Source organism: Cupriavidus sp. 2KB_3, from assembly GCF_052115685.1.
GTDB lineage: Bacteria > Pseudomonadota > Gammaproteobacteria > Burkholderiales > Burkholderiaceae > Cupriavidus > Cupriavidus campinensis.
The window spans coordinates 57,540-112,107 of the sequence record NZ_JBFRHD010000016.1 but is presented as its reverse complement, the minus strand read 5'-3'; the positions used below and the strand labels follow the sequence as shown (position 1 = coordinate 112,107).

The following is a 54,568-nucleotide window of genomic DNA, read 5'->3' as shown; positions in this document are numbered from 1 at the left end:
TCGTCACCGGCTGGATCGCCAGCGCACTCTGGCTGTGGTTCACGCGCAAGCGGCCGGCCCTTCCGCCGCAGCAAGACGCCGTCCCGACGGTGCCCGACACCACCCAACCGCACACGCAAACCCGGCAAATGTAAGGATTCGCTTAAGATGGCGGCTGTTCTTCACCGTCATTTAAAAGTGTAATGTCCGTCACAATTGCCACCGCCAATGACCTCTCCAAAGCCACCCGACGACGCGCGATCCTCGCCGCGACCATCGGAAACGGCCTGGAATGGTTCGATTTCACCGTCTACAGCTTCTTCGCGGTCATCATCGCCAAGCTGTTCTTTCCCACCGGCGACGACCTCACCTCGTTCCTGCTGACCGTGGCCACCTTCGGGGTGGGCTTCTTCATGCGGCCCGTGGGCGCCATCGTGCTCGGCGTCTACGCCGACCGCGTCGGCCGCAAGGCGGCGCTGACGCTGACCATCCTGCTGATGGCGCTCGGCACGGCCATCATCGGCCTGGCGCCCACCTACGACAGCATCGGCCTGTGGGCCCCGGCGCTGATCGTGGTGGCGCGGCTGATCCAGGGCTTCTCGGCCGGCGGCGAAGTTGGCGGCGCCACCGCGTTCCTGATCGAACATGCGCCGGACGAGGAGCGCGGCGCCTATGCCAGCTGGCAGCAGGCCAGCCAGGGCATCTCCTTCATGCTCGGCGCGGCGATGGGCGCGCTGGTGACCAACGGCCTGAGCCCCGAGCAGATCGATGCCTGGGGCTGGCGCATCCCGTTCCTGTTCGGGCTGCTGATCGGGCCCGTGGGCATGTACATCCGCTCGCATCTGGAAGAGCCGCCCGAGTTCGAGGCGCGCCAGGCCGAGCGTCGCGCGAACAATGTGAAGTTTTCGCCGCTCTCGCAGGTGCTGCGCGACCACCCGCGCGAAGTGCTGGCCGGCCTGGGCGTGACCATCCTCTGGACGGTCTGTACCTACGTGCTGGTGTTCTACATGCCGTCGTACGCCAAGCAGCAGCTGGGCCTGCCGCTGGGCGCGACGTTCCAGTCCACCGCCATCTGCGGCGCCATCATTCTGGTGCTGTGCCCGCTGATGGGCATGCTGTCCGACCGCGTCGGCCGCAAGCGCATGCTGACGGTGGTGGCGGTGGCCATCGGCGCACTGGCCTACCCGCTGTTCCACTGGCTCAACGTCTCGCCGACCACGGCCACGCTGCTGCAGGTGCAGATCGTGCTGGGCATCCTGCTGGCCGCGTTCACCGGCCCGGCCCCGGCCGTGCTGGCCGAGCAGTTCCCGACCGAGGTACGCTCCACCGGCCTCTCGCTGGCGTATAACTTCGCCGTGACGATCTTCGGCGGCTTCGCCCCGCTGATCGTGACGTGGCTGATCACGTCGACGCAAAACAAGCTTGCGCCGGCCTACTACGTGATGGCCGCCGCGCTGATCAGCATCGTGGCGCTGGTGTTCATGCACGACCGCACCGGCAAGCGGCTCGCCTGAGCGCGCGGCAGGATCGCAGGAAGGCAGAAGGCCAACCCTCGGGTTGGCCTTTTTTGTGTTCGCTTTACATGTCCGATTCCGGCTTCCGCAAATCCGCTGGCGCGGGCATGATCCCACCCAAAGCGCCAGCGCGCGCCGTCCATCCCATCAGGAGCTTCCACGCATGACATCGCCAGAGACCGCCTCGCAGCCCCGGGTACGCTGCAGCTGGTGCGGGACGATCGAGGATTACTGCCACTACCACGACCACGAATGGGGCTTTCCGGTCGATGACGACCGGCGCCTGTTCGAGAAACTGTGCCTGGAAGGCTTCCAGTCCGGGCTGAGCTGGCTGACGATCCTGCGCAAACGTGAGAATTTTCGCAAGGCGTTCGCCAATTTCGAGATCGACAAGGTTGCCCGGTTTACGGCGCGCGACGTGGAGCGGCTGCTGGGCGATGCCGGCATCATCCGCCATCGGGGCAAGATCGAGGCCGCCATCCACAACGCCCGCTGCGCGCAGGATCTGCTGAAGACCGAACCCTCGCTGGCCGCCTATTTCTGGAAATTCGAGCCGGACCCGAAGTCGCGGCCCCGCAAGGTCACGCCGGAGGTGCTGCGCGAGATGACGACGTCGCCGGAGTCCGTGGCGCTCTCGAAGGATCTGAAGAAGCGCGGCTGGAAGTTCGTCGGCCCGACCACGATGTATGCGCTGATGCAGGCCATGGGCCTGGTCAACGATCATCACGAGGGCTGCGCCACCCGCGCCGAGGTGCTGAAGGCCCGCAAGGCTTTCAAGGTGCCACGCTGATGCTCGCCTGAAGGCTGGCTGGAGGCCAATCCATCCACAGCGCCTTTCTGTTTCGGCAACGGTGCGTATACGTATACAGATATTGTTTACGTATACATAAATAGTAGTAGTAGGTAAACGTCGCCCCTGACCGTTGATAACCCGGTTTTTCCCTTTCCCGTCAGGGGCTTGGGAAAAAGACAAGCCTATGGGCGGCGCACCGCGTATACGTGGACAACCGCCCCGCGCCCGGTTTCATCGCCCGCCACGCCCCCGAGATATCCGTATACCGCCCACACGCGGCCCCCAGGCAGGCCACAGGCAATCCATGTGGTTGTCCCCAAGGCAGGGCGAAGATGTCCACAGGGCCCGTGCATGGGGGCGAGGATCGGGGCACACTGGCGGTTCGCTGCCGAAGGAGCCCCCACGATGGATGCCACCACCCTCTTTCTCTACCTGATTGCGGTTGCCGCAGTGATGGTCACGCCCGGCCCGACCATGCTGCTCGCGCTGAGCAACGGCGCCACGCGGGGCATGCGGGTGGCCGCCTGCGGCATTGCCGGCGCGGCGCTGGCCGACCTGCTCCTGATCGGCGCGGTGGGCTGCGGGCTGGGCGCGCTGCTGCTGGCGTCCGAGCAGTGGTTCACCGTCATCAAGTGGATCGGCGCTGCCTACCTGCTCTACCTGGCGTGGGGAATGTGGCGTGCGCCGACGCAGGCGCTGGTGGCTACCTCCGGCGCGGCCTCGGCCAGCGGCCGGGCGGCGTTCTTCCGGGCGCTGTTCGTGGCGCTCTCCAACCCCAAGACGCTGCTGTTTACCTCGGCCTTCGTGCCGCAGTTCGTCCACGCGGACAAGCCGGTGGCGCTGCAATACACGATCCTGGCAGTCGTCGCCGCGCTGATGGACATCCTGATGATGTCGATCTACGCGTACGGCGGGCGCCACGCCATGCGCACGCTGTCAGCGCGCGCCGTGCAGTGGATCAACCGTAGCTGCGCCGGCATGCTCGCCTTTCTAGCGGTCGGCCTGAGCCTCTACCGCCGCAGCGACCTGCGCTGAGTCGGGAGCCGGGGCCGGCACCGGGTCCACGTGGGTCATCACGTTGAGCACATCGTCGCGCAGCATGGCGCGGCGGCGCGCTTCGGCGGCGATGGCGTGGCCGCGTTCCACGGTCAGGTCGGCGCGGATCTCCAGGTGCACGTCGACCAGCACCATATCGCCCATCTTGCGCGTCTTGAGGTCGTGCAGGCCGAGCACCCCCGGGGTGTCGAGCATGGCGGCGCGCAGGGCCGCCACCACGTCGTCATCGGCGGCGCGGTCCATCAGGTCGCTCAGGGCCGTCCAGCCGAACTGCAGCCCCATGCGCGCCACCATCAGCCCGACGATGATGGCCGCCACGGGGTCCAGGATGTGATAGCCCAGCAGGTTCCCGCCGATGCCAAGCGCCACCACCAGCGACGACGCCGCATCGGACCGCGCATGCCAGGCATTGGCCACCAGCATGCTCGAGCGCACGCGCTCCGCCACGCGGAGCATGTAGCGGAACAGCAGTTCCTTGAAGATCAGCGTGCCAATCGCCACCCATAGCGCAACCGCCTTCACCGGCTGCAGCGCTTCGGGATGCTGGATCTTGCCGATGGCCGACCACAGCATGCCAGCCCCCACCGCCAGCAGGATCACCCCCAGCGCCAGCGACGCCGCCGTCTCGAAGCGCTGATGCCCGTACGGATGGTCGTCATCCGGGTCCTTGCTGCCGTGATGCCCGGCGAACAGGACCAGGAAATCGGAAACCAGATCGGAAAGGGAGTGGATGGCATCCGCCACCAGCGCCTGGGAACCCGCCACCACGCCGATCACACCCTGCGCGATGGTCAGCACGACATTGACGGCCACGCTGACAAAGGTACTGCGCCGGCCGGCCTGGGCGCGGGCGGCGGGGTCGGTGCGATCGGGGGAGTCCTTGCCGAGGGTGTTCACGGGATTTGTGTGGAGTTCCAGGGATTGATGACGGTCAGCCCGGCGGCCTCGAAGGGGGCGGTATCGCGTGTTGCGACAATGTAGCCCCGGGAGGCGGCAATCGCACCGATATAGCCATCGGGCGTGGGGAATCCCTTCCCCGCCAGCCGCGCCTTCACGGCCAGTTCGGCATAGTGCCGGGCAGCACCGGTATCGAACATCAACACGCGATCGCCGAACAGCGCGAGCAAGCCGTCGAGGGTTTCGGACAAACCGTGCTTGCGCCGGCCTTCCGGCAAGGCGCCGATCCCGAACAGCAGTTCGGCGAGCGTGACACTGGACAGGTACAGCGTTTCCGCAACCTGCGCGTTCAGCCAAGCGCGCACGGCCGGATTGGGCTCCGGCTTCATCGCCTCGGAGACGACGTTGGTATCGAGGACGATCATTCGAACTTCATCGGCTCCGCCGGCGCTTTGTCACGCTGTGTGTCGAACACCGCGAAATCGTCGTTTGTCAGGCCCGCGCGCTGGCCCAGCGCGGCCAGGGCGTCACCCATCCGCACACGCTGCTCGGATTTCACCGCGCGCTCCAGAATCTCGCGGACCTCAGCCTCGGTGCTGCGGCCATGCTCGGCAGCCCGCATGCGCAGGGCGCGATGCACCTCATCGGGCACATTTCTCACGGTCAGCATCGGCATAGGCACCCCTTAAAAACTGCATTCAATGCATGCAATTATAGAAAGGTGACAGCATGGGGGCAAGGCGGCATTAAAAACGCCGCCCCCAAAGCAAAACAACGCACTACATCTCTCGACGTAGTGCGTTGTTTTACAAGAGAAATCCTGGTGGACCGAAGGAGGATCGAACTCCCGACCTCTGCATTGCGAACGCAGCGCTCTCCCAGCTGAGCTATCGGCCCGTGACGCACGATTCTAACCGAACTCCGCGCGGGGCATCAATTGCGTCCGCCCAACACTGCACATCGGCGAGAGCGCCTCAGGGCCTCAGGCCACCATGCCCGGGTTGCCGTCCATGCCGCGCACGGTGGGCAGGTTCAGCGGCCGGGCGCTGACTTCCTTGTTTGACCGCAGCCATTGGGCCATGACGTCCCACACCGGGGGGCCGCCGGTCTGGCGGGCTTCCTCGGCCACCGGGGCCCAGCCGGCTACCTTGTAGGTCTTGCTGGCGTCGAGCGGGCGGCCGGCCAGCCGCATGTCGCTGATGCGCCGGCCCATGGGCTGGGTCGGGTCGATGGTGTACTGCAGCCCGCCCACGCGCACCATGTCGCCGCCCTGCTGGTAGTACGGGTCCGGGTTGAACAGGTTGTCCGCCACGTCTTCGAGCACGGTCTTGATGGTCTCGCCGGTCATCGCCGTCACCGTGGTGTACGGGTAGGTGATGGCGGTCTGGTCCATCAGCGCCTCCATGGTGATCGGCTCGCCCGGCACCAGCGTGGTGCCCCAGCGGAAGCCCGGGGAGAAGGCGATTTCGGCGTCCTGCACCGCCATCAGGCCGTCCAGGATCAATTGGTCGAAGGTGCCGTTGAAGTTGCCGCGCCGGTACAGCAGGCCACGGTTCACGGCCAGGACCTCGCCAAGCTTGGCTTCGTAGGGGGCGCGGACCTTGCGGATCAGCGCATCCATGTCCGGGTCGGCGGGGAGGAAATTGGCGAAGACCGGCAGCAACTTGTATCGGAAATCGACGACTTTGCCGTTCCGCACATCGAAATCCAGCACCCCCAGGAACTTGCCGTTCGAGCCGGCATTGGTGACCAGCGTGGTCCCGCCCGGGTTCTTCACCGGCACCGGTGCCGGCACGCCGTCGTGGGTGTGGCCGCCTAGTATTGCGTCCAGTCCGCGTACGCGCGAGGCCAGCTTCAGGTCCACATCCATGCCGTTGTGCGACAGCACCACCACCACCTGGGCGCCCTTCCCGCGCACATCGTCAATCACCTGTTGCAGGCCTTCCTCCTGGATGCCGAAGGTCCAGTCGGGCACGAGGTAGCGCGGATTGGCGATGGGCGTGTACGGGAAGGCCTGGCCGATGATGGCCACCGGCACGCCGTTCATGTGCCGGATCACATACGGATCGAACACCGGATCGCCGAAATCGTTGGTCTTCACGTTCTGCGCGAGGAAGGACACGCGGTCCTTGAAGTCCTTGCCGACGATTTCCTTCACGCGGTCCGCGCCGAGCGTCATCTCCCAGTGCGGCGTCATGACATCCACGCCGAGTTGCAGCGCGGCATCGACCATGTCCTGGCCCTGGGTCCACAGCGCGGTGGCCGAGCCCTGCCAGGTGTCGCCGCCGTCCAGCAGCAGCGCGCCGGGCCGGCTGGCGCGCAGGCGCTTGACCAGCGTGGCGAGGTGGGCAAACCCGCCGACCTTGCCGTAGCGGCGCGCCGCCTCGGTGAAGTCGAGCGAAGTGAACGCGTACGCGGCGGGTGTGCCCGGGCGGATGCCGTACTGGCGCAGGAACGCCTCGCCCACCAGGTGCGGCGGCTTGCCCGCCCACGGCCCCACGCCCAGATTCACGCTCGGCTCGCGGAAGTGCACGGGCCGCAGCTGGGCGTGGCAATCGGTGAAATGCAGCAGGTGGACGTTGCCGTGGCGCGGCACATCGTAGAACTGCTGGGCGGCGCGCGCGGCCTGGGCCTCGCCGGAGGGCAAGGCCATGCCGCCCGCGCCGGCCACGGCCAGCACCTGCAGGAATTCGCGTCGATTCATGCCCGGAGCCGCGCGGGCTTACTGGTTGACCGGCGATGCCGGGTCCAGCAGCAGCGCCATCACATCGCGGATCTGTTGCTCGGTCAGGATGCCCTTGTGGCCAAAACGCGGCATGTTGGAACAGGCGCTGTAGGCGTTGGAGTCCCAGATCTTGCCCCAGGTGTACTTGACCACCTCCGGCGAATTGCCGCGCAGCTTGCCGTACTGGTACAGCGACGGGCCGATATTGCCGAAGGAGATCTCGGCCTTGGTCATCTGGTGGCAGGCGTAGCAGTTGCCGCCGTTCACGCCGCCCACCGGGTCGGTGAACTGCATGCCACGGCCGTTCTGGGCGATCTTCTCGCCTTCCTTCCAGTCGCCGATCCAGTTGCTGTCGGCCGGATACTTCACCTGCTTCAGCTCGGCCGCTTCCACCTTCTTGGCCACGGCGGCCGGTACGCGCGTGCGGTCAGGGTACTGGCTGCACGCCTTCTGGGCGCCGTCCTGGTTGATCACGCCTTCCACGGTGGCCGGGCCCTTCGAGGTGAAGGAGGCCTCGATCATCTGGCGCACGTCGGCGTCGGTGACCTTGGCGGTGGGGGCCGTGGTGGCGGATTTGGTAGCGCGGGCGGGCTTGGCGGTGTCCTGGGCCAGGGCCGACAGGCTGAACGTGGCCATGGCGGCCAGGACCAGGGTGGCGACGGCAGTCAGCGCCATCGATTGGTATCGCATCATCGTGTGCTCTCCGTGCCTCAGCGCTTCATGTTGGGACCGTCGTACGTGCCGCCGTTGGCGTTTTTCGCCAGGAACATCGACAGGGCGGTGATCACGTCGGAGCCATAGGCGGGCTCGGGGAAGCGCTGCTGGCGCAGGCAGTCGTAGATCCGATGCTGCATGGTGCGGACCTCGCCCTGCGAGACGCGGTACGCCGGCCACGTGGTGTATGCGGCCTGGGCGCCCTTAGGCTCCAGCAGGTTCGGCAGGTCCTGGAGGCGGATGCGCTGGCCGTCCACGGCGTGGCAGGTGGCGCAGGCGAAGTCATAGGCGCCGCCCCGGTAGAAGAACATCTTCTGGCCGAGCGCGTAGACGCGCTTTTCCTCGGGGTGCGTGAGTTGCACGTTCATCTTCACGCCGCGCGACTCGCCGGTCAGGTAAGACGCCAGCCGCTCGATGTCGGACGGCTTGCCCGATGCCGAGAACGGCTGCTTCGTTGCTTCTTCCTGGGTCAGGCCCTGCAGCGTCACCCGGCACCAGGCCAGGCGCTGCTCTAGGTCCATCACCTTGTTGGTGTCCTTGAAGTAGCGCGGGAGTTCAGCGTAGGCACCCTTGGTCACGCCCGGGCCCTTGCCCAGGTCGCACTGTTCGAGCGAGGCGTTCTTCGGCCCGGCCGGCTTCTTCCACAGTTCCTCGCCAGCGGCTTCCCAGAGTTCAGCGGGATTGCCTTCGGCCAGCATCTGGCGATACTTGGCGATTTCCTCGGCGGTGCTGCCCTGGGCTTGCGCCAGCGAGGCCAGGCCGGCCAGCGAGGCGGCGGCGATAGCGGCGGCGGTCAGCGCCACGGTGCCGCGCAGGCGGCGACGGGTATTGCGCATTGGGGGCTTCTCCTCGCGATGGCACCGCCGGGTCAGCCCCTCATCGAGGCTGGGCGGTGCATCACTGTTCTATTGCACTGGACTTCGGCATCCGGCCAGCTTGGCTCCTGGCCGGATGTCAGGCACTGCGATCAGGGCTTCAGGTACGCGTAGCCTTCGTCAAACTGCAGGCGGGCGATCTCCACCACGCCGGCCTGCACGATCTTGGCGTCCATCAGCAGGCTTTGCTCGGAAATCCGGCGCGCGGTCAGCGTGTTACGGCAGACGCGGAACTCCACGCCCGACGACCCCAGCGCGCCCACGGCGGCCTCGAAGGTGTTGCCGCGCGAATCCTTGGCGCCTTCCACGAGGAAGTCCACGCCGTAGCCGAACGCCACCACCACGATCTTGGTGTCCGGCGCCGCGTTCAGGTGGTTGCGCAGGTTGGCCATGGCGCGCACGGCCTGGTCGATGCCCTCGGACAACTGGTACACCACCTTGACCCGCCCGCCCTTGCCTGCCTTGGCGCCCGTTCCTGCCGGGGCCGGGGCCTGCTGTGCCGCCGCCCTGGCCGAGAGGCCGATGGCGGCCAGCGCCGCCGTGGCCCGAATGAATGCTCGCCGCATGCTGCTTCCTCGCTTCGCCCGCTCAGGCGATGGTGGCCTCGTCGGTGCGCTTGTCGCCCCGGTTGTCGACCCAGGTCACGGTGACCTTGTCACCCTTGGCGCCGCCCTTGAACTTGAAGTTCAGGAACGGGTCCTTCGACACGGCGGGGCCAAACTGGGCGTTGAACACCTCGCGCCCCTTGTACGTGGCGATCACGGTCTGGATGTGCCAGGCCGGAATCGTCTTGCCGGCCGCATCCTTGCGCTGGCCGGTTTCCATGTCGTGCTTCATCAGAATCTTTACGTCTACGACGCCGCCGTTCTCGGTGGCGCGGACGCGCATCGGGTCTGCCATCTGGCTCTCCTGCTCGGGGTGGTTCGGGGTGGCTTGGGATAAATCGGGGAAATCGGTGCGATGGGGGCGCGGGCGTCAGCCGCCGCAGCCGCCCAGCGTGACCTTGATTTCCTTCGATGCCACGTACCACTTGCCGCCAGCCTTGACCGCCGCATGCACGACGGACGTCTGGCCCATCTTCACGCGCGTGGAGACGAACGGCTCGGTGCCGGCCGGGATGGTGAAATCGGCCGCCAGCGTATTCGGATTCTTCTCAACCAGGATGGCGATCTGCTCGGTGTCCGGCAGCGTGCTGGTCACGGCCACGGGCACCACGGCACCGTTCTCGGCGATATCCGGCGCGTTGAAGGTGATGGCGCCGCTCTTCTCGGTGCCGCTGCCGCCCAGCGCCTTGATCACATCGGCCACGCTCTTGCCGTCGAAAGCCGTCTTGTTCCACTCCGCGGCCTGCGCCTCGCTGATCAGGCCCGTGGCCGCCATCAGCGAGAGCACCGCGGAAACCCGCAAAACTTCTCGTCGTTTTTGATTCATCGTCTGTCCCGTACTTGCTTGCTGCCGACCCCGGTACTCGCACTGCCCGCCGCTTCCGGGCCTGCCGGAAACAGCACGGGCCGCCGGCGCTGCCGGGCGGCCCGCGATACCAGATGGGGCTTACTTGGCCGGCGAACCGGCCAGGATCCACTCCACTACCGTCTTGATATCGGCGTCGCTGACACCGGCATTCGCCGGCATCGGCACCGGGCCCCAGACGCCCGAACCGCCGCTCTTCACCTTGGCCGACAACTTGGCCAGGGCACCCTTGTCACCCTTGTACTTGGCGGCCACTTCCTTGTAGGCCGGGCCCACCAGCTTCTTGTCTACCTGATGGCAGCCCATGCAGGCGTTCTTGTTGGCAATTTCCTGCGCCTTGGCGGCGTCCACGGCGTGCGCCGAGGCAGCGGCCGCGAACAGCGCGGCGGCGATGACAAACTGCTTCATATCGTGTTGCTCCAAACGGATTGAGCCGTGGGGACGGCAAATGGCCGCGCTTGATCGGTCGGGCCGCGCGGCACGCTCGGCCGCCGTTGGGGCGATGCCTCTGCGGGCGGGTGCGGCCAGTCCGCTATTTTGCCTCAATAATCCCTCGGCCTACGGATGCGGCAGTGATAAGGGTATGCACAAAACCACGGCAAATCGCTGTCGAATCAAGGGTTAACCCTCGCGCAGCCACCGGGTTCAGCGCCGTGCCAGCCGCCGCCCGGCCCCGAGCCGCCCGCCAAACACGTTGAGCAGCAGGCCGCCCATGACCACCAGCGCGCCGAGCCATTGCGCCAGCGACAGGTCCTCGCCCAGCAGCGCATGGGCCGAGATCAGCCCCACCACCGGCACCAGCAGCGTCAGCGGCGCCACCTTGCTGGCCGGATAGCGCGTGAGCAGGCGGCCCCACATGGTGTAGCCGAACAGCGTGGCCGCGAAGGACAGGTAGCAGATCGCCAGCACGCTCATCATCGGAATCTGGCCGAGCGCCGCCGTGATCCGCGCCGGCCCTTCGAACCAGTACGAGAGCAGCGCGAACGGCACGATCGGCACCAGCCCGCCCCAGACCACCAGCCCGAGCAGGTCCACGGGGCCGATCTTCTTGCTGACGATATTGCCCGAGGCCCAGCAGAACGCCGCGCACAGCGTCAGCGCGAAGCCGGCCACACTCATGCCGCCCGGCCCGTGCGCCGCCCCGCTGCCGATCAGCGCCAGCCCGCCTGCCGCAATCGCCATGCCGGCGATGTTGTGCCAGCGCACCGGCTCGCCAAGCCACATCCCGGCAATCGCCACGGTAAAGAACACCTGCGACTGCAAGACCAGCGAGGCCAGCCCGGCCGGCATGCCCACCGCCATTGCATAGAACAGAAAGGCGAACTGGCCGAGGCTGATGAACCCGCCATAGGCCAGCAGCATGCGCAGCGGAATGCGCGGGCGCGGGATGAAGAAGACGGCCGGGAACGCCACCAGGGCGAAGCGCAGCGTGCCCAGCAGCATCGGCGGTACGCCGGCGAGGCCCACCTTGATGACGACGAAGTTGACACCCCACACCACGATGATGGCGAGGGCAAGAAGGCGGTCTTTGGCTTGCATGGTCGGGTTCGGGGGGCGGCATGTCACGAAGGCGCAACACACCGGAACCCGCTAGCCTACCAGCACCTCGCCCAGCATGTCGGACCAGATGCTGCGCGCCCAGGCCCACGCGTAGCGCCCTTCGAGCGCGTTCGGGGCTGTGGATAACCCGCCGGCGCCGGGCACCGTGACCATCGTCCGCTCGGCCGGGTCGTAGCGATGGACACTGGCGATGTGGATGGCTTCGTCGGCGGACGTGAAGCTGTAGCAGGTGTTTGTATACAGCGGGGTCGGGTCCGGCGCCTGTCCGGCCAGCAGCTGGAGGATGGCGGCGGCGGCCACCTTGCCGTGCTGGTTGGCCATGGTGCCGGACTTTGGCATCAGCGGCGCGATCTGCACGGCATCGCCCAGCACATGGATTTCGGGCGCCACGCGCGAGGCCATGGTCAGAAAATCGACCTCGCACCAGCGGCCATTGGCCGTGGCGAGCCCGGTGGACACCGCGATGGCGCCGGCGCGCTGTGGCGGGATCAGGTTGACCACGTCGGCGCGCTCGTCGTCCTGGACTTCGAACTTGAGGGTGCGCGTGACGGGGTCCACGTCCACGGTCTCGTGCTGGGGCCGATAGTCGATCATGCCCCGGTAGCGGGTCTCCCAGACCTGGCGGAACAGCGCGCCCTTGGAGGTGATGTCCGGATTGGCGTCGAAAATCAGCACCTTGCTGCGCGGCTTGTGCGCGCGCAGGTAGTCCGCCACAAGGCAGGCGCGCTCGTATGGCCCGGGCGGGCAGCGGTACGGGGCGAGCGGAATGGTGATGGCGAAGGTGCCGCCGTCGCGCATCGCCGCCAACTGTCGGAACAGGGCGTCGGTCTGCGGGCCGGCCTTCCAGGCGTGCAGGATCTGGTCGCCGCCGGGCTGCGCCAGGCCGGGGATCGCGCTGGACTGCATCTCCACGCCCGGCGACAGCACGAGGCGGTCGTAACGCAGCGTGGCACCTCCCGCCAGCCGCACGGTGCGCGCGGTGGGGTCGATCGAAAGCGCCGTATCGTGCACATGACGCACGCCATGCCGGCGCACCAGCGCGTCATAGGGGAGTGTGATGTCGGCCATCGCACGCTGGCCGCCCACCACGAGATTCGAGAGCGGGCAGGAGACGAACGCCGCGTCGGGTTCGACCAGCGTCACGTCCACGGCGCCCCGGCTCCAGTGGCGCAGGTAGCGCGCGGCGGTGGCCCCGCCAAAGCCGCCGCCGATGACCACCACCCGGGCCGGCGCGGCGGCGCGTGCCTGGCGCGGGGTCAGCATGCCCAGCGCGGCGGCCCCCATGAGGCCGCCCAGCGCTCCCAATCTTCCCAAAGCGGCGCGTCTGCGCATGCGGGTCTTCTTATTTTTGATCGGCGAACCAGGACGCGATGGCGAGGATCTCCGTATCGCTGTACCCCTTGGCGATCTGCGGCATCACGGTGCCGGGTCGCTTGCCGTTCTTGTAGTTGAGCATCAATTCGACGATTTCTGCACTTGGGCGGCCGGCGAGTCCCGGCACGGGACTATCGGCCGGCGCGCGGCCGTCGGGACCATGGCAGGCCGCGCACGAGGCGGCCTGGTTGCGTGCCTGCTGCATGCGCGCCGACTGCGCTTCCACGGTGGTGCGCGCCTCGCTGGCCGGGCCGGACGTGCCGGTTTGTGCCAGCGCCGCCCCCATCGTGGCGATGGCCGCCAGCGCCACCCATCCGCCAATCCAGAAGGCCAGCCGTGCGGTGGACATCTTGTGGCGAAGGGGCGGGGGCGCGCGCATGGTTCAGTTCCTGGGCGGGATTATCGCAAGACTACGGCAGGTTGCGGCCCGGCGGCAGCGCCGTCGGGGAGGACACCGGCGCCGTGACCGGCGCGGTACTGACGGTGCCGGCCGGCGCATCGGAGGTCACCGGCGCGTTCGGCGCGGTGCCGGGCACGGTCTGCACCGGCGCCGGCGAGCCCACGGGCTGGCTGCCCGCATCCGGATTCTGCGAGCTGGCAGCGGCGTCCAGGCGGGCGCGCTCGGCCTCGCTCACGTAGTCGAACGCCTTGACCACCTTCTGCACGCCGCTGGCGTTGCGGGCCACGTCGGTGGCGCGGTCGCCCTCGGCCGCCGTGACTACGCCCATCAGGTAGACCACGCTTTTGTCGGTGGTCACCTTGATCGAATTGGCCGGCACGCCCTCAGCCGTCACCAGGAAGGTCTTGACCTTGCTGGTCAGGTAGGCGTCGTTGCTGCGGGTCATGAAGCCCGGTGTGGACACCACCTCGAGTTCGTTGATCACCTCGCGCGCATTCGGCAGGCTCTTCACATACTGCTCCACCTGCTGCTTGGTGTTGGCGTTGTTGGCCTCGCCCACCAGCAGCACCTTGCGGTTGAACACGGCGGCGTCCACGCGGGCCTGGCCGCTGTACTTGGCGTCGAGCGTGTTGTCGATCTCGAGCTGCAGGCCACGGTCGATGGCCTGGGTGCCGGTGGGACGGCGGTCCGTGGCCATGACCACGCCCGTGCCGACCGCGCCGGCCAGCACCGGGAAGCAGCCGGCGAGTTGCGTGGCCGACACCAGCAGTGCGGCCACGGTGATGGCCGTGCGCGCCACGCGCGCCGGAGTGGTCTTCTGGGTCATTGCGGTCGTTACGTTAGTCATGCGGTCCTTGGCTGGATACGGAATGATGCGGAAATATGACGAAACCGGCGCGGCGCTGTGGATGACTCTGTGGATGACGCCGCAATTCCTGTGAACAACTTGGGCAAATCCTGTGGATAAGGTGGGATAACCTCCCCGCTTCCTATCCCCTATGCCCTATGCCTCGCCCAGCAGCGCCTCGTCGATCCCGTCGCAGAGGCAATGCAGCGTCAGCAGGTGCACTTCCTGGATGCGCGGGGTACGGTCGCTCGGCGCGCACAGGTGGATGTCGAACTCGTCCAGCAGCGTGGCAATCTTGCCGCCGCCCTTGCCGGTCAGCGCCACCACGCTCATGTCGCGCTGGCGCGCCGCCTGGATGGCCGCGATCACATTCGCCGAATTGCCGGAGGTGGAGAGCGCCAGCAGGATGTCGCCGGGCTGGCCCAGCGCCTCTATCTGCTTGGAGAACACCACCGTGAAATCGTAGTCGTTGCCGATGGCGGTCAGGATGGAGCTGTCCGTGGTCAGCGCAATCGCCGCCAGCCCGGGCCGCTCGCGCTCGAAGCGGCCGATCAGTTCGGCGGCGAAGTGCTGGGCGTCGGCAGCGGACCCGCCATTGCCGCAGACGAGGATCTTGTTGCCACTGGTCAGCGCGGCCACCATGCGCTCCACCGCCGCGTCGATATGCGGTGCCATCAGCGTGGCGGCCTGCCGCTTGGTGTCGGCGCTGTCCAGGAAATGCTGTTCGATACTTTCAATACTCATGGCTCTTTGACTTCTGCCCAATCCCGCGCATTATGACGCAGCCCAGGACGCGCCATCGTCACGTCCGGCATTTTGGTCGAATGCGTTCGGCAACCAGGCCAGGCGCCCGGGCTCCAGCGCCACCACGTCGAAGCGGCACGGCGGCGTGTGGTCCAGCGTGCCGAGGTAGTGTTCGGCCGCCCGCAGCAGGCGGCGCTGCTTGGCCGGCGTGACGCTGGCCGCCGCGCCGCCAAAGGCGCGGCCGCTGCGCTGCCTGACCTCAACGAACGCCAGCGTGCCATCGGCGGCGCGCATCACGAGGTCGATCTCGCCGCCTTTGCAGCGATAATTGCGCACCACCAGCGCCAGCCCCTGCCTGAGCAGATAGGCCAGCGCGCGATCCTCGGCCTCGGCGCCGCGCGCGGTCGTGGTGGTTTTGAATGAGCGAATCAACGGAAGTTCTCAAGCATGAGTGACTGGACCTCGCTGGCTTCGGGCCAGACCTACCCGCCCGGCACGCTGTACGTGGTGGCCACGCCCATCGGCAACGTGGCGGACCTGTCCCTGCGCGCGCTGCATGTGCTCGGGCTGGCCGACGCCATCGCCTGCGAAGACACCCGCAACACCGGCCAGCTGCTGTCCCGGGTGGGCCTGCAGCGCCCGCTGGTGGCCGTGCACGAGCACAACGAGCGCGAGGCCGCGGTAAAGATCGTCGCCCGGCTGGCTGCCGGCGAGCGCATTGCCTATGTGTCCGATGCGGGCACGCCCGGCATCTCCGACCCCGGCGCACGGCTGGTGGAGGCGGTGCGCGCGGCCGGCCTGCGCGTGGTGCCGCTGCCGGGGCCGAGCGCGGCCGTCACCGCGCTGTCCGTGGCCGGCGACATGCTCGAAGCCGGCGAAGGCCGCTTTACCTTCATCGGTTTCCTGCCCGGCAAGCCCAAGGCCCGCGCCGACGCCATCGCGCAGCTGGCCGCCCTGGACCACGCCTGGGTGGTCTACGAGGCGCCGCACCGCATCGCCGACACCTTGGCGGCACTGGCGGCCGCCCTGCCCGGCACGCGCCGGCTGTTGGTAGGCCGCGAGCTGACCAAGCTGTTCGAGGAAACCCCGGTGCTGACCGTGGCCGAGGCGCCGGCGTGGCTGGCCGCCGAGGCGTCGCGCGGCAAGGGCGAGTTCGTACTGGTGGTGGAAGGCGCGGGGCGCGCCGAAGGGGCCGATGCCGATGCGCCCGATGCCGAGGCCCAGCGCGTGCTGAAGCTGCTGGTGGCCGAGCTGCCCGCCAAGCGCGCCGCCAAGCTGGCTGCGGCGATCACCGGGGCGAAGACCGATGCGCTGTACCGGCTGGCACTGGCGCAGCGCGCCGCCGAGAGTGACGCGGGTGACGGCGGCGACAGCGAGGAATGAGAAAAGTCTGAGAGGGAGAGGGGGAAGCGGGCTGGCGGTGGAACGGGAGTCGATCACGCCAGGCCGCATCGGGGTGCCTACCGGGGCTTGCGCTTCGTGGTCGCCTTGACCGTGCGCGCCTTGGCCTTGGACTTGACCGGGACCAGCGCGTTGGCAGTCTCGGGCAGGTCGTCGGCGCCGCTGCCGTCGCCGGCTTCGTTGCCGCCCGCCTCGAGCTGCGGACCCAGCGCCGCCACTTCCGTGCGCGACAGCCGGCGGATTTCCACCTGCGTAGCACCACGTTCGACGAAATTCAGCCGCTTGGCCGCCGCGTAGGACAGGTCAAGCACCCGGCCACCGTGGTAGGGGCCGCGGTCATTGATCCGTACCACCGCCACCTTGTCGTTGCGCAGGTTGCGCACCAGCACCCAGCTATCGAGCGGCAGCGACGGGTGCGCGGCAGTCATCGCGCGCATGTCGAAGCGTTCGCCATTGGCGGTCTTGCGGCCATGGAATCCCTTGCCGTACCAGGACGCCGTGCCGCGCTGCTCGAAGGTGCCCAGATCCGGACGCAGGCCGTCCAGCGACGACTGCGCCGGCGCGTTGTCATCCTTGCCCCAGCCGAACAGATCCCAGTTGCCGCGCTCGTCCGGGCGGGCGCCGGACTTGTCGAGCCTCGCCTTGGCGGCGCGCGTCGGCACCGCACCGGTGGCATCGGCGGTCTGCTGGGAGTCGCTCTCCGGCGGCGTCGCGCAAGCGGCCATCACCAGCGCCGATACGAGGATCGCGCAGTGACGCAGCCAGCGGCTGGAAGCCGGGTTGGCAGGGTTGGCGTTAGCGCTCGCACGCGGGATCGCGCGTGCGCGACCTAACCCCGGGCGAGATACGGGCAAATTGAACATGGGCGCAGTCTAACATCGGTGTCCGAGCGCTACATCCTTGATTTTGTTACGAAATTTAATCAAGTGGCTTTGAAGATCGGCACGAATCCCCGCAATCCGAAGCCTGACAAGGGATTGCGCCGAATATGACAAGTGCATTTATGCGTGTCTTAAAATTCACTTTCAGAGTCGTCTCATCCGGTCTGACACCCGTTTGAGACGGGGGGCCATGGGCCGACGTTACAATGACCGCCTCGGCCAGACCGTGCCGTGGCGCACACGACAAAGCGCCCGCATCGACCCATGAAAGTCCTCCTGATTCCCGTTACCCCGTTCCAGCAAAACTGCTCTCTGCTGATCGACGAGACCACTGGCCGTGCCGCCGTGTGCGACCCCGGCGGCGACCTCGACCGCATCCTGGCCGCCGTGGCAGAGCAAGGCGTGACGCTGGAGAAGATCTTCCTGACGCACGGGCATGTCGACCATTGCGCCGGCGCGGCGGCGCTCGCGCGCCAGCTTGGCATCCCCATCGAGGGGCCGCACCAGGACGAGCGGTTCTGGATCGAGCAGCTGCCCGACCAGACGCGCCGCTTCGGTTTCGGCCACGCCGAGGCGTTCGAGCCAGACCGCTGGCTGGAAAACGGCGACACCGTGACCTTCGGCGGCGAGACCCTGGAGGTCTACCACTGCCCCGGCCACACGCCGGGCCACGTGGTGTTCTTCTCGCGCGCCAATCAGCTGGCGATCGTCGGCGATGTGCTGTTCGCCGGCTCGATCGGCCGCACCGATTTCCCGCGCGGCAACCACGCCGACCTGATCCGCTCGATCCGCACCCGGCTGTGGCCGCTGGGCGAGGACGTGACTTTCGTGCCCGGCCATGGCCCGGTGTCCACTTTCGGCGAGGAACGCCGCAACAATCCCTACGTGGCCGATCATCTGATCGACGCGGCCTGAGCCGCCGGTTTCCCCTCCCCGATGGCGAAAAAGCAGGCACCCGATACCCGTCCCGAGATCTACGTCAGTACCGACGTGGAGGCCGACGGGCCGATCCCGGGCCCGCATTCCATGCTCTCGTTCGCCTCGGCGGCGATGCTGGCCGACAAGACCGTGCTCGGCACCTTCTCCGCCAACCTGGAAACCCTGCCCGGCGCCGCCGGCCATCCGGTTCAGATGCAGTGGTGGAAGACCCAGCCCGAGGCCTGGGCGGCGTGCCGGCGCGAGCTCGAGCGCCCCGAGGACGTGATGCCGCGCTACGTGGAATGGGTGGAGAGCCTGCCGGGCAAGCCGGTGTTCATCGCCTTTCCGGCCGGTTTCGATTTCACCTGGGTGTTCTGGTACATGATGCGGTACGCCGGCCGCTCGCCCTTCGGCTGGGCGGCGCTGGACATCAAGACGCTCGGCTTCGCGCTGACCGGCCGGCCGTATCGCAGGTCGGTCAAGCCGGCCTTCCCGGCCCACTGGCATGACCCCTTGCCGCACACCCACATCGCGCTGGATGATGCCCTCGAGCAGGGCGCCCTGTTCTGCAACATGCTGGCCGAACTGCGCGCGCGGGAAGCAACGCTGGCGGCGGTCGCTTCGTCAAATTCCTCTAGCAGCAAGGATTCTGGCGATAGCGATAGCTCACATCCCGACACCAGCCGCTGAACTGGGTACGCCCCGGCGGCCGCAGGAAACGACGCGCTTCCCGTGGCATTTGCCTATAGTAGAAGTGGCTGTTGAAGCGGTGCCCGACGCCCGAGGAGGTGTGCCATGCGATTCCATCCCGATCTCCATTTCAAGGACCTGAGCGGCAGGCTGCACTGGCCACACCGCACGCACGCGCGCACATCCCCCATCACCCGCCAGCATTCGCCGAGCGAGGATGCGGAAATCGCCAAGGCAACGGTCTATGTCAGCACGGTCACGCTGGTGACGCTACTGGTGGTGCTCGCCGCCATCGCTTTCGGTCAGGAGGCACTGCACTGGCTGGGTGTTTGATTACGACGACTCGCCTGACGCGAATCGCCTGTCTGACCGGCCGGCCTCCCCTTGCGGGAGGCCGGTTCTATTTCGGGCCCCGGAGGGGCGCTGGCGGTCAGCCCAGCAGGGCTGACACGGCCTCTGGCGGGCGGCCGATGGCGGCCTGGCGGTTGCGGACCACCACCGGGCGTTGCAGCAGGATCGGGTTGTCGGCCACGGCCGCCAGTAGCTCGGCGTCGGTCAGGCCGGGGTCGGCCAGATCGAGTTCCTTGTAGACATCCTCGTTGCTGCGCAGCATCTCGCGCACCGGCACGCCCAGCATCGTATGGAGCTGGCGCAGTATGGCCAGCGTGGGCGGCTGCTTCAGGTACTCCACCACCTCAACCGGCTCGCCCAGACGCTGCGCCGCCGACTCGACCAGCGCGAGAGTCTCGCGCGACTTCGAGCAACGGGGGTTGTGGTAGATCGTGATCATGGTGGCGTCCTCCGGATAAATATCCCCGCACTATATACAAGCGCACGCGGGCGGGACGCGGTAAGGTACGGAATGTGCTTCGCACAAGATTTGTCTGACTGTTCTCCCCGCCTCCGAAACACCGTGTCCGAATCCTCCGCCCCCCGCAAGCCCTTCCACCTCCGCGATGCCACGCCCGACGACGTGCCAGCCATCCATGCCATCTACGCCCATCATGTCGAGCACGGGCGTGCCTCGTTCGAGGAAGTCATCCCGTCCGTGGACGACATGCGCCAGCGCTATGCCGAGGTCCTCAAGAAGCACCTGCCCTACATCGTTGCCGAGCGCGACGGCGAGGTGCTGGGCTACGCCTACGCCTCGTCCTACCGCGCGCGCAGCGCCTACCGCTTCGCCATCGAGGATTCGATCTATATCGATCATCGCCACACCGGCGAGGGCCTGGGCCGCGCCCTGCTGGCCGAGCTGATCGCCCGTTGCGAGACCGGGCCGTGGCGCCAGATGGTGGCCGTGGTGGCCCTCACGGCCAGCGGCGAGGGCGCCGGATCCGTGGCGGTGCACGAGCGGCTGGGCTTCCGTACGGTGGGCCGGCTCGAATCGGTCGGGCTCAAGCACGGCCAGTGGATCGACACGGTGCTGATGCAGCGCCCGCTGGGGGTCGGCAACGCCTCGGTGCCGGGCTGATCAGGCTGCGGCTTCGGTCGGGACGACCAACCCCGGCAGCGTGGCATCGGCCCAGGTCTGCAGGTGTTCAAGGCCCTGCGCGATGTACTCCGGGCCACGGGCGGTGTTGTCCATGCGCAGCACTTCCACGCTGGTGAGGCCGATCGTGCCAAGCACGTACTTCAGGTAAGGCGTCAGGAAGTCCTGCTGGCTGCCGGGGCCCTCGCGCACCGGGCCACCGCACGCCACCACGGCCAGCACGGGCCGGTCGCGCAGCAGCCCGACCTTGCCCTGGCGCGTGCTGCGGAAGGTGCGCTCGGGCCGCACGACCAGATCGATCCAGGTCTTCAGCGTGGCCGGCACCGTGAAGTTGTGCATCGGCGTGGCCAGCAGCACCATGTCGGCCGCTTCGAGTTCCGCGATTAGCGTCTCGGACAGCGCCAGCGCCGGCGGCACCTCCCCTTCCTTCAGCAACCCGGCCGCGCCGGCCATGTTGGCGTCCGTGAACGCAGCGCCGATGGGCGGCAGCGGGTCGGCGGCGAGGTCCCGTTCGAGTACGGTCAGCGGCGCGTGCTGCGCGGCCAGCTTCTGGCGAACCCAGTCGGCCGCGCGGCGGCTGTGCGACGTCTCGCCCCGGGGGCTGACGTTCAGGTGCAGCAATGTCGTCATGTCTCAGTCCAATGGATACTTGAAGCGCAGCGTCTGGGCCAGCAGCCCGTTACGGTAATAGAAGCGATGGCCGAGCACATTGGTGAGTGGCGTATCCAGCACCAGCACGCGGGCGTTGAGCGCGCGGGACTCTTCCTTGAGCCAGTCCATCAGCATCTGGCCGTACCCGGCGCTGCGCGTGTTGGCGTCGGTGACCAGGTCGTCCACGTACAGGAAATCGCCGTAGACGAGGTTTTCCTGCATCCGATAGCCGGCCAGCGCCACAAGCTGGCCGTCGTCCCACAGGCCGACCAGGCGATAGCCCACGTCGGCCTGGCGGCGCCAGCGCGCCACGAGTTCATCGGCATCGGCCAGGTGCGGCCGGAGCTGGTGCATCAGCGGGAAGCAGGCCGCCACTTCGGCGCCGGTGTCGATGCGACGAATCTGAATCAGGTCGATTTGACGGACGATGGTGCTCATGCGCGGCTCCCGGTGGACGTGGTGGCGGTGTTGGGGGTAGCGGACGTGGGACGTGGCGGCCAGGGGCGGGAAGTGCAGCCCCACGGCAATGCGGTTCCAGGCGTTGATGGTGGCGATCGCGGTGGCCAGGAACACGCGTTCCGGCTCCGTGAAGGCCGCCTTGACCTGCGCCTGCGCGGCGTCCAGCGCGGCGTGGTCGGTCATGCGGACCAGCGCCTCGGCCCAGGCCAGGGCGGCCTGCTCGCGCTCGGTGTAGATGCCGGCGTCGCGCCATCCGGCCAGCAGGTCGAACTTGCGCGGGTCGATGTCGAGCTTGCGCGCGATGTTCAGGTGGAATTGCAGGCAGAAGGCGCAGCCGTTGAGCTGGGAGACCCGCAGCTTCACGAGTTCGGTCAGCGCCTTGTCCAGGCCGGATGCGTCCACTGCGCGGCCCACACCGCCCATTGCCGCGTAGACATCGGGCGCTGTCGCCGTAAATTGTTGGAAATCCATCGCCATGTGGTGCTCCTTGGTCCGGGTGGCCCGGTGGGTCGGGTTGAGGTAAGATGTAAGAGTTCGAACATGATATAAGAGCTTTGACATTATGGTTAAGACCACGGCGGGTGTAGGGGCATCAGAGACTGAAGCGCCACGCATTCCCGCGCCCGGCGAAGGCAAGCGCGGCGAGCGCGGCTATCTGGCCTATTTGCTGCGGCAGGCCAGCGCCGCCAACCGGCTGCGCATGGAGCGCGCGCTCGACGACCTCGGCGTGACGCTGCCGCAGTTCTTCGTGCTGACGATGCTGGGCGCCTACCCGGGGATCTCGGGAGCCGACGTGGCGCGGCTGGCGCTGCTGACGCCGCAGACCGTCAGCGTGATCATGAACAACCTGGAGAAGGTGGGCGCGATCGCCCGCACGCCGCATCCGGTGCACGGGCGCATCCAGACCATCGCCCTGACGGACGCCGGCCGCACGCTGCTGGCCGGCTGCAAGGCGCGCGCGACCAAGGTCGACGAAGACTTGCGCGCCGGCCTGACACCGGAGGAAGAGCAGGTGGTGCGGCGCTGGCTGGTCGGCCTGGCATCGCCCGAGGAGGGCCTGACCGCCTAGCCGGGCCATGAAAAAAGCCCGCGAGACGAAGGTCGCGCGGGCCGCAAGTCACAACAAAGGGTTCTTTACAGGCGCTCAGGCCATCGGGATCAGGCCCTTGGGATCAAGCCATCAGGTCCGAGAGCGCCAGCGCCACCACCTTGGTCGCGCGGTTCAGGTCGTTCAGGCGCAGGTTCTCGTCCGAATTGTGGCCGCGCGCCTCCATCAGCGTGCGCGGGCCGGCGCCGTACAGCACCGTGGGAATGCCGTGGCTGGTGTAGTGGCGCGCGTCGGTGTAGAGCGGCACCCCTTGCACCGGGATCTCCACGCCGAACACGGCCTCGGCACGGCGCTTGAGCGCGCCGATCAGCTTGTCCACGCCGGGCAGCTCGGACAGCGGCTCGGCCAGGATGATGCGTTCCACCTTGACCTCAATGCCCGGGCGATCCTTGGCGGCACGCTCCACCACGGCGCGCAGTTCGCCTTCGGCATCGAAGCCGATTTCTTCCGGAATCATGCGGCGGTCCACGCGGAAGGTGACCAGGTCCGGCACCACGTTGGTGTTGATGCCGCCCTTGATCAGGCCGACGTTCAGCGTGGCGGTGTCGATGCCCGGCACCTTGCTCTTGCGCGTGGCCAGCTCTGCGCGCAGGCCGTAGATGGCCTGCAGGATGTGGGTGGCGGCCTCGATGGCGTCCACGCCGGTGTGCGGCATGGCCGCGTGGCCCTGCTTGCCCTTGACGGTCACTTCCACGTGCAGGCAGCCGTTGTGGGCCGAGGTGATGCCGTACGAGAAGCCGGCCGAGATCGCATAGTCAGGCTTGGACAGCCCTTCGTCGAGCAGCAACTTCGGGCCGATGTCGCCGCCGGTTTCCTCGTCGTACGTGAACTGGAGTTCCACCGTGCCGTTGAGCTTCGCGCCCTGCTTCTCGGCTTCCTGGAGCGCCAGCACCGCGTAGGCGTAGGTGGCGAAGTCCGACTTGGACACCGCCACGCCACGGCCGTACATCACCGGGCCGTGCTCGCTGTCGGCAATCTCGCCGCCGTACGGGTCCTTGGTCCAGCCCAGGCCGGGGGGCACCACGTCGCCGTGGGCGTTCATGGCGATGGTCGGGCCGCCCTTGCCGAAGGTCTTGCGCACCAGCAGGTTGGTGGCGCTGATCATGCCCGCCGCGCGGACCTTGTCCTCGGGCACCTTGTGCGCTTCCACCTGGAAGCCCAGCCCTTCGAGCAGCGCCTTGGCGCGCTTGCCGTGGGCGTCGCAGTCGCCGGGCGGGTTGTCGGACGGCACCTTGACCAGCTCGGCCAGGAAGGCCTCCTGCTGCGGACGCAGGGCGTCGATGGTCTGCGTGAGCGTGGTCTCGATGGGGTTCATGTTGTCTCGTGCGGTCATGTTCTGGCTCTGAATTCGGATGAGTTCGATAAAAGGCTTGGCGCGCTGGGTCGTACCGCCGGCTTACTGCTGCCGCTGGAAGTGCTCGACGAAATCGGCGAACACCCGCGCGGCGGTCTGCGCGTCTTCGGGGGTCATGGTCTCGGTGGGGTGGTGACTGATGCCGCCGTTGCCGCAGCGCACGAACAGCATCGCCACATCGGCGATCGCGGAAATCGCCATGGCGTCGTGGCCGGCGCCCGACGGCAGGTGCCGCACCGGCACGCCCTGGCGCCCGACGGCGGCGGCCCATTGCGACTGGAGCCACGGCGCGCACGGCACGCTCTTGGCTTCGTGGGTCTTGCGCACCTGCACGCGCACGTTGCGGCGGGCGCAGATGCGTTCGATCTCGGCCAGCACGTCGTTGACGGCCGCTTCGCGCTCGGCGTCCTGCCCGGCGCGGATGTCGATGGAGAACACGGCGCGGCCCGGCACCACGTTGGTCGCGCCATTGGGCACGTTGAACTGGCCGACCGTGCCGACCAGGCCCGGCTTGCCGCCGCAGCGCTTCTCTATATAGAGGCCGATCTCGGCGCCGGCCATGGCGGCGTCGCGGCGCATGTCCATCGGCACAGTGCCGGCGTGGCCGGCCAGCCCTTCGAGTTCGACGATAAAGCGGGTGGCGCCCGAGATGGCGGTGACCACGCCCACGGGCAGGCCCTCGTTCAGCAGCACCGGGCCCTGCTCGATATGTACCTCGACGAAGGCCAGCACGCGCTGGCGGTCGTGGGCGGCCGCGGGCAGCTGGGCGGCATCGAAGCCAGCCGCGCGCATCACCTCGCGCATGGTCTGGCCGGAGTCGTCCACGTTGTCGAGCACGTTGGTATCGAAGGTGCCGGCAATCGCGCGGCTGCCCAGCAGCGTGGCCTTGAAGCGCACGCCCTCTTCCTCGGCAAAGCCGACTACCTCGATGGCGAACGGGAAGCGCTTGCCCTGGCGGTGCCACTCGGCCACGCAGGCAATCGGCAGGATCACCCCAAGGTTGCCGTCGTAGCGGCCGGCGTCGCGCACGGTGTCGAAGTGCGAGCCGGTGAGTAGCGCGGGGGCGTCCGGCGAGGTGCCTTCGTAGCGGCCGATGACGTTGCCGGCGGCGTCGCGGCGCACGGTCATGCCGGCTTCGCGCATCCATTCGGCCAACTGGGCGGCGGCGCCGTGGTGGGCGTCGGTCAGGTAGGTGCGGGTCAGCAGCCCGGGCTGCTCGGTGTGGACGGCCAGGGCGTCGGCCCAGGCCATGATGCGGGCGCCGGCTTCCGGGGCCAAAGTCGTCGGGGTTGCTGCCGGGGTCACTGCCATAGTGGGTCTCCTGCGATCTACATGTAGCCCGGCGCTGAGGGTCCTGGCGGGGGCGCCAGTCCGGGCGGGCGCCCGGTGCCGAAGCTCTATTCTCTGCGATTCATGTTAGCACAGTGAATTCAAAAATTGCATACAAAAATGATATGCACTATATTGGCCTGCACGCACCGACAATCCCGCCCGGACAATCGTTTCTCGACAATCCTGTCGCAGCCGGCAAAGGGGTGGCGTGGCGTTCCCAAACCCAGATCAGGGCAGGCCATTTCCGGACCCGCCCGGCACGGAGACAACGATGCAGCAAACCCTTCCCGCGCAGCGCCCCCCTCGCCTGCATGCCCGCAGTTTTAGCCGCTTTACTCGCTCGCTATTCGGCCAGGTGCTGATCGCCCTGGTGCTCGGCACCCTGCTCGGGCTCTGCTTTCCCGAGTTCGCTGCCAAGCTCAAGCCACTTGGCGATGCCTTCATCAAGCTGATCAAGATGCTGATCGGCCCCATCGTGTTCTGCGTGGTCGTGGCCGGCATCTGCGGCGCCGGCGAGCTGAAGAAGGTGGGCCGGGTCGGCATCAAGGCGGTGATCTACTTCGAGATCGTCACCACCATCGCGCTGGCGCTCGGCATCGTGCTGGCCTATGTGTTCCAGCCCGGAACGGGCATGAACGTGAACCCGCGCACGCTCGATATCTCGGCCATGGCGGCCTATATCGACAACGCCGAGAAGGTGAAGTCCGCCGGCACGGTGGATTTCCTGCTCAAGCTGATCCCGAACACGGTGATGGGCGCCTTCGCCAGCGGCGACGTGCTCCAGGTGCTGCTGGTCTCCGTGCTGTTCGGCTGCGCGCTGTCGCTGGTGGGCGAGCCGGGCAAGCCGCTGGTGCGCCTGATCGACACCTTCTCCCACACGCTGTTCAAGATGATGGGATTCATCATCAAGCTGGCCCCGCTGGGCGTGCTCGGCGCGGTGGCGTTCACGGTGGGCAAGTACGGCATCGGCTCGCTCAAGCAGCTCGGTTTCCTGGTGATCCTGTTCTACGGCGCGGTGACGATCTTCGTGCTGGTGGTGCTGGGCACCATCATGCGGCTCTGCGGGTTCTCGGTGATCAAGCTGATCCGCTACCTGAAGGCCGAGTTGCTGGTGGTGCTGGGCACCGCGTCCTCCGATAGCGTGCTGCCGCAGATCATGAAGAAGCTCGAGTTCATGGGCGTGCGCAAGTCGGTGGTCGGGCTGGTGATTCCCACCGGCTACTCGTTCAACCTCGATGCGTTCTCGATCTACCTGACGCTCGCGGCGGTCTTTATCGCACAAGCCACGAATACGCCGCTTGCGCTGGGCGACCTGCTCGGCATCCTGGCCGTGGCGCTGGTCACCTCGAAGGGCGCGCACGGCATTCCGGGCTCGGCCATCGTGATCCTGGCGGCCACGCTGTCGGCGCATCCGGCGATTCCTGCCATCGGCCTGGTGCTGGTGCTGTCCGTGGACTGGTTCATCGGCATCGCGCGCGCCGTGGGCAACCTGATCGGCAACTGCGTGGCCACGGTGGTGGTGGCGGCCTGGGAGAAGGATATCGACCGGGAGCGTGCCCACGCGGTGCTCAACGGCACGATTCCGGCAGGTGATCTCGACGCCGGCCTGGAGGCGCTGGGCGACAGCATTGGCGCGGACACCGGGAAAGTCCCCGTGGGCGCGCCGCTGCCTGGCACGGTCGCGGGGCGCTAGAATCACGCATTCCCAATCCCGCACCGCGCCGGTCCGCCCCCAGAGGCGAGAGGCGCGACACCATGCCCGAGCACATCGATCCAGACATGACCGCCGAGGCGATTGCCGACGACATCGTCGCCGCCATCGTCTCGCACCGCCTGCCCCCCGGCACCAAGCTGCGGGAGGAGGCGCTGGCCAGCGTCTATCGCGTCAGCCGCACCAAGGTGCGGGCCGCGCTGCTGATGCTGTCCAAGGACAAGGTCATCCAGATCGTGCCGGACAAGGGCGCCTTCGTCGCCAAGCCGAGTGCCGAGGAGGCGCGCGAAGTCTTCGCGGTGCGCCGCATCCTGGAGGCCGCGCTGGCGCGGGAGTTCGTGGCGAAGGCCACGGCGGCGGATTACAAGCGCATCGACAAGCATCTGGCCGCCGAACGCAAGTCCCTGGGCGGCAACGATGCGCAGGTGCGCACCCGGCTGCTGGGCGACTTCCACATCGTGCTGGCGGAGGTGGTCGGCAACAATGTGTTGACGGAGATCATGCGCGAGTTGTCGATGCGCAGCGCGGTCATCACCATGCTGTACCAGAGCCGGCGCGATGCCACGTGTTCGTCCGACGAGCACCGCGAGTTCATCGACGCCGCGCGCGCGGGCGATGCGGAGCGGGCGGTCACGCTGATGGTCGATCACCTCGCCCATGTGGAGGCGGCGTTGCACTTTGAGGAAGTTCCGGGCGCCTCGCGCGGCAAGGATCTGGTGACGGCATTGCTGGCCTGATCGTTGCATCGTCAGGGAATGCCCGGCGCTTGACGGCGATCAAGTCCAAATCACGGCGGGAGGCGCATCATTCCTCTCGCCATGGAGTTGCGGGGGCGCACTTCATGAGCTCTCCCCGTCCTTCGCAAGAAGGGCTGCCCGCAGACCGCAACGGCTGCGGGCTTTTTCGTTTACGGCCCTGATCTACGGCTCCGTTTTTACGCTTCGGCGCGCCCGGTCCAGTAACCGGGCTTCGCAAACGCCGTCTTCAGGTGTTCGATGAAGAAGCGGATCTTGGCCGGCACCGGCCGCTGCTGCGGGTACACCGCGAGGATGTCGTAGTCCGGCAGCGCGTATTCGTCGAGCACCGTGATCAACTCGCCGCTCTCCAGTTGTGGCAGGATCTCCCAGGTGGAGCGCCAGCCCAGTCCCAGGCTCTCGCCAGTCCAGCGATGCAGCAATTCCCCGTCATTGCAATCGAGGTTGCCACGCGCGCGCACCGTCACCGTCTTGCCGTTCTGCTGGAAATACCAGCCCCGTTGCTGCCCGCCCTGCAGGTTGAAGGCGAGGCAGTTATGCCGCTCCAGATCCTCCAGCGTATGCGGCACCCCGTGTTTGGCGAAGTAGGCCGGCGTGCCGCAGACCACGCGCTTGTTCGTCGCGAGCTTGATCGCCACGAAATTCGGGTCGATGGCGCCGCCGATGCGGATGCCCACGTCGTAGCCTTCGCGCACGAGGTCCACCACGCGGTCGGTCAGGTTGAACGAGATCTGCACCTCGGGATTGGCGCGCAGGAACGCCGGCGCGTGCGGCGCCACGTGCTTGCGGCCGAACGCGGCCGGGGCGGACACGATCAGGTGGCCGGTGGCCTTGTGCTTGCCTTCGGCAATCAGCATCTCGGCGCGGTCCAGGTCGGACAACGCCTTCTTGCATTGCTCCATGAACGCCGCGCCCTGCTCCGTCACCACGATGCGGCGCGTGGAGCGGTGCAGCAGCTTCACGCCGATGCGCGCCTCAAGCGCGTTGATGCGGCGGCCGATCATCACCGGCGTCACGTTCTGCGTGAGCGCCGCGGCGGCCATGCTGCCGTGTTCCACCACGGCGATGAAGGCTTCGATTTGTTTGAGTTTGTCCATATGGGCCAGTCAAGCCGGTTGTCTCCTGCTGGCACATTGTGAGGCATTCGCGGCCCCGGCGGTCAGCTGGGGCGGCTGCGCAACAGCGCGTCGTTGATCTCGGCGGCTTCGCCCAGCACGTGGGCCAGCCGCCGCAGCGGCGCGCAGCACTGCAACTGGGCGAACAGGGCGAACGCCGCGCCGGCCACCAGCACGGCGCCGTACACCGCCACCAGCGCGGGGCCCTTGTCGGGCGCTGCGACGACCAGCCCATCGGCCAGCACGGCCGCCGCCGGGCCCAGCGCCAGCACCAGCGCCACGGTGCGGGCGGCGCCTTCCCAGAGCCGCGCCTGGAGCACGATGCGCCGCTGGCGCGCGCGCAACTGGAGCGCAGGAATCCGCCCAAGCTGCCGCACCAGCGCATCCTCGGCATCGCTCTCCACATCCACCCGGCGGGACAGCCAGCGCAGCGGATGCCGCAGCGCATCGCGCCGCGCCAGCAGCCGCACCAGCCACGCGCCCACATAGAACACGCCACACACCGCCAGCAGCCCATGGAACACCTGCGGCAGCCACGCCGGCGGCGTCTGGCCGAGGATCTCGTGCCACCAGACCAGCCCGCCCCCGGCCACCAGCGCCGGCACCAGCGCCAGCACGAAGCCGGCCCAGAGCACCGCCGCGAGCCGGCTGTCCGGCGCGCGCTCGGCGGGTCCGGCCTGGAGCGCTTCGATCAATTCATAGGTGGACGGCAGCCGCGTGTACATGGCAAGGCGATGGCGAGAACAGAGCCCGCTATTTTGGCCGGGGCAGCCTGCTACCGAAAGCCCGAATTGCACTGAAACCACCCCAAATCGGCCCAACCCCCACGCCGTGGGGGGACGGGATTGCGCACTGCAACGTACCGAATTCATCACATAAATTTGGCGCCGGCGGTGCCATTGCATACCTCAGGTATCGAATCAACTGATCGCCCTTCTGTTTATCCCCGCCCTGCTGCGGGCATAGGATCGACGCCAGCGGACATTTCACCCATTTCAATTCGATCCCTGGAGACAGACATGCCGAAGATGAGAGCAGTTGACGCGGCCATCGCCGTGCTGGAAAAGGAAGGCATCACCACCGCGTTCGGCGTGCCCGGCGCTGCGATCAATCCGTTCTACTCGGCCATGCGCAAGGCTGGTTCGATCAAGCACCTGCTGGCCCGCCACGTGGAAGGCGCCTCGCATATGGCCGAAGGCTATACGCGCGCCGAGCCGGGCAACATCGGCCTGTGCGTGGGCACCTCGGGCCCCGCCGGCACGGACATGATCACGGGCCTGTACTCGGCCTGGGCGGACTCGATCCCCATCCTCTGCGTGACCGGCCAGGCCCCGCGCGCCCGGCTGTACAAGGAAGATTTCCAGGCCGTCGATATCGAATCGATCGCCAAGCCGGTGACCAAGTGGGCCGTTACCGTGCGCGAGCCGGCGCTGGTGCCGCAAGTGTTCCAGCAGGCGTTCCACCTGATGCGCTCGGGCCGTCCGGGTCCGGTGCTGATCGACCTGCCGTTCGACGTGCAGGTGGCCGAGATCGAATTCGATCCGGAGACTTACCAGCCGCTCCAGCCGTACAAGCCAGCCGCCTCGCGCGCGCAGATCGAGAAGGCCATCGCCATGCTCAATGCGGCCGAGCGCCCGCTGATCGTCTGCGGCGGCGGCGTGATCAACGCCGATGCGGCCGACCTGATGGTGCAGTTTGCCGAACTGGTCAACGTGCCGGTGGTGCCGACGCTGATGGGCTGGGGCGTGCTCGCCGACGACCATCCGCTCCAGGCCGGCATGGTCGGCCTGCAGACCTCGCACCGCTACGGCAATGCCACGCTGCTGGCGTCCGACTTCGTGATGGGCATCGGCAACCGCTGGGCCAACCGCCACACGGGGAGCGTCGATGTCTATACGAAGGGTCGGAAATTCGTTCACGTCGATATCGAACCGACGCAGATTGGCCGCGTGTTCGGCCCGGACCTCGGCATCGTCTCGGACGCCAAGGCCGCGCTGGAGCTGTTCGTGGAAGTGGCGCGCGAGATGAAGATGGCCGGCCGCCTGCCATGCCGCAAGGCCTGGGTGGCCGATGTGCAGAAGCGCCGCCGCACCATGCAGCGCAAGAGCGACTTCGACAACGTGCCTATCAAGCCGCAGCGCGTGTACCGCGAGATGAACCAGTACTTCCCGCGCGACGTGCGCTACGTCAGCACCATCGGCCTGTCGCAGATCGCCGCCGCGCAGTTCCTGTCGGTGAACCAGCCGCGCCACTGGATCAACTGCGGCCAGGCTGGCCCGCTCGGCTGGACCATTCCCGCCGCCATCGGCGTGAAGACCGCCTCGCCGGAGTCGGACGTGGTGGCCATCTCGGGCGACTACGACTTCCAGTTCATGATCGAGGAACTGGCCGTGGCCGCGCAGTTCAAGGTGCCGTACATCCACCTCGTGGTGAACAACTCCTACCTCGGCCTGATCCGCCAGGCGCAGCGCAACTTCGAGATGGATTACTGCGTGCAGCTGGCGTTCGACAACGTCAACGCGCCGGAGCTGGATGGCTATGGCGTGGACCACGTCAAGGTGGTGGAAGGGCTCGGCTGCAAGGCCATCCGCGTGCACAAGCCCGAGGACATCGCGCCGGCCTTTGCCGAGGCGCGCGACCTGATGGCCGAGTTCTCGGTGCCGGTGGTGGTGGAGGTGATCCTGGAGCGCGTGACCAATATCGCGATGGGTACCGAGATCGACAACATCAACGAGTTCGAGCCGATCGAGGACATCGAGGACGCCGACGAGGCCATCCTGTCCGAAGAAGTGGCCACCGCCTGACCGGGAGAGAGAGACACATGCCAAAGCTTGCCGCCAACCTGACCATGCTGTTCAACGAAGTGGCCTTCCTGGACCGCTTCGAGGCCGCCGCCCGCGCCGGATTCCGCGGCGTGGAGTTCCTGTTCCCGTACGCGTTCCATGCGGACCAGATTGCCGACCGGCTGAGCCGGTTCCAGCTGGACCTCGTGCTGCACAACCTGCCCGCCGGCAACTGGGAGGCCGGCGAGCGCGGCATCGCCTGCCATCCGGACCGCGTGGGCGAGTTCCAGGAAGGCGTGGGCGAGGCGATCAAGTACGCCAAGGTACTCGGCGTGCGCCAGCTGAACTGCCTGGTCGGCAAGCTGCCGCAGGACGTGAAACGCGAGCAGGCCAATGAGACGCTGGTGGAGAACCTGCGCTTCGCGGCCGCCGCGCTGGCCAGGGAGCAGATCGACCTGTTGATCGAGCCGATCAACACCTTCGACATCCCCGGTTTCTTCCTCTCGCGCACCCAGCAGGCGGTGGACCTGATCGGGCAGGTCAATGCGACGAATCTGTATGTGCAATACGACATCTATCACATGCAGCGCATGGAGGGCGAGATCGCCGCGACGCTCAAGGCCAACCTGCCGAAGATCCGCCACGTGCAGCTGGCGGACAACCCGGGCCGCAACGAGCCGGGCACGGGCGAGCTGAACTACCCGTTCCTGTTCCGCTACCTGGACGAGATTGGCTACACCGGCTGGGTCGGCTGCGAGTACAAGCCGAAGACCACCACCGAGGCCGGTCTGGGCTGGCGCGCCGCGATGGGCGTGCAGTAAGCCGTCCATCGGACGGGCCAGGCAGGCATTCAAGAATTTTTCGATAGATTAGAGAGGAGACATTCCATGGCAGATCAACGAAACGTCGGCTTTATCGGCCTCGGCATCATGGGCGCGCCGATGGCGGGCCACCTGCGCGCCGCCGGGCACACGCTGTTCGTGCACGACGTCAATCCGGCGCCGCAGGCGCTGGTCGATGCTGGCGTGACGGTGTGCACCAGCGCCGAGGAAGTGGCCAAGCGCGCGGACATCATCGTCATCATGGTGCCGGACACCCCGCACGTGGAGGCGGTGCTGTTCGCCGACAAGGGCGTGGCGGCGGCGCTCAAGACGGCCGGCAAGGAAGCCAGCTACAGCAAGATCGTGGTGGACATGAGCTCGATCTCGCCGATCGCCACCAAGGACTTCGCCGCGCGCATCAACAAGCTCGGCGCGTCCTACCTCGACGCGCCGGTCTCGGGCGGTGAAGTGGGCGCCAAGGCCGCGTCGCTGACCATCATGGTGGGCGGCCCGGCCGAGGCGTTCGACCAGGTCAAGCCGCTGTTCGAGCTGATGGGCAAGAACATCACGCTGGTGGGTGGTAACGGCGACGGCCAGACCACCAAGGTGGCCAACCAGATCATCGTGGCGCTGAACATCCAGGCGGTGTCCGAGGCGCTGCTGTTCGCCTCGAAGGCTGGCGCCGATCCGGCCAAGGTGCGCCAGGCGCTGATGGGCGGCTTCGCGGCGTCGCGCATCCTGGAAGTGCACGGCGAGCGGATGGTCAAGCGCACGTTCGACCCGGGATTCCGCATCGAACTCCATCAGAAAGATCTGAATCTGGCGCTGCAAGGCGCCAAGACGCTGGGCGTGTCGCTGCCGAACACGGCTACCGCGCAGGAGCTGTTCAACGCGTGCGCGGCCAATGGCTTCGGCAAGCTCGACCACTCGGCGCTGTGCCGGGCGATCGAGATCATGTCGAACCATGAGATCGCAAAAAGCGTGAAATAAGCGCGAAATAAGCGCGCGAAGTAGACCTAGCCACACCCGCCCGGGCCCCGTGCCCGGGTCTTGCCTTGCCTTCCGGACCCCACATGCTTGCCACCGACGCCACCGCCGCCCTGCTGTCGCCTCAGCGATTGGGCAGCCTGCCTGATTTCCGCGACCTCCGCGATTCCCGCCACGCGCGCGCGCTGCTACGCAATCTGTTCGATACCGCCGTGGCATCCGTCAGCGCCGCCCACTGCCTGCCACCGCACCTGCCGTCGCCGCCGAAGGGCCGCACCGTGGTGATTGGCGCGGGCAAGGCGGCCGCCGCGATGGCGCAGGCCGTGGAGGCGCACTGGCAGGGCGAGCTGTCGGGGCTGGTGGTCACGCGTTACGGCCATGGCGCGGACTGCCGGCGCATCGAGGTGGTGGAAGCCGCCCATCCGGTGCCTGACGCCGCCGGCCAGCGCGCCGCCCAGCGCATGGTCGAGGCCGTGCAGGGACTGACCGCCGATGACCTCGTACTCTGCTTGATCTCCGGCGGCGGCTCGGCGCTGCTGGCGGCGCCGGCCCCGGGCCTGACGCTGGAAGACAAGCAGGCGGTCAACAAGGCGCTGCTGCGCAGCGGCGCGAGCATCGGCGAGATGAACTGCGTGCGCAAGCATCTCTCGGCGCTCAAGGGCGGCCGGCTGGCGCTGGCCTGCGCGCCGGCGCGCGTGGAGACGCTGCTGATTTCCGATATTCCTGGCGATGACCCGACCCTGATCGCCAGCGGCCCCACGCTGCCGGACGCCACCACCTGTGCCGACGCGCTGGCGGTCATCGCCAAATACCAGATCGAGGTGCCCGCCAACGTGCGCCAGCACCTGGAGAGCGGCGCCGGCGAGACGCCCAAGCCCGGCGACGCGCGCTTTGCCGGCCACCGCAGCGTCACGCTGGCCACCGCCCAGCAGTCGCTCGAGGCTGCGGCGGCCCGGGCACGCGAACTGGGCCTGACCGCGCACATCCTCTCGGACTGCATCGAGGGCGAGGCGCGCGACGTGGCCAAAGTGCACGCCGCCATCGCCCGGCAGGTGGCCACGCGCGGCCAGCCGTTCCAGAAGCCGTGCGTGATCCTGTCCGGCGGCGAGACCACCGTCACCGTGCGCGGCGACGGGCGTGGCGGCCGCAACGCCGAATTCCTGCTGGCACTGGCCGTGGCGCTCGACGGCCTGCCCGGCGTGCACGCCATCGCCGGCGACACCGACGGCATCGACGGCTCCGAAGACAACGCGGGGGCCCTGCTCGGCCCGGACACGCTGACGCGGGCCGGCGCCCGTGGCCTGTCGGCCCGCGCCCATCTCGACAACAACGACGGCTACGGGTTCTTCGCCGGCATCGACGATCTGGTCGTGACCGGCCCCACCCGTACCAACGTCAACGATTTCCGCGCGATCCTGATCGTCTGATCCCGGATCGCGCCGCCCCACAAGACGCACAAGAGCCCCACGGAAACAGGAAGGAGACATCATGAGACGCCAGCGCAAAGCCAAGATCGTTGCCACGCTCGGACCCGCCAGTTCGGACATCGCGGTCATCCGCCAATTGTTCGATGCCGGCGCGGACGTGTTCCGGCTGAACTTCAGCCACGGCACGCACGAGGATCATCGCGCGCGCTACGACGCCGTGCGCCAGGTGGAGGCCGAGACCGGGCGCCCCATCGCCATCCTGGCGGATCTGCAGGGCCCGAAGCTGCGCATCGGCACGTTCGCGGTGGGCAAGGTGGCGGTCAAGGCCGGCGATAGCTTCGTGCTCGACAGCGACCCCACGCCGGGCGATGCCACGCGCGTCTACCTGCCGCACCCGGAGCTGTTCCGCGCGGCCAGCGCCGGGCAGTCGCTGCTGATCGATGACGGCAAGGTGCGGCTCAACATCGTGTCCGTGGCGAGCGGCAGCATCACCACGCGCGTGGCCAACAACGGCACGCTGTCCGACCGCAAGGGCGTGAACGTGCCGGACGCGGTGATCCCCATCCCCGCGCTCACCGAGAAGGACCGCCGCGACCTGGCCTTCGCGCTGGAGCTGGGCGCGGACTGGATCGCGCTGTCCTTCGTGCAGCGGCCCTCGGACATCGCCGAGGCGCGCGAGATCATCGGCACGCGCGCGGGCGTGCTGTCGAAGATCGAGAAGCCGGCGGCATTGCAGCAGCTCGAAGAGATCGTGCGCGTGTCCGACGCAGTGATGGTGGCGCGTGGCGACCTCGGCGTGGAACTGCCGCCCGAGCGCGTGCCGGGCGTGCAGAAACGCATCCTGCGCATCTGCCGCCAACTCGGCAAACCCATCGTCATCGCCACGCAGATGCTGGAATCGATGATCGACTCGCCGGTGCCCACGCGCGCCGAGGCCTCGGACGTGGCCAGCGCGATCTACGATGGCGCCGACGCGGTGATGCTGTCCGCCGAATCGGCCAACGGCCGGCATCCAGTACCGGCAGTATCGATGATGGACCGAATCATCACCGAGGTGGAGCAGGACCCGCTCTATCGCAATATGATCGATGCGCAGCACGAGGCGCCGCTCTCCACGCGCCAGGATGCGATCTGCGCGGCGCTGCGCGAGGTCACGCAGATCATCGGCGCGCGGGCCACGGTGACGTACACGTCGTCTGGCGCCACCGCGCTGCGCGCCGCGCGCGAGCGGCCGTGCGCGCCCATCGTCAGCATCACGCCGAATCTTGAGATTGCACGGCGGCTGGCCATGGCCTGGGGGATTCATTCGACGGTCAGCCCGGACGTGCAGAGCGTGGACGAGATGGTGGAAGCCGCCACCCGCGCGGCCCTGGTGGAAGGCTACGCGGCGCCGGGCGACCAGATCACCATCGCGGCGGGCATGCCGTTCGGCCAGGGCGGCACCACCAACCTGCTGCGCGTGGCCGAAGTCGGCACCGCGGTGGCGGGCAGCCTGGACGCGGACCTCGGCATCGGCGGCGCGCTGCGCCAGCCGGCGGCAGTCTGAGGTCCGTCTGAGGTCCGTCTGAGGTCCGTCTGAGGTCCGTCTGAGGTCATCAGGGATACGCCTGACGGTGGATGGCTGACATCTACCGTCGGGCGCCATTGCTATACTGCTCCGACATATGGCGGCCCCACGTGGCCGCCGCCATTCAAGATATGACGGAGCCCTCATGCGTCTCGACGACGAAGCCGAAAGCCAGAATGTGGAAGACCGCCGTGGCGGCGGATTTGGCGGCGGAGGCTTCCCCATTGGCGGCAAGTCCATCGGTATCGGCACCATCGTCATCGCGCTGGCGGCCTCGTATTTCTTTGGGATCGATCCGTCGCTGATTTTCCAGGGCGCCTCGGTCATCCAGGGCCAGCCGCAGCAGGCGCCGCAGTCCCAGGCGCACCGCCCGCCGGCGACCGACCAGCTCACCGTGTTCACGCGCAAGGTGCTCGGCAATACCGAGCGAACATGGGAGCACATCTTCGAGGCTGACCTGAACCGCCGCTATGCACCGCCCACGCTGGTGCTGTTCTCGGGCGCCACGCCTACGGCGTGCGGCACCGGGCAGTCGGCGATGGGGCCGTTCTACTGCCCCGGCGACCAGAAGGTCTATATCGACCTGGCCTTCTATGACGAACTGCGCAAGCGCTTCGGCGCGGGCGGGGACTTCGCCCAGGCATACGTGATTGCCCACGAGATTGGCCACCATGTGCAGAACCTGCTCGGGGTGTCGGCCAAGGTGGACGCCGCGCGCCGCCGCATGGGCGAGGCGCAGGCGAACCAGTTGTCCGTGCGCATGGAATTGCAGGCCGACTGCCTGGCCGGCGTCTGGGCCGCGACGGCGCAAAAGGCCAATCAGGCACTGCTGGAACCGGGCGATGTGGAAGAAGGGCTGAAAGCCGCCGCCGCGATTGGCGATGACCGCCTGCAACGGCAGGCGCAGGGCTACGTGGTGCCGGAGGCGTTCACCCATGGCACGAGCGAACAACGCGTGCGCTGGCTCAGGCAGGGGCTGACCACGGGGGATATCCGCAAATGCGATACGTTTGCGGCGAAGAAGTTATAAGGCCCCGTTGAGTTATGCAGGGAAAAATCACCTGCCGGGCGGAGAGAGAGAAGGAGGAGGTCGGCCGGCAGGTGGGAGAGAAAACTGTCGCGGCCACCTAAGTGGCCGCGTTGTCCGTCAGGACTGGCTACGCTCAGACGCGATAGTTGTAGCCATACAAATCGCCATTACGCGAGTTGTCGACCGGGCTGGCGGAGATTTCGCCGCTGAACGCACGGCTGCCTTCGCTGAAGCTGTCGAACTTGCCTTGCCGGGTGCCTTCGCCGTACGGGTTGAACGGGCCCTGGCGGGCGCCATCCGTGAACGTGTCGTACGGGCCGGTCTTCGCACCGTCCGTGTAGACATCGAACCTGCCGGTGCGCAAGGCATCGGCATAGACGTCGAACTTGCCAGCCTTGCTGGTGGCGGCCGGCGCGGCCATGGCCGCGGCTGACGCTGCGAATGCGGCGAACACAAGGGCGCCGCCAAGGATACGTTTGGCGTTCATCTGGGACTCCTTCAACTGATTCACTGCTTTTTTATGTAGACAGCTGAACTGCTGCCCGGATGAACAATCTGCGTTGCCATCTGAGCACGGAGTGAAGGTTAGAGGGTCGGCCGTCAACGAGAAATACCGCTGCGACGAATGGTGCGTTGCACGCCGTGAAACGCTGGACCTGCCGATGAACGGTGGCCGCGGGGGCGCGACTGGCGGGGCGCCAGCCGCGTTGACCGGTCAATCCTGGGCGGATGACCGGCGGCTCAGTGTGAAGTCAGCGCGGGATCAGAGCGTGAACTGGCCGCTGGCTTCGGGCTGGAAGGCCACTTCCAGCACGGTGACGCGTTGCTGGCGGCCGTCCGGCAGGCGGTAGTCCACGGTCTGGCCGGCGCGGGCGCCGAGCAGCGCCTGCCCCACCGGTGACAGCACCGAGAGGCGGCCGGCGGCCAGATCGGCATCGTCCGGATAGACCAGCGTCCAGTCGCGCGGCGCCGGCTCCCCCTCCAGCGCGCAGACCACGCGGGAGTTCATTGTCACCACGTCCTTGGGAATGGCGTCCGGCGGCACGATAGCCGCGCGCGTCAGCAGCGCGTCCAGCATTTCGTCGAGTTCGGCGGTGGCGGCACGGCTGGCGATGCCTTCCAGGCGCGTCACGTCCAGTTCGGTCAGGTACAGGGTGGGGGCGTTGCTGGAAACGCCGGTGGACTTGGCCATGGCAAAGGTCTCTCTCGCAAGGCGGCGGCCGGACGCAGATTCAGGCGCACGGCGGCCAGGGTGTCAGGAATTCAATGGCCGGCGCGATGGGGCGGCGCAGGCAGGATGGAAACTGCGGTGACTCGGGCCCGGTTCGGCGCCGGGCCCGCTTGGTGGGGATCGGTCAGGCCGGGAACCGGGCGGGATCAAGCGGGGCGTTGATCCGGCGGTCGATGCTGCGCATGGCGATGGGCGCCACCAGTGCGCACGCGCCCGCCGGCCGCTGGAAGCGGACCATGGCGAATGCTGCGAGAGGCAGGTGACGAGACATCGTGAGAATGATCTGAGATGCAGGGGTTACGAACGGCCATGCTAGCACAGCCGTCCGCGGGCGCGCGCCGAGGGTGTACCCTATGCGCTGCATTGATGCGCACTCATACAATCGAGCGCGTTACATCAATGCCGTGGATGACATTCGCAGGCTGCCCCTTCGGCCGCCTGCTGCAGGTTCTGGAGAATGCCGCACTCGCTGGCCGGATGCGGGTTGGGGTTCTCGCAGGTGTGGCGCAGCGCACGCAACTGCCCTTCCAGCGCTTCCAGCGCCACGCGCTGGGCGTGGATCTGGTCGATCTGGCGGTCGAGCAATGTGTCGATATCGCCACACGCCATCGCCGGATTGCGCTGGAAATCACGCAGCCGCCGTACATCAGACAGGCTCATGCCCAGCGAACGGCAGTGGCGCACGAAGTTAAGCTGTACGAGGTGCGGGTCGCCATAGCGGCGATAGCCGTTGTCCTCGCGCTGCGGGGCATCGAGCAGCCCCTCGCGTTCGTAATAGCGGATGGTCTCGACGTCGCAGCCGCTGTGGCGGGACAGTTCGCCGATACGCATGGTCTGGTCCTCCGGGTTCGGAAATCCCTGTAGCGAATACAGGGTTACCGAGGCAGTGTAGGCGATTTGGCGTCAGGTTGCTGCCGGGCCACCGACCCCAGCCCCCTGCGGTAGAATCGACGCCAATGTCGTCCCCTCCGTCACACCGCCCTGTGCAACCGCTTCGGCTCCTGCTGATGATCGTGCTGCTTGCCTTCCTGCCGTTGCAGGCCTGGGCAGGCGTCAGCACGCCGGTGGCCCAGGCGGAGACGTCGATGCATGCAGTGATGATGGCCGCCGACCCGGTGCTGGCGGACCAGGCTGACTTCGCTGTCCCAGCCGAGCCGGGCCTGCCGATGCCGGCCGACAACGCCGAGCCCTCGCCGCCGGGCGCCGACTTCGCCGAACAGCTACTGCCCGCGCCGATGCCGCGCGTGGCCGCCCCACCTGTGCGCGGCGCCTTGCCGCGCTACGCCAGCATCACGCTGCCGGACCCCCACCTTCCCCGCCTGCCGCGCCCGCCGCGCGGCTGATCACCCATTGCGCGCGCTGCCGCCACTGGCCGGCTGGGCGCGCCCCGTTTGTCGTGCGGCGCCCAGTCAGCGCCGCGCGCGCCTGCGGCTCGTCCGCGTCTTTATCCTTGCCCCACACACCATGAAACGCATTTTCCTGTTCCTGGCGACCAACATCGCCGTCATGCTCGTCCTCAGCGTCGCGGCCAGCCTGCTGGGCGTGAACCGCTACCTGACCGCCAACGGCCTCAACCTCGGCATGCTGCTGGCGTTCGCCGCGCTGATGGGCTTCGGCGGCTCGTTTATCTCGCTGCTGATGTCCAAGACCATCGCCAAGTGGTCGGTCGGTGCCCAGGTCATCACCCATCCGAGCACCAGCACCGAGTTGTGGCTGATGCAGACCGTCGAGAAACTCGCCACCCGGGCCGGCCTGCCGATGCCCGAAGTGGCGATCTATGACGGCGAGCCGAATGCCTTCGCCACGGGTGCATCGAAGAACAGCTCGCTGGTGGCGGTGTCCACCGGCCTGCTTCAGTCGATGTCGCACGATGAAGTGGAAGCCGTGCTGGCGCACGAGGTGGCCCACATCGCCAATGGCGACATGGTCACCCTGACCCTGATCCAGGGCGTGGTGAACACCTTCGTGATCTTCATGGCACGCGTGGTCGGCTATTTCGTGGATTCGTGGCTGCGCCGCAACGACGAGGAGTCGAGCGGCCCCGGCATCGGCTACATGATCACCGTAGTGGTCTGCGAGCTGCTCTTCGGCATCCTGGCCAGCGTCATCGTGGCGTGGTTCTCGCGCCAGCGCGAGTTCCGTGCGGACGCAGGCGCGGCCAGCCTGATGGGCACGCCCACGCCGATGGTCTCGGCGCTGCGCCGCCTGGGCGGGCTGGATGCCGATGGCCTGCCGCAGAACATGCAGGCGATGGGGATTTCGGGCGGCCGCAAGTGGCTGGCGATGTTCGCGAGCCATCCGCCGATCGAGCAGCGCATCGCCGCGCTCCAATCGAGCCGTTAATTGGACTGAGGGAATAGGGGCCGGCGCGTGGCTAAGCCGCCGCGCCCCGTTCCGCCCGGAAGGCCGCCCGGTAGCGTTCGGGCGTGGTCTGCACGTGCCGCAGGAAGGCCTGCCGCATCACGTCCGCGTTGGCGAAACCGGTGGCGTGGGCGATGCTCTCCAGCCGGCGATCGCTGGCCTCCAGCATCCGCCGCACCGCTTCCACCCGCAGCCGCTCCACGTAGCGCGCCGGGGTCTCCCCCACCTGCTTGGCGAACACGCGCGCAAAGTTGCGCGGGCTCATCGCCACCCTTTCGGCCAGCACGGCCACCGAGAGGTCGCGGTCGAGGTGATCCGCCATCCATCCCTGCAAGGCCCGCAGTTCCACGCTCTCCGCCGCCTGCGCGCGCAGCGAGGTGGAGAACTGCGCCTGGTTGCCCGGTCGACGCAGGAACAGGACGAGTTCCCGCGCCACTTCGAGCGACACCGCATACCCCAGGTCTTCCTCCACCAGCGCCAGCGACAGATCCATGCCCGCCGTCACGCCGGCCGAGGTGTAGTAACGGCCCGCGCGAATCCAGATCGGGTCCGCATCGACGGTCAGCCGGGGATAGCGCGTGGCCAGGCGGTCCGCGTGGCGCCAGTGCGTGGTCACGCGCGCTTCGTCCAGCAGCCCCGTGCGGGCGAGCACGAACGCGCCGGTGCAGACCGCGCCGAGCCGCCGCACCCGGGGCGCCTGCTCGCGGATCCAGCCGATCAGCCGCGCGTCGTCAGACGCCGCCGCATGGCCGGAGCCGCCCGAGATCAGCAGGGTGTCGATGGGCTGGCCGATGGCGTCGGCGATCTGGTGGTACGGCGCGTCGGCCAGCATCCGCACGCCGCTTTCGGTGCGCACGATGGCGTCGTCGCTGACGCTGACCACGCGCACGTCATAGAACGGCTCGGTGCGCCCGCACAGCTTGTTGGCTGCGCCGAACACGGCAGTCGGCCCGGTGACGTCAAGCTCTTGCGCCGGGTCCGGCGCCACGATCACCACCACGCGGGGCGATGCGGCGATGAGATGGAGGTCGGTAGGCATGGGCATCGAGCAGTTTGAGCGAAGGCGGTGGCGCCGATCATACGCCGGCCCGCGTGCAGCGGATCAGGCCGAGGCCGGGGCGGCCATCGCCCCCACCCGCCGCGCATGCCGCTGCCAGCGCAGCGTGATGACCAGTGCGAGCGCCAGTGCCGGCAGCACGGCCACGTTCACGGCCTGCCAGCCCCAGTGATGGAGCACCTGCCCCGCCGCCAGCGTGGCCAGCGCAGTCAGCACGGCGGTGGAAAACTCCGCCGTCGCCTGCGTGCGCGCGCGCTCGGCGGTGCGGTAGCTGCCCGCCAGCAGCGTCGTGCCGCCCACGAACATGAAATTCCAGCCGACGCCGAGGCACAGCAGCGCGAGGTAGAAGGCCGGCAGCGCCGTCGAGCACAGCGCCACCACCGCCGCGAGCGCCGACAGCGCGATGCCGCTGGCCAGCATCGCCGGGTTGCCGAAGCGTTGCAGCAGCCAGCCCGAGAAGAATGACGGCGCGTACATGCCGACCAGGTGCCATTCGATGATCTGCGCGCCCTGCGTGAGGGTGTGCTGGCACGCCACGGCGGCAATCGGCGTGGCCGTCATCACGAACATCATCACCGCGTTGCCGATGCCGTTGTTGGCGAACGCGGCCAGGAAGACCGGCTGGCGCACGATCTCGCCGAGCGGGCGCGCGGGCAGGCCGTCGCTGGCGGCGCTGCCGGCAGCCAGCGAGGGCGGTTCGCGGTAGCCGAGGGCCAGCACCAGCATGGTCAGCACGCCGAACACGGCAACCACCGCGTACGAACCCGCGAACGGCAGCGGCTGCATCATGTCCGCGCTCCATGCGGCGATGGCCGGCCCGCAGACAGCAGCCACCACGCCGCCGGTGAGCACGGCCGAGATGGCGCGCGGCTTGTCCGGCGCGGGCGCGGCATCGGCGGCGGCGAGCCGGTAGAAACGCGCGAACGCCTGGAACACGCCGACCAGCGCCGTGCCGACGCAGAACAGCACGAAGTGATGGGTATAGATCGCCCAGACCGAGACCACCCCGCCCAGCGCGCAGGCCAGCCCCCCAAGCGAGAACGCCAGCCGGCGGCCAAAGCGCTCGATCAGGAACGCGGCGGCGATGGCGGTGAGCGCCGAGGCCACGGTAATCAGCGCGAACGGCAAGGTGGCGAGCGCCTTGTCCGGCGCGAGCGTGTAGCCAACCAGCCCGGTCAGCGTCAGGTCAACGGACAGCGCGGCGGTGTAGAGCGCCTGGCACAGCGCCAGCACGCGCGCCTGCCGCATGGCGGAGGTAGCCATCGGATTCTCCGGATAAGAGGGGGATGGCTACCAGCGTACGGGCGGCGTGGGGCGGCTGACGGACAACGATCCGTGGATTTCTGCCAGGGAATGGGGGGTCAGTTGAACACGTCCTGCCGGTAGCGCCCCTGCGCCACCAGCGCGGCGAACCAGTCGGACGCCTGCGCGCCGTCCATCCCGCCCACCTGCGTGCCGATGTCGATCAGCGTCTGGCGTACGGCTGGCGCCATGCGTCGGCCATCGCCGCAGACGTAGACCGTGGCGCCGGCTTCGATCTGCGCCCAGACAGCTTCGCGCCGTTGCCAGAGCAGATCCTGCACGTAGCGCGGCGCCTCCGGCACTACCGAACAGGCGACGTGGACTTCCGCCACGCCCTGCCCGGCCCAGGCGGCGATCTCGTCGCGGTAGAGCCAGTCGTGCGACGGATGGCGGCAGCCGAAGTACAGCTGCGCCGGCGCTACATCCTGCCCCGCCGCACGCTGCGCCGCCCGTTCCTCAAGGAAGCCCCGGAACGGCGCGATGCCGGTGCCCGGGCCGATCAGCAGCATCGGCACGCGCGGGTCGGCCTCGGGCGCGAACGGCGGGTTCGGCGTGCGGATGGACGCCGCCACGCGCGCGCCCGGCGCCAGCCCCTGCAACCACGTCGAAGCCACGCCCCGGAACTGCCCGCGCCCGGACAGCGCCGGTGCCCAGACCGTGCCGACCAGCAGCGTCGCCACGTCCGGCGACACCAGCGGCGACGACGCAATCGAATAGAAGCGCGGCCGCATCGGCACCACGCACCCGAGCAGCCCCTCCAGCGACAGCGTGAGCGCCGGGTGCGCCACCAGCACGTCGAGCAGCCCCAGCCGCAGCGCCGCCACCTGCGCCGCGTAGCCGCGCTCGGCATCGTCCGAGGCCAGCAGCGCCAGCGCCTGCTGCGTGAACGGGCAGCGCGTGGCGCGCATCAGCCCGCGCAGCGTCTGCCGGGAGACCACGTCCTGCAATTCAACAAAGTGTGTCAGCAACTGCCGCAGCGGCAGCGGCTGACCAATCGGCAGGCCGCGCCCAGTGCCCTGCGGGGCGGAGAGCGTGACCATGGCGTTCGCGTCGAGGTCTAGCCGTTCGCACAGCGCCTCCACCAGCGCGGCGTCGTTCTGCGGCCAGACCGCCAGGTGATCGCCGGTCTGGTAGGTGACGCCGGGCGGCAGTTGCAGGCGGATGTCGCGCGTGGAGGTGCGCGGCGCCTCCAGCGAAAAGTCCCACAGGCCGCTCGGATCGTTCACGAGTTCGGTATTCGACAGCACCGTGCAGCACTGCGTGCCGGCTGGCAGCGTCTCGGCGCGGATCGCCGCCAGACTGCGGACTTCCGCGACAACGCCGCCCGTGCCCTCTCCGCCCGGGTCCACGCCATCGGCCTGCAGGGCCTGCCAGAGCTGGCCGAGCCAGCGTTCCGCGGACTGGTCGAAGTCGCCGTTGCCATCGGCCTCGCCGCGCGGCAGCAGCGGCACGGCGCCCGCCGCCGTGAAGAAATCGAACACGCGGCGCGGGAAGGCCTGGTAGGTCGCCCATTGGGAATTGCCGCAGCCCAGCAGCGCCAGCCGCAGGCCGTCGGCACGATAGCCGGCTGTCGTGTGCGCGTCGGCATCCGCATCCAGCATCGCCTCGAAGCGGCGCCCCGAGTCCGGCGCGCGGCCGTTGTAGGTGGCCGCGACGATTACCACCACGCCCGACGCCGGCAGCGCGCCGACGATGTCGTCCAGATCCTGCAGCTTCGCCGCAAAACCGGCGCCCACCGCCCCGGCGTGGATCTGCTCGGCCAGCTCGCGCGCGGTGCCCAGGCTCGACGCGCACAGCACGGTCAGCGCCTGCCCGTGGCCCCGTACCTCGGCCTGCGCGGCGGGCGTGGCCTCCGCCGCCACGGGCTGGGCCGCGATGCGCTCGTGCGGCCGGCGCCGCCGCGCGCGCAGCACGAGGTTGTCGGGCTTGATCGTCAGCGTTTCCTTGAGCTTGAACTGGTAGTCGTACGGGTCATGGAAGGCGAAGTGGCGCAGCATCAGCGCCAGCGCCAGCTTGGCCTCGGTCAGCGCGAACTGCCGGCCGATGCACGCGCGCTCGCCCTGCCCGAACGGCATGTAGGCGTGCGCCGGCAGCCGCGCCTCGTGCTCGGGCAGGAAGCGGTCGATATCGAACCGCTCCGGGTGGGCCCAGACCTGCGGGTCGCGGTGCAGCGCGGTCAGCACCACCGAGATGCGCCGGTCCTTGCGCAGGTGATAGCGGCCGCCGATCACCACATCGTCGAACGGCGCCACGGCGAACGCCGGCGCGGTCGGCCAGAGCCGCAGCGTCTCCTTCAACACCCGGTCCAGCACCGGCATTCTGGCGAGATCGGCGTAGACCGGCGCGGCATCGCCGGGCAGCACGGCATCCACCTCCGCATACGCCTGCGCCAGCACGCCGGGATTGCGCAGCAGCTCGTAGAGCGCGAAGGTCAGCAGGCCGCTGGTGGTCTCGTGCCCGGCAATCAGGAAGGTGATGACCTGATTGCGGATGTTCGCGTCGTCCAGCCGGCGGTCGGTCTCGGGGTCGCGCGCCTCGAGCATCAGGTTCAGCAGGTCCATGCCGGCGGTGGGCGCGGCGCGGCGCTGGCGAATCACATCGTCCACCAGGTTGCGCATGTAGGCGATGTCGGCCGCGCACTGGCGGTGCGCGCGGCCCATGAAGCGGTCCTGGATCGGCAGCCGCGTGAGCTTGTTCATCGCCTCTTCCAGCGCGCCGACCATCGCCACGATGAACGGGTCTAGCCGTTCGCTGGAAAACGAGTTGAAGTCGTAACCGAAACCGGACAGCGCGATGGTGTCCAGCGTGAGCCGGGTCATGTCGTCGGCCACGGCGATATCGGCGTCCGGGCCCTGGCGGTCCCACTTGTCCACGAGGCGATTGGCCACGCGCAGCATCACGTCGAAGTAGCCCTTCATCGCCCGCTGGCTGAACGCCGGCATCAGGATGCGGTGGGCGCAGCCCCAGTTCGGCTCGTCGCTGTGTGCGGTGAACAGGCCGTCGCCGGCCATGTCGCGCAGATAGGAGAGCGGCGGGCCGATGATCTTGCGGAAGCGCGTGGCGTCGCAAAGCTCGCTGGCCAGCGCCACGGACGACACGAACGGCACGCGCCGCCCCGCGAAGTCCAGTTCGAAGATGCCGTCATGGTGCCGGCTGCGCGCCAGCAGATGCTGCCCGACCTCGCCCGGCGTGATCTGGAACAGGTTGCCGAAGATGGGCCAGCCCGGGTCGCGCGGAATGGGCTGGAGGGCAACGGCGGGCTGGACGATGGACATGGGGGCGGCTGGATGGAGCGGCTGTGGGAGCGGGTCTTGACTGCCGTAGACAATCGCCGAGTTTTGGGGGCGAAGTCAACGCGCGGACACCGAGCATGCCCTCCAATTCCCGCGCCGGCGAGGCGCCCGCCGTCCGTTTGAAATAAACGTTCGAATAATGTGACGGATCGTTGACTGGTCGCCGGGTCGCCGGGTCGCCTAGTCAACCACGCGCCCGCGCAGCGCCTTGATCTGGCCGCGCTGGGTCTTGGCCTCGATGCGCCGCTTGCGCGACGCCAGCGTGGGCCGCGTGGCGCGCCGGGTGCGCGGCGGCGTGGCCACGCTCTCCACCAGCTCGTGCAGGCGCCGGACGGCTTCCTCGCGATTCATCTCCAGGCTGCGGTGCTGTTGCGCCTTGATGACGATCACGCCGTCGCGGGTGATGCGGTGGTCGTGCAGGGCCAGCAGCCGCTCCTTGTGGTCGGCCGCCAGCGACGCCGTGCGCACGTCATAGCGCAGGTGCACCGCGTTGGACACCTTGTTGATGTTCTGCCCGCCCGCGCCCTGGGCGCGGATCGCGGTGATCTCGTATTCGTGATGAGGGATGAGGAAGTCGCCGGCCATGGTCGCCATCATAGCAACGCATGGTCCGGCGATGTGTGGCGGAACGTGTCCGCCACGGGCGTCCAACCCCGGCTTACGGTGCCGGGGCGATGTTCTGGTTCGTGCTGAACAGGTTGTGCGGATCGTACTGGCGCTTGATGCGCGCCAGCCGGTCGTAGTTCGGCCCATAGGCCGCGCCCACGCGTGCCGTTTCCTCCTCGGTCAGGAAGTTCACGTAGACGCTGCCCGTGGCGTACGGCTCGGTGGCGCGGAAAAAATCCCGCGCCCAGGCGATGCAGGCGGCGTCCTCGTCGTTGCGCTCCCAGCGCGCGTGCACGTTCATCACGTAGCGGGCGTCGCGGTGCGCGTAGGCGGTGGCATCGGGCGGCACGCGGTTGGCCACCCCGCCCACCTGGCCGATGAAGATGTCGGCCAGCGGCGACGGCAGGCGCAGCGCGAAGTCGGTCATCGCGTCGATGGCGGCATCGTCCAGGCGCGAGAAATTGTGCGATTTCCAGTAGTTGCGCGCGCCCGGGCCGAGCAGCGGGTCGAACGCCTGCTGCCACGCCGCGTACGGCGCCGGCCCCACATGCTCGCCCACGGTCTGGCCGAACTGGCGCAGCGGGGCGATGGCCGCGTCGGCCGTGTCGGGGTCGCCGTTGTAGAACACGGCCAGGATCACCACGTCGCTGCCATGCGCGGAGGCCGGCAGGAACGGCAGCGGCGGCGCCTTGCGCAGCACGACCCAGACGTTCAGTTCCTCCGGCATCGCATTTTCCGCGAAGGTGCGGTACTGGCGCAGCACCGACTTGCCTTCGGCGGCGGGGAAGACAAGCAGCCCGGTGGTGACCATCGGCCCGACATCGTGCAGCTTGAACTGGAACAGCGTGACCACGCCGAAGTTGCCGCCACCACCGCGCAGCGCCCAGAACAGGTCGGGCTCCTCGGTGGCGCTGGCCCAGCGGCGCTGGCCATCGGCGGTGACCACCTCGCAGCCGAGCAGGTTATCCACAGTCATGCCGTACTGGCGCGTCAGCCAGCCAAATCCGCCGCCGAGCGTCAACCCGGCCACGCCGGTGGTGGAGTTGATGCCGAGCGGCGTGGCCAGCCCGAGCGCCTGCGCCTCGTGGTCGAAGTCGGCCAGCAAGGCGCCGCCGCTGACCCAGGCCACCTTGTCCTTGGGATCGATCTGGACACTGCGGTGCGTGGAGAGGTCGATGACCAGCCCGTCCGCGCAGATCGCACTGCCTGCGATATTGTGTCCGCCGCCGCGCACGGCCAGCACCAGGCCCCGGTCCCGCGCGAAGTTGACGGCCTGGATCACGTCGGCAGTGCCCGTACATTGCACGATGACGGCGGGCCGCTTGTCCACGGTGGCGTTCCAGACGGTGCGGGCCGTGTCATAGCCCGGGTCGGCGGGCAGCAGGACCTTGCCGCGCACGGCCTGGCGCAGCATGTCGAGATGGGCAGGGGTCAGGGTTGGCATGGCGGTTTCCTCCACGGTGTGCGCGATGCAGGCGACGAAACCTCTTCACCCTGCAAGGCGCGCGCCACAATCGCCGAGGGGGCATCCACGCTGGCCTGCCGGCCACCACCGCCCCGCGCCGCGTGCGCCGGAGGCCGGAAATCGACCGATCGGTTACAGGGGTGAGGCGGCGCGGGAGACGCCTCGCGCGCGGTGGGCGTGCTCGGCGGGCGGACTGGCGCCCGCTGGCCGGTGGATAGCGCGGGGTGCCGCTGAACGCGCACCGCGCCAAACGCGGTAGGAAGCTTCTTAAAAACCTCCATGCAACCATCCAGAGATCCACCCGATATTGGACATTTTTCCTTGTTTTAAAAGGATTTTATGGCTATTCTTTGCGCTCACAATACCAACCAATTTAGCAGCCACACGAACGCCCGTGAGACGGTTCGATCTGCTGCAAGCGTATCCAATGGATGCAACAACCTTCCTGCCTTTGATCCTCGAAGAGCGTGTCATGGAAGGGCCGCTCGAAAAGGCCGCCGAACTGTCCCGGCATGCCAGGCGGCTCCTGGCCAGCACGCACGGACCCGTCGCCCACGCGCTGGTGCCGCTACTGCGGAACATGAATTCGTACTACTCGAACAAGATCGAGGGACAACACACGACCCCCTCGCGGATCGAGCAGGCGCTCCGGCACGATTACTCGTCAGACCATGACGAGTACCGGAAGCAGCGGATGGCCGTCGCCCACATCGAGGCGGAGGCGCAACTGGAAGCGGAGTGGAAGGATCTGCCGGCCTCCGCCATGTTCGACGCGGGAAAGGTCCGCCGCATCCATCAGCTATTCTTTGAGGCGATGCCTGCCGAATTCCGCGTGACGGAACAGGGCGAGCCGATCCTTCCGGGCCAGTTGCGAGAAAAAATGGTCAGCGTGGGCAGGCACGCCGCGCCGCCGGTAGACCTGCTGCCGCGCCTTATGGATGATTGGGCTCGGACCTACCAGCGCGTAAAAGGCTTCGAGCATCAGCTGATTGCCGTCGCCTGCTCGCACCACGGGCTGGCGTGGATTCACCCGTTCATCGACGGAAATGGCCGTGTCTGCCGGCTGCACAGCCATCTGACGCTCCACGCGTCTGGCCTGACCGATGGGCTCTGGTCGCCACTGCGGGGTTTCGCCCGGACGCACGACGACTACTACCTGCGGCTGGCAGCGGCCGATCAGCAACGCCGCAACGACCTGGACGGGCGCGGCAACCTCTCGCAGGAAGAGCTCGTGAAATTCGTCGATTACTTCCTGGACTGCTGCCTGGACCAGGTGGATTTCATGCTGAAGATGGTCGAATTCGACGGGCTGCGGGCGCGATTGATGGACCTTCTGTCTTATCTGGACAGAAATCCATGGACCATCGGCTCGGAGAAATCCGTCATTCGCCCGGAAAAAACGGCGCTGGCGCTGGAAATGGTGGCGCTCACCCGCTCGCTCAGCCGGGCGGAGTTTTCGCAGATCGTCGGGGAAAGCGAGACAACCACGCGCCGCATCCTGCGGAGCCTGCTCGACTTCGGGGTGCTCACGTCGGCCTCGCATCGAGACCCGGTAGCGTTCGCGCTGCCGCTGAAGAGCCTGCGATTCCTGTTCCCGAAGCTGTGGCCGGAAGTGGAAGGCGAGGAATGACGAGGAGTGAATTCGTGGCGCGCCCGGCTGGGATCGAACCAGCAACCCCTGCCTTCGGAGGGCAGTACTCTATCCATTGAGCTACGGGCGCGATGTGAGCTGCGTTTGACGTCGGACGAGGGCCGGCGTCGGAAAGTCGCATAGGATACCTCGTTTGCCGGGCGGCGTCCATGCGGGTTGCGCCGGGAAGGGTTCCGGCAGGTCTCGCAGCCGCCGCTTTTGGCCCCGGACGCCACGGCTTGGGTCTATAATCGCCAGCTATTTGCGTCGAAACGAGACGTACCCGGGACACGAGACATGGCCCGGACGCAGATAGCCGAAAGGCAAAAACAGACCCATCCCCGACAAGGGCCAACAAAGCAAGCCGCCCCCAACGCGCTGCACTAGGTTTCCCTGCAAAATCGAGAGTTCTGTATGAGTGACGTCCACCAAGAAAACGACCACCACGAGTCTCCCATCAAGACCCCGAAACAACTGATCGCTGTCGTGATCGCCGCCTTCCTGGTGCCGATTATCGTGATCGTCCTGTTGGTCAGTTTTGTTGGTCACGGTACCCACGAGGGCGCCGGCTCCACCCAGACGGCCGAAGCCATCAATCATCGCATCCAACCCGTCGCGTCCCTGGAAATCAAGGACCCGAACGCGCCACGCGTCTTCAAGACGGGCGAGCAGGTCTACAAGGAAGTCTGCGCCGCCTGCCACGCCACCGGTGCGGCAGGCGCGCCCAAGTACGGCACGCCCGGCGACTGGACCGCGCGGATCGGCCAGGGCTTTGACGGCCTGCTGAAATCCGTGATGAACGGCAAGGGGGCGATGCCCGCCCGCGCTGGCACCTCCCCGGACGACTACACCGACTACGAACTGGCCCGCGCCGTGGTGCACCTGGCCGACGCCGGCGGCGCCAAGTTCCCGGAACCGCCTGCACCCGCACAGGCCGCACCGGCCCAGGCTGCCGCCTCGGCACCTGACGCGCAGGCTGCGGCACCGGCTGCTCCCGCCGCGCCGGCTGCTGCCGCACCGGCACCCGCTGCCGCCGCACCCGTTGCTGCGGCTGCCGCCGCTCCGGCCGCTGCGTCGGCCGAAACCGGCAAGAAGGTCTACGACCAGGTCTGCGCCGCCTGCCACGCCGCCGGTGTGGCAGGTGCGCCGAAGTTCGGTGACAAGGCCGCCTGGGCACCGCGCATCAAGGAAGGCATGGACGCCGTCCACAACTTCGCGCTCAAGGGCAAGGGCGTGATGCCGCCCAAGGGTGGCTATGCCGGCGCCGACGCCGACGTGATCGCCGCCGCCGACTACATGGTCAACGCATCGAAGTAACGTAAAGCGCACCTGCAAGTCCACGCAAAAAAGCCCGCGATGATCCTCGCGGGCTTTTTTGTTTCGATTGGGGGCCGGTCGATCCGGCGCCCCTATCCCTATATATATAGGCAGCAGTTCAGACCACGCGCGAATAGCGCACCAGCGGCACTTCGCGCCCCGCGTCCTGGCGCAGGTAGCCGTCGAACACCATCGCCACGCGGCGCACCAGCAGCCGGCCCAGCGGGGTGATGTCGATCCGCGACGCATCGCGCCGCAACAGCCCCTCCGTCGCCAGCGCATCCAGCCCCGCCAGCTCCGGCGCGAAGGTCCGGGCGAAGTCGATGCCATGACTGGCCTCCACCGCCGCGATGTCGAGCGTGCCGTGGCACATCAGCGCGCCGATGATCGCCTTGCGCAGATGGTCGTCGGCGGACATGCCGAAGCCGCGCGCCACCGGCAGCCGGCCCTCGTCCAGCGCGGCGTAGTACTCGTCCGTGGTGCGCGCGTTCTGCGCGTAGTGGCCGGCCACCGCGCCAATCGCCGAGACGCCGAAGCCCAATTGATCGTGCCCCGCGTGCGTGGCGTAGCCCTGGAAGTTGCGTTGCAGGCGCCCGGCCTGCTGGGCGATGGCGAGGTCGTCGTCCGGCAGCGCGAAATGATCCATGCCGATATAGACATAGCCGGCGGCGGTCAGGCGCTCGATCGTGGACACCAGGATGTCGAGCTTCTCGCCGGCGGGCGGCAGCGCCGCCTCGTCGATGCGCCGCTGCGGCTTGAACACATGCGGCAGGTGCGCGTAGCTGTAGACCGAGAGCCGGTCCGGCCGCAGCGTCAGCACGCGGTCGATGGTCGCCGCGAAACGTTCGGTGGTCTGGTGCGGCAACCCGTAGATCAGGTCCATGCTGACCGAGCGGAAGCCGAGCCGTCGCGCCGCCAGCACCACATCGCGCGTTTCCTCGTAGGACTGCACGCGATGGATCGCCTGCTGCACCTCCAGGTCGAAGTCCTGCACGCCAAGGCTGATCCGGTTGAAACCGAGTTCCGCCAGCAGCGCCATGCGCGCATCGGTCACGCGGCGCGGATCGATCTCGATCGCGTGCTCGCCGTCGGGCAGCAGGTGGAAGTGTTGCGTCAGCGCGGCCATTACGCGGCGCATTTCGTCGGGATCAAGGAAGGTCGGCGTGCCGCCGCCCCAGTGCGATTGCATGACCGCGCGGCGCTCCCCGAGCCGGCCGGCCACCATCGCCATTTCCCGGGCGAGGTAGTCGACGTAGCGCGCGCTGCGCGCGTGGTCCTTGGTGATGATCTTGTTGCAGCCGCAGTAGTAGCAGATGTTCTCGCAGAACGGGATGTGCAGGTAGAGCGAGAGCGGCGCGGGCGAGTCGGCGCGGCAGGCGTCGAGCGCGGCGAGGTAGCGCGCGTCGTCCATCTCCGCCTCGAAGCGGTCGGCGGTGGGATAGGAAGTGTAACGGGGGCCGTTGCCGTCGATACGGCCGGCCAGGCTGCGGAAGTCGGCCAGCGCGCGGCGGTCGAACGCCGTGGTGGCAGGCATGCTGGGGAGGGTGGGGGCGGACATGGCGCGCTCTTTTTGCAGGCGAAGATGGTCACGATGCTATGCCGCCGCGCCGCCGCCCACCTTGACGCGCATCAAGCGCACGCCGCGCTTGCGCCCGCAGCCCCGCCGCCGTGGGGCGTTGGCGTCATCCGAGCGTCACGAACGGCCGATAGGCTCTGCCCGCCGTCCCCCCTCCACCCGATTCCAACGCCCGCCGACCATGCGCCCAGCCTCGCCCAGAACGATGTCGCCCGCCGTGCCGGCGCGCCGCCGCATGCTCCGGTCGTTCGGCACACTGGCCGCGATGCTCGCGGCGCCGGCCGCCTTCGCCCAGCCTCAATCCGCCAACCCCGCCGCCGCACAGCGCCGGTCGCTGGTGGTCGGCCACCTGCTCGACCGCGTGGGGCCGCAGGCGGATCTGGCGCGCGACTATCTTGCAGGCGCCAAGGTGCTGTTCGATGCGGCCAATGCCTCGGGCCAGGGGCCACGCATCGTGCACTTGGTGCGGGATGCCGATGCCAGCCCACGCATCGCCACGTCGCAGGCCATCGGCATGGCCGAGTCGGACCACATCGACGTGCTGTTCGGCCCCGGCGACACACTGTTGCCCGCCCTGGCCACCTCGTCCGAACTGAGCCGGCGCGGCGTGCAGATCGTCGCCCCGCTCTCCGGGCTCTCGCTGGCCGCCGACAACATCTGGTTCACGCGCGCCGACTATCAGGCCGAGCTGGACGCCGCCGTGCGGCAGTTGCGCAGCTATGGCCTGAAAAACATCGTGCTGGCCGTGTCGCCCGATTTCGCGGCCGGCACGCTCGCGGCGGGCACGCCGTGGCTCGACCGGATGGAGCGCGACCTCGCTACGCGCGCCGTAACGCTGACTGGCAGTGTCGATGACAGCGCGCGCCGCATCGCCGCAACGCGGCCCGGCGCGGTCATCGTAGCCGGCGACACGCTCGCCTACGGCAGCCTCGGCCGCGCGCTGGCCACGCAGGGTTGGTACGGCTTTCTGGTGGGATTGTCGGCGGTGAGCCCGGCCGCCGCGCGCGAGATTCTCGGCGGCCACTACGCGGGTGGCGTGGTGGTCACGCAGGTGGCGCCCGGCCCGCAGGAATCCACGCTGCGCGTGGTCAAGGAGCACGTGGCGCGGATGAAGCAATACCTGGACGAACCGCCCTCGCCCGCCACGCTGGCCGGCTACATCGGCGCGGCCTGGCTGGTGCGCGCCGCCAGCGCGGCCAGGGCGCCGGGTGCGCTGGAGTTGCGCCGCGCGCTGCAATCGCGCATCGACGTGGGCGATTTCACGCTCGACTTCACGCGCGGGCTGCGCGGCTCGCAGTACGTG

Annotated in this window: 56 protein-coding genes, 2 tRNA genes and 1 pseudogene (2 of these 59 only partly in view); 23 read left to right on the top strand and 36 right to left on the bottom strand. The window is 68.0% G+C overall.

The window, feature by feature from the left end; all coding sequences use genetic code 11:
* From AB4120_RS18150 to AB4120_RS18135, 4 genes are all read left to right on the top strand, one after another.
* Positions 1–134: the 3' end of a hypothetical protein gene (locus AB4120_RS18150; RefSeq protein WP_392388521.1), read on the top strand. It extends 142 nt beyond the left edge of the window; 134 of the gene's 276 nt are visible here — the last part of the coding sequence; the start codon falls outside the window, past its left edge; the stop codon is at positions 132–134.
* Between the two features lie 48 nt (positions 135–182).
* A complete protein-coding gene (locus tag AB4120_RS18145) occupies positions 183–1,493 on the top strand; it encodes an MFS transporter (protein WP_149137142.1) in 1,311 nt (436 codons plus the stop codon).
* A gap of 163 nt (positions 1,494–1,656) precedes the next feature.
* The gene (locus tag AB4120_RS18140) at positions 1,657–2,283 is read left to right on the top strand and encodes a DNA-3-methyladenine glycosylase I (protein ID WP_149137141.1); all 627 of its coding nucleotides are present in this window, start codon (positions 1,657–1,659) and stop codon (positions 2,281–2,283) included.
* 408 nt (positions 2,284–2,691) lie between these two features.
* Entirely contained in the window at positions 2,692–3,321 is a 630-nt protein-coding gene (locus tag AB4120_RS18135; RefSeq protein ID WP_149137140.1) for a LysE family translocator, read from the top strand.
* On the opposite strand, the gene AB4120_RS18130 is transcribed toward AB4120_RS18135, so the two are convergent.
* From AB4120_RS18130 to AB4120_RS18050, 17 genes are all read right to left on the bottom strand, one after another.
* Positions 3,277–4,239: a cation diffusion facilitator family transporter gene (locus AB4120_RS18130; protein WP_187645101.1), complete on the bottom strand. Its 963-nt coding sequence runs from the start codon at positions 4,237–4,239 to the stop codon at positions 3,277–3,279. The genes AB4120_RS18135 and AB4120_RS18130 overlap by 45 nt on opposite strands.
* Positions 4,236–4,664, bottom strand: a complete 429-nt coding sequence (locus AB4120_RS18125) for a type II toxin-antitoxin system VapC family toxin (RefSeq protein ID WP_149137139.1) — start codon at positions 4,662–4,664, stop codon at positions 4,236–4,238. The genes AB4120_RS18130 and AB4120_RS18125 overlap by 4 nt, the downstream gene beginning before the upstream one ends.
* On the bottom strand, positions 4,661–4,915 hold the full coding sequence (locus AB4120_RS18120; RefSeq protein WP_144202032.1) for a FitA-like ribbon-helix-helix domain-containing protein: 255 nt from the start codon (positions 4,913–4,915) through the stop codon (positions 4,661–4,663). The genes AB4120_RS18125 and AB4120_RS18120 overlap by 4 nt, the downstream gene beginning before the upstream one ends.
* A gap of 145 nt (positions 4,916–5,060) precedes the next feature.
* Positions 5,061–5,136, bottom strand: a tRNA-Ala gene (locus tag AB4120_RS18115).
* An 85-nt stretch (positions 5,137–5,221) separates the two neighbouring features.
* The gene (soxB, locus tag AB4120_RS18110; protein WP_441642665.1) at positions 5,222–6,943 is read right to left on the bottom strand and encodes a thiosulfohydrolase SoxB; all 1,722 of its coding nucleotides are present in this window, start codon (positions 6,941–6,943) and stop codon (positions 5,222–5,224) included.
* 18 nt (positions 6,944–6,961) lie between these two features.
* A complete protein-coding gene (gene soxX, locus AB4120_RS18105; RefSeq protein WP_149137138.1) occupies positions 6,962–7,657 on the bottom strand; it encodes a sulfur oxidation c-type cytochrome SoxX in 696 nt (231 codons plus the stop codon).
* Between the two features lie 17 nt (positions 7,658–7,674).
* Positions 7,675–8,514, bottom strand: a complete 840-nt coding sequence (gene soxA / locus AB4120_RS18100) for a sulfur oxidation c-type cytochrome SoxA (protein WP_149137137.1) — start codon at positions 8,512–8,514, stop codon at positions 7,675–7,677.
* Positions 8,515–8,645: 131 nt separating this feature from the next.
* Positions 8,646–9,119: a DsrE family protein gene (locus AB4120_RS18095; RefSeq protein ID WP_144202061.1), complete on the bottom strand. Its 474-nt coding sequence runs from the start codon at positions 9,117–9,119 to the stop codon at positions 8,646–8,648.
* Positions 9,120–9,141: 22 nt separating this feature from the next.
* Positions 9,142–9,453, bottom strand: a complete 312-nt coding sequence (gene soxZ / locus AB4120_RS18090; RefSeq protein WP_092300146.1) for a thiosulfate oxidation carrier complex protein SoxZ — start codon at positions 9,451–9,453, stop codon at positions 9,142–9,144.
* A gap of 75 nt (positions 9,454–9,528) precedes the next feature.
* Positions 9,529–9,984 (bottom strand): thiosulfate oxidation carrier protein SoxY, encoded by a 456-nt coding sequence (gene soxY / locus AB4120_RS18085; protein ID WP_144202063.1) that lies wholly within the window; start codon positions 9,982–9,984, stop codon positions 9,529–9,531.
* Between the two features lie 120 nt (positions 9,985–10,104).
* Positions 10,105–10,431, bottom strand: coding sequence for a c-type cytochrome (locus tag AB4120_RS18080; protein ID WP_149137136.1), 327 nt, complete (start codon positions 10,429–10,431; stop codon positions 10,105–10,107).
* A gap of 237 nt (positions 10,432–10,668) precedes the next feature.
* Complete coding sequence (locus AB4120_RS18075; protein WP_149137135.1) at positions 10,669–11,562, bottom strand: EamA family transporter; 894 nt, start codon at positions 11,560–11,562, stop codon at positions 10,669–10,671.
* Positions 11,563–11,613: 51 nt separating this feature from the next.
* Positions 11,614–12,915 carry an NAD(P)/FAD-dependent oxidoreductase gene (locus AB4120_RS18070; protein WP_149137134.1) on the bottom strand — a complete coding sequence of 434 codons (1,302 nt, stop codon included), beginning with the start codon at positions 12,913–12,915 and terminating at the stop codon, positions 11,614–11,616.
* Between the two features lie 10 nt (positions 12,916–12,925).
* On the bottom strand, positions 12,926–13,336 hold the full coding sequence (locus AB4120_RS18065; RefSeq protein WP_262389519.1) for a c-type cytochrome: 411 nt from the start codon (positions 13,334–13,336) through the stop codon (positions 12,926–12,928).
* A gap of 31 nt (positions 13,337–13,367) precedes the next feature.
* Positions 13,368–14,204, bottom strand: coding sequence for a BON domain-containing protein (locus tag AB4120_RS18060; RefSeq protein WP_149137133.1), 837 nt, complete (start codon positions 14,202–14,204; stop codon positions 13,368–13,370).
* 156 nt (positions 14,205–14,360) lie between these two features.
* A complete protein-coding gene (locus tag AB4120_RS18055; RefSeq protein ID WP_149137132.1) occupies positions 14,361–14,948 on the bottom strand; it encodes a phosphoheptose isomerase in 588 nt (195 codons plus the stop codon).
* A gap of 30 nt (positions 14,949–14,978) precedes the next feature.
* Complete coding sequence (locus AB4120_RS18050) at positions 14,979–15,380, bottom strand: YraN family protein (protein ID WP_149137131.1); 402 nt, start codon at positions 15,378–15,380, stop codon at positions 14,979–14,981.
* Positions 15,381–15,395: 15 nt separating this feature from the next.
* On the opposite strand from AB4120_RS18050, the gene rsmI reads away from it, so the two are divergent.
* The gene (gene rsmI / locus AB4120_RS18045) at positions 15,396–16,331 is read left to right on the top strand and encodes a 16S rRNA (cytidine(1402)-2'-O)-methyltransferase (RefSeq protein ID WP_149137130.1); all 936 of its coding nucleotides are present in this window, start codon (positions 15,396–15,398) and stop codon (positions 16,329–16,331) included.
* A 77-nt stretch (positions 16,332–16,408) separates the two neighbouring features.
* Here rsmI and AB4120_RS18040 read toward each other — a convergent pair whose 3' ends face one another.
* Positions 16,409–17,212 (bottom strand): septal ring lytic transglycosylase RlpA family protein, encoded by an 804-nt coding sequence (locus tag AB4120_RS18040; RefSeq protein ID WP_222944703.1) that lies wholly within the window; start codon positions 17,210–17,212, stop codon positions 16,409–16,411.
* 282 nt (positions 17,213–17,494) lie between these two features.
* On the opposite strand from AB4120_RS18040, the gene AB4120_RS18035 reads away from it, so the two are divergent.
* The 3 genes from AB4120_RS18035 to AB4120_RS18025 all read left to right on the top strand — a co-directional run bounded on the left by AB4120_RS18035 (position 17,495) and on the right by AB4120_RS18025 (position 19,171).
* Complete coding sequence (locus AB4120_RS18035) at positions 17,495–18,145, top strand: MBL fold metallo-hydrolase (RefSeq protein ID WP_149137129.1); 651 nt, start codon at positions 17,495–17,497, stop codon at positions 18,143–18,145.
* Positions 18,146–18,166: 21 nt separating this feature from the next.
* The gene (locus tag AB4120_RS18030; protein ID WP_441642664.1) at positions 18,167–18,838 is read left to right on the top strand and encodes an exonuclease; all 672 of its coding nucleotides are present in this window, start codon (positions 18,167–18,169) and stop codon (positions 18,836–18,838) included.
* A 105-nt stretch (positions 18,839–18,943) separates the two neighbouring features.
* Positions 18,944–19,171 (top strand): hypothetical protein, encoded by a 228-nt coding sequence (locus tag AB4120_RS18025; protein ID WP_149137127.1) that lies wholly within the window; start codon positions 18,944–18,946, stop codon positions 19,169–19,171.
* Between the two features lie 97 nt (positions 19,172–19,268).
* On the opposite strand, the gene arsC is transcribed toward AB4120_RS18025, so the two are convergent.
* Positions 19,269–19,628 carry an arsenate reductase (glutaredoxin) gene (gene arsC, locus AB4120_RS18020; protein ID WP_149137126.1) on the bottom strand — a complete coding sequence of 120 codons (360 nt, stop codon included), beginning with the start codon at positions 19,626–19,628 and terminating at the stop codon, positions 19,269–19,271.
* 123 nt (positions 19,629–19,751) lie between these two features.
* Here arsC and AB4120_RS18015 point away from each other — a divergent pair, with 123 nt between their 5' ends.
* Positions 19,752–20,309, top strand: a complete 558-nt coding sequence (locus AB4120_RS18015) for a GNAT family N-acetyltransferase (RefSeq protein WP_441642663.1) — start codon at positions 19,752–19,754, stop codon at positions 20,307–20,309.
* Here the strand turns inward: AB4120_RS18015 and AB4120_RS18010 are convergent, their stop codons facing one another.
* From AB4120_RS18010 to AB4120_RS18000, 3 genes and pseudogenes are all read right to left on the bottom strand, one after another.
* Positions 20,310–20,957, bottom strand: a complete 648-nt coding sequence (locus AB4120_RS18010; protein ID WP_149137124.1) for an FMN-dependent NADH-azoreductase — start codon at positions 20,955–20,957, stop codon at positions 20,310–20,312.
* A gap of 3 nt (positions 20,958–20,960) precedes the next feature.
* Positions 20,961–21,416 carry a GNAT family N-acetyltransferase gene (locus AB4120_RS18005; RefSeq protein ID WP_149137123.1) on the bottom strand — a complete coding sequence of 152 codons (456 nt, stop codon included), beginning with the start codon at positions 21,414–21,416 and terminating at the stop codon, positions 20,961–20,963.
* 225 nt (positions 21,417–21,641) lie between these two features.
* Positions 21,642–21,908: pseudogene (locus AB4120_RS18000) on the bottom strand (carboxymuconolactone decarboxylase family protein); the annotation flags it as partial.
* A 91-nt stretch (positions 21,909–21,999) separates the two neighbouring features.
* Between AB4120_RS18000 and AB4120_RS17995 the strand changes: the two are divergent.
* Entirely contained in the window at positions 22,000–22,506 is a 507-nt protein-coding gene (locus AB4120_RS17995; protein WP_149137122.1) for a MarR family winged helix-turn-helix transcriptional regulator, read from the top strand.
* 103 nt (positions 22,507–22,609) lie between these two features.
* Here the strand turns inward: AB4120_RS17995 and AB4120_RS17990 are convergent, their stop codons facing one another.
* Both AB4120_RS17990 and AB4120_RS17985 read right to left on the bottom strand, forming a co-directional pair.
* On the bottom strand, positions 22,610–23,860 hold the full coding sequence (locus AB4120_RS17990; protein WP_392388520.1) for a M20/M25/M40 family metallo-hydrolase: 1,251 nt from the start codon (positions 23,858–23,860) through the stop codon (positions 22,610–22,612).
* An 81-nt stretch (positions 23,861–23,941) separates the two neighbouring features.
* On the bottom strand, positions 23,942–25,210 hold the full coding sequence (locus tag AB4120_RS17985) for an allantoate amidohydrolase (protein ID WP_149137120.1): 1,269 nt from the start codon (positions 25,208–25,210) through the stop codon (positions 23,942–23,944).
* A 292-nt stretch (positions 25,211–25,502) separates the two neighbouring features.
* Here AB4120_RS17985 and AB4120_RS17980 point away from each other — a divergent pair, with 292 nt between their 5' ends.
* A complete protein-coding gene (locus tag AB4120_RS17980; protein ID WP_441642662.1) occupies positions 25,503–26,924 on the top strand; it encodes a C4-dicarboxylate transporter DctA in 1,422 nt (473 codons plus the stop codon).
* Between the two features lie 62 nt (positions 26,925–26,986).
* Positions 26,987–27,679: a GntR family transcriptional regulator gene (locus AB4120_RS17975; protein WP_092300207.1), complete on the top strand. Its 693-nt coding sequence runs from the start codon at positions 26,987–26,989 to the stop codon at positions 27,677–27,679.
* A gap of 197 nt (positions 27,680–27,876) precedes the next feature.
* Here the strand turns inward: AB4120_RS17975 and AB4120_RS17970 are convergent, their stop codons facing one another.
* Together AB4120_RS17970 and AB4120_RS17965 are read right to left on the bottom strand one after the other, a co-directional pair.
* The gene (locus tag AB4120_RS17970) at positions 27,877–28,794 is read right to left on the bottom strand and encodes a LysR family transcriptional regulator (protein WP_092300210.1); all 918 of its coding nucleotides are present in this window, start codon (positions 28,792–28,794) and stop codon (positions 27,877–27,879) included.
* Positions 28,795–28,856: 62 nt separating this feature from the next.
* Positions 28,857–29,537 carry a hypothetical protein gene (locus tag AB4120_RS17965; protein WP_441642661.1) on the bottom strand — a complete coding sequence of 227 codons (681 nt, stop codon included), beginning with the start codon at positions 29,535–29,537 and terminating at the stop codon, positions 28,857–28,859.
* Positions 29,538–29,831: 294 nt separating this feature from the next.
* On the opposite strand from AB4120_RS17965, the gene gcl reads away from it, so the two are divergent.
* The 6 genes from gcl (at position 29,832) to ypfJ (ending at position 37,427) form a co-directional block, all read left to right on the top strand.
* Positions 29,832–31,616, top strand: coding sequence for a glyoxylate carboligase (gcl, locus tag AB4120_RS17960; RefSeq protein WP_144202103.1), 1,785 nt, complete (start codon positions 29,832–29,834; stop codon positions 31,614–31,616).
* 17 nt (positions 31,617–31,633) lie between these two features.
* Positions 31,634–32,416: a hydroxypyruvate isomerase gene (gene hyi, locus AB4120_RS17955; protein WP_441642660.1), complete on the top strand. Its 783-nt coding sequence runs from the start codon at positions 31,634–31,636 to the stop codon at positions 32,414–32,416.
* A gap of 66 nt (positions 32,417–32,482) precedes the next feature.
* Positions 32,483–33,406: a 2-hydroxy-3-oxopropionate reductase gene (gene glxR / locus AB4120_RS17950; protein ID WP_144202107.1), complete on the top strand. Its 924-nt coding sequence runs from the start codon at positions 32,483–32,485 to the stop codon at positions 33,404–33,406.
* A gap of 83 nt (positions 33,407–33,489) precedes the next feature.
* Positions 33,490–34,830, top strand: a complete 1,341-nt coding sequence (locus tag AB4120_RS17945; RefSeq protein WP_441642659.1) for a glycerate kinase type-2 family protein — start codon at positions 33,490–33,492, stop codon at positions 34,828–34,830.
* A 61-nt stretch (positions 34,831–34,891) separates the two neighbouring features.
* Positions 34,892–36,376, top strand: a complete 1,485-nt coding sequence (gene pyk, locus AB4120_RS17940) for a pyruvate kinase (protein ID WP_149137116.1) — start codon at positions 34,892–34,894, stop codon at positions 36,374–36,376.
* A gap of 166 nt (positions 36,377–36,542) precedes the next feature.
* Complete coding sequence (gene ypfJ, locus AB4120_RS17935) at positions 36,543–37,427, top strand: KPN_02809 family neutral zinc metallopeptidase (protein ID WP_149137115.1); 885 nt, start codon at positions 36,543–36,545, stop codon at positions 37,425–37,427.
* A 133-nt stretch (positions 37,428–37,560) separates the two neighbouring features.
* Here the strand turns inward: ypfJ and AB4120_RS17930 are convergent, their stop codons facing one another.
* The 3 genes from AB4120_RS17930 to AB4120_RS17920 form a co-directional block, all read right to left on the bottom strand.
* Positions 37,561–37,914 (bottom strand): hypothetical protein, encoded by a 354-nt coding sequence (locus tag AB4120_RS17930; RefSeq protein WP_149137114.1) that lies wholly within the window; start codon positions 37,912–37,914, stop codon positions 37,561–37,563.
* A 276-nt stretch (positions 37,915–38,190) separates the two neighbouring features.
* Entirely contained in the window at positions 38,191–38,619 is a 429-nt protein-coding gene (gene rnk / locus AB4120_RS17925; RefSeq protein ID WP_144202117.1) for a nucleoside diphosphate kinase regulator, read from the bottom strand.
* 435 nt (positions 38,620–39,054) lie between these two features.
* The gene (locus AB4120_RS17920; RefSeq protein WP_144202119.1) at positions 39,055–39,489 is read right to left on the bottom strand and encodes a Cd(II)/Pb(II)-responsive transcriptional regulator; all 435 of its coding nucleotides are present in this window, start codon (positions 39,487–39,489) and stop codon (positions 39,055–39,057) included.
* 176 nt (positions 39,490–39,665) lie between these two features.
* Here AB4120_RS17920 and AB4120_RS17915 point away from each other — a divergent pair, with 176 nt between their 5' ends.
* The gene (locus tag AB4120_RS17915) at positions 39,666–40,001 is read left to right on the top strand and encodes a hypothetical protein (RefSeq protein ID WP_149137113.1); all 336 of its coding nucleotides are present in this window, start codon (positions 39,666–39,668) and stop codon (positions 39,999–40,001) included.
* A gap of 121 nt (positions 40,002–40,122) precedes the next feature.
* The gene (gene htpX / locus AB4120_RS17910) at positions 40,123–41,001 is read left to right on the top strand and encodes a protease HtpX (RefSeq protein WP_441642658.1); all 879 of its coding nucleotides are present in this window, start codon (positions 40,123–40,125) and stop codon (positions 40,999–41,001) included.
* Between the two features lie 31 nt (positions 41,002–41,032).
* On the opposite strand, the gene AB4120_RS17905 is transcribed toward htpX, so the two are convergent.
* The 5 genes from AB4120_RS17905 to AB4120_RS17885 form a co-directional block, all read right to left on the bottom strand.
* A complete protein-coding gene (locus AB4120_RS17905; RefSeq protein ID WP_149137111.1) occupies positions 41,033–42,058 on the bottom strand; it encodes a GlxA family transcriptional regulator in 1,026 nt (341 codons plus the stop codon).
* Positions 42,059–42,121: 63 nt separating this feature from the next.
* Positions 42,122–43,339 carry an MFS transporter gene (locus AB4120_RS17900; RefSeq protein WP_441642657.1) on the bottom strand — a complete coding sequence of 406 codons (1,218 nt, stop codon included), beginning with the start codon at positions 43,337–43,339 and terminating at the stop codon, positions 42,122–42,124.
* A gap of 98 nt (positions 43,340–43,437) precedes the next feature.
* Entirely contained in the window at positions 43,438–46,653 is a 3,216-nt protein-coding gene (locus AB4120_RS17895) for a bifunctional cytochrome P450/NADPH--P450 reductase (RefSeq protein WP_441642656.1), read from the bottom strand.
* 198 nt (positions 46,654–46,851) lie between these two features.
* On the bottom strand, positions 46,852–47,268 hold the full coding sequence (arfB, locus tag AB4120_RS17890) for an alternative ribosome rescue aminoacyl-tRNA hydrolase ArfB (protein WP_262389518.1): 417 nt from the start codon (positions 47,266–47,268) through the stop codon (positions 46,852–46,854).
* Positions 47,269–47,329: 61 nt separating this feature from the next.
* Positions 47,330–48,721, bottom strand: coding sequence for an FAD-binding oxidoreductase (locus tag AB4120_RS17885; RefSeq protein WP_441642655.1), 1,392 nt, complete (start codon positions 48,719–48,721; stop codon positions 47,330–47,332).
* A 415-nt stretch (positions 48,722–49,136) separates the two neighbouring features.
* Between AB4120_RS17885 and AB4120_RS17880 the strand changes: the two genes are divergently transcribed.
* Positions 49,137–50,372, top strand: a complete 1,236-nt coding sequence (locus tag AB4120_RS17880; RefSeq protein ID WP_262389517.1) for a Fic family protein — start codon at positions 49,137–49,139, stop codon at positions 50,370–50,372.
* Positions 50,373–50,387: 15 nt separating this feature from the next.
* Here AB4120_RS17880 and AB4120_RS17875 read toward each other — a convergent pair.
* Positions 50,388–50,463 (bottom strand) — tRNA-Arg (locus tag AB4120_RS17875).
* A 323-nt stretch (positions 50,464–50,786) separates the two neighbouring features.
* Here AB4120_RS17875 and AB4120_RS17870 point away from each other — a divergent pair.
* A complete protein-coding gene (locus AB4120_RS17870) occupies positions 50,787–51,689 on the top strand; it encodes a c-type cytochrome (protein WP_149137107.1) in 903 nt (300 codons plus the stop codon).
* A gap of 118 nt (positions 51,690–51,807) precedes the next feature.
* Here the strand turns inward: AB4120_RS17870 and hemN are convergent, their stop codons facing one another.
* Positions 51,808–53,247: an oxygen-independent coproporphyrinogen III oxidase gene (gene hemN, locus AB4120_RS17865; protein WP_441642654.1), complete on the bottom strand. Its 1,440-nt coding sequence runs from the start codon at positions 53,245–53,247 to the stop codon at positions 51,808–51,810.
* 199 nt (positions 53,248–53,446) lie between these two features.
* On the opposite strand from hemN, the gene AB4120_RS17860 reads away from it, so the two are divergent.
* On the top strand, positions 53,447–54,568 hold the 5' portion of the coding sequence (locus AB4120_RS17860; RefSeq protein WP_149137106.1) for an ABC transporter substrate-binding protein. It continues 45 nt past the right edge of the window; 1,122 of the gene's 1,167 nt are visible here — the first part of the coding sequence; its start codon is at positions 53,447–53,449; its stop codon lies beyond the right edge, outside the window.

What these genes read in the sequence shown, in the direction of transcription:
- AB4120_RS18060 (WP_149137133.1), bottom strand. Translation starts at nt 14,204, where the DNA reads ATGACTAACGTAACGACCGCAATGACCCAGAAGACCACTCCGGCGCGC.
- hemN (WP_441642654.1), bottom strand. Translation starts at nt 53,247, where the DNA reads ATGTCCGCCCCCACCCTCCCCAGCATGCCTGCCACCACGGCGTTCGAC.
- soxY (WP_144202063.1), bottom strand. Translation starts at nt 9,984, where the DNA reads ATGAATCAAAAACGACGAGAAGTTTTGCGGGTTTCCGCGGTGCTCTCG.
- rnk (WP_144202117.1), bottom strand. Translation starts at nt 38,619, where the DNA reads ATGGCCAAGTCCACCGGCGTTTCCAGCAACGCCCCCACCCTGTACCTG.
- AB4120_RS18010 (WP_149137124.1), bottom strand. Translation starts at nt 20,957, where the DNA reads ATGACGACATTGCTGCACCTGAACGTCAGCCCCCGGGGCGAGACGTCG.
- rsmI (WP_149137130.1), top strand. Translation starts at nt 15,396, where the DNA reads ATGAGTGACTGGACCTCGCTGGCTTCGGGCCAGACCTACCCGCCCGGC.
- AB4120_RS17945 (WP_441642659.1), top strand. Translation starts at nt 33,490, where the DNA reads ATGCTTGCCACCGACGCCACCGCCGCCCTGCTGTCGCCTCAGCGATTG.
- AB4120_RS17930 (WP_149137114.1), bottom strand. Translation starts at nt 37,914, where the DNA reads ATGAACGCCAAACGTATCCTTGGCGGCGCCCTTGTGTTCGCCGCATTC.
- AB4120_RS17870 (WP_149137107.1), top strand. Translation starts at nt 50,787, where the DNA reads ATGAGTGACGTCCACCAAGAAAACGACCACCACGAGTCTCCCATCAAG.
- AB4120_RS18095 (WP_144202061.1), bottom strand. Translation starts at nt 9,119, where the DNA reads ATGCGGCGAGCATTCATTCGGGCCACGGCGGCGCTGGCCGCCATCGGC.
- AB4120_RS18030 (WP_441642664.1), top strand. Translation starts at nt 18,167, where the DNA reads ATGGCGAAAAAGCAGGCACCCGATACCCGTCCCGAGATCTACGTCAGT.
- AB4120_RS17995 (WP_149137122.1), top strand. Translation starts at nt 22,000, where the DNA reads ATGGTTAAGACCACGGCGGGTGTAGGGGCATCAGAGACTGAAGCGCCA.
- AB4120_RS18025 (WP_149137127.1), top strand. Translation starts at nt 18,944, where the DNA reads ATGCGATTCCATCCCGATCTCCATTTCAAGGACCTGAGCGGCAGGCTG.
- soxX (WP_149137138.1), bottom strand. Translation starts at nt 7,657, where the DNA reads ATGATGCGATACCAATCGATGGCGCTGACTGCCGTCGCCACCCTGGTC.
- soxB (WP_441642665.1), bottom strand. Translation starts at nt 6,943, where the DNA reads ATGAATCGACGCGAATTCCTGCAGGTGCTGGCCGTGGCCGGCGCGGGC.
- ypfJ (WP_149137115.1), top strand. Translation starts at nt 36,543, where the DNA reads ATGCGTCTCGACGACGAAGCCGAAAGCCAGAATGTGGAAGACCGCCGT.
- AB4120_RS17980 (WP_441642662.1), top strand. Translation starts at nt 25,503, where the DNA reads ATGCAGCAAACCCTTCCCGCGCAGCGCCCCCCTCGCCTGCATGCCCGC.
- AB4120_RS18065 (WP_262389519.1), bottom strand. Translation starts at nt 13,336, where the DNA reads ATGCGCGCGCCCCCGCCCCTTCGCCACAAGATGTCCACCGCACGGCTG.
- AB4120_RS17895 (WP_441642656.1), bottom strand. Translation starts at nt 46,653, where the DNA reads ATGTCCATCGTCCAGCCCGCCGTTGCCCTCCAGCCCATTCCGCGCGAC.
- AB4120_RS18125 (WP_149137139.1), bottom strand. Translation starts at nt 4,664, where the DNA reads ATGATCGTCCTCGATACCAACGTCGTCTCCGAGGCGATGAAGCCGGAG.
- soxA (WP_149137137.1), bottom strand. Translation starts at nt 8,514, where the DNA reads ATGCGCAATACCCGTCGCCGCCTGCGCGGCACCGTGGCGCTGACCGCC.
- AB4120_RS17985 (WP_149137120.1), bottom strand. Translation starts at nt 25,210, where the DNA reads ATGGCAGTGACCCCGGCAGCAACCCCGACGACTTTGGCCCCGGAAGCC.
- AB4120_RS17990 (WP_392388520.1), bottom strand. Translation starts at nt 23,860, where the DNA reads ATGAACCCCATCGAGACCACGCTCACGCAGACCATCGACGCCCTGCGT.
- AB4120_RS17970 (WP_092300210.1), bottom strand. Translation starts at nt 28,794, where the DNA reads ATGGACAAACTCAAACAAATCGAAGCCTTCATCGCCGTGGTGGAACAC.
- AB4120_RS18040 (WP_222944703.1), bottom strand. Translation starts at nt 17,212, where the DNA reads ATGTTCAATTTGCCCGTATCTCGCCCGGGGTTAGGTCGCGCACGCGCG.
- glxR (WP_144202107.1), top strand. Translation starts at nt 32,483, where the DNA reads ATGGCAGATCAACGAAACGTCGGCTTTATCGGCCTCGGCATCATGGGC.
- AB4120_RS18075 (WP_149137135.1), bottom strand. Translation starts at nt 11,562, where the DNA reads ATGCAAGCCAAAGACCGCCTTCTTGCCCTCGCCATCATCGTGGTGTGG.
- AB4120_RS17965 (WP_441642661.1), bottom strand. Translation starts at nt 29,537, where the DNA reads ATGTACACGCGGCTGCCGTCCACCTATGAATTGATCGAAGCGCTCCAG.
- AB4120_RS17900 (WP_441642657.1), bottom strand. Translation starts at nt 43,339, where the DNA reads ATGGCTACCTCCGCCATGCGGCAGGCGCGCGTGCTGGCGCTGTGCCAG.
- AB4120_RS17975 (WP_092300207.1), top strand. Translation starts at nt 26,987, where the DNA reads ATGCCCGAGCACATCGATCCAGACATGACCGCCGAGGCGATTGCCGAC.
- AB4120_RS18005 (WP_149137123.1), bottom strand. Translation starts at nt 21,416, where the DNA reads ATGAGCACCATCGTCCGTCAAATCGACCTGATTCAGATTCGTCGCATC.
- AB4120_RS18070 (WP_149137134.1), bottom strand. Translation starts at nt 12,915, where the DNA reads ATGCGCAGACGCGCCGCTTTGGGAAGATTGGGAGCGCTGGGCGGCCTC.
- AB4120_RS18135 (WP_149137140.1), top strand. Translation starts at nt 2,692, where the DNA reads ATGGATGCCACCACCCTCTTTCTCTACCTGATTGCGGTTGCCGCAGTG.
- soxZ (WP_092300146.1), bottom strand. Translation starts at nt 9,453, where the DNA reads ATGGCAGACCCGATGCGCGTCCGCGCCACCGAGAACGGCGGCGTCGTA.
- AB4120_RS18145 (WP_149137142.1), top strand. Translation starts at nt 183, where the DNA reads ATGTCCGTCACAATTGCCACCGCCAATGACCTCTCCAAAGCCACCCGA.
- htpX (WP_441642658.1), top strand. Translation starts at nt 40,123, where the DNA reads ATGAAACGCATTTTCCTGTTCCTGGCGACCAACATCGCCGTCATGCTC.
- gcl (WP_144202103.1), top strand. Translation starts at nt 29,832, where the DNA reads ATGCCGAAGATGAGAGCAGTTGACGCGGCCATCGCCGTGCTGGAAAAG.
- arsC (WP_149137126.1), bottom strand. Translation starts at nt 19,628, where the DNA reads ATGATCACGATCTACCACAACCCCCGTTGCTCGAAGTCGCGCGAGACT.
- pyk (WP_149137116.1), top strand. Translation starts at nt 34,892, where the DNA reads ATGAGACGCCAGCGCAAAGCCAAGATCGTTGCCACGCTCGGACCCGCC.
- AB4120_RS18140 (WP_149137141.1), top strand. Translation starts at nt 1,657, where the DNA reads ATGACATCGCCAGAGACCGCCTCGCAGCCCCGGGTACGCTGCAGCTGG.
- AB4120_RS17885 (WP_441642655.1), bottom strand. Translation starts at nt 48,721, where the DNA reads ATGCCAACCCTGACCCCTGCCCATCTCGACATGCTGCGCCAGGCCGTG.
- arfB (WP_262389518.1), bottom strand. Translation starts at nt 47,268, where the DNA reads ATGATGGCGACCATGGCCGGCGACTTCCTCATCCCTCATCACGAATAC.
- AB4120_RS18120 (WP_144202032.1), bottom strand. Translation starts at nt 4,915, where the DNA reads ATGCCGATGCTGACCGTGAGAAATGTGCCCGATGAGGTGCATCGCGCC.
- AB4120_RS17905 (WP_149137111.1), bottom strand. Translation starts at nt 42,058, where the DNA reads ATGCCTACCGACCTCCATCTCATCGCCGCATCGCCCCGCGTGGTGGTG.
- AB4120_RS18055 (WP_149137132.1), bottom strand. Translation starts at nt 14,948, where the DNA reads ATGAGTATTGAAAGTATCGAACAGCATTTCCTGGACAGCGCCGACACC.
- hyi (WP_441642660.1), top strand. Translation starts at nt 31,634, where the DNA reads ATGCCAAAGCTTGCCGCCAACCTGACCATGCTGTTCAACGAAGTGGCC.
- AB4120_RS18035 (WP_149137129.1), top strand. Translation starts at nt 17,495, where the DNA reads ATGAAAGTCCTCCTGATTCCCGTTACCCCGTTCCAGCAAAACTGCTCT.
- AB4120_RS17920 (WP_144202119.1), bottom strand. Translation starts at nt 39,489, where the DNA reads ATGCGTATCGGCGAACTGTCCCGCCACAGCGGCTGCGACGTCGAGACC.
- AB4120_RS18080 (WP_149137136.1), bottom strand. Translation starts at nt 10,431, where the DNA reads ATGAAGCAGTTTGTCATCGCCGCCGCGCTGTTCGCGGCCGCTGCCTCG.
- AB4120_RS17915 (WP_149137113.1), top strand. Translation starts at nt 39,666, where the DNA reads ATGATCGTGCTGCTTGCCTTCCTGCCGTTGCAGGCCTGGGCAGGCGTC.